This window comes from Desulforhopalus vacuolatus, assembly GCF_016918505.1.
In the GTDB taxonomy this organism is placed as follows: domain Bacteria; phylum Desulfobacterota; class Desulfobulbia; order Desulfobulbales; family Desulfocapsaceae; genus Desulforhopalus; species Desulforhopalus vacuolatus.
This window is the reverse complement of sequence record NZ_JAFFPZ010000021.1, coordinates 1-48,838: the sequence shown is the minus strand read 5'-3', so window position 1 is coordinate 48,838 and position 48,838 is coordinate 1. Positions and strand designations below refer to the sequence as shown.

The following is a 48,838-nucleotide window of genomic DNA, read 5'->3' as shown; positions in this document are numbered from 1 at the left end:
CGTAATGAAGCAAGACAGCAGGCAGCAGAACAGGCAGCAGCTATGCAAATACACAAACGAAAATGCAGTCCACGACCACGAAAACGGTTAAAAAAGAAACATGCAATTTTCTAACCGGACACCACTGATTTTTTTATAATAAAAAGGAATATCCCCTCCAAATCTGAATTTTCGTGAGTCATTTATGTCCCTTGCTTTCCTTCCTCTTGATATCGAATGCTGTTTTGTTACCACCGCAATTCTCCCTGTTTTCAAGGGTTCTACCCTGCGTGGTGCCTTTGGGCATGCGTTGAAAAAGGTTGCCTGCACCTTGCGCAATCAACAGTGCGAAAGCTGCCTTCTCAACGCTTCCTGCGCCTATGCACTTATTTTTGCAACGGAAAAACTGCAGGAGAGCCGGGTTTCAGCCCGGCCTCATCCCTATATCCTTTTGCCTCCCAGCGAAGAGAAACGGGAGTATCAGCCGGGAGAGACTCTTCGTTTTGGTCTCACCCTCCTTGGCCCTGCCACGGGATTTTTACCTCACATTATCTACTGTCTCCAGGAGATGGGTAACAGCGGGCTTGGCAAGGGGACGAAACGACAGGAGGGGCGCTATGCGCTCTCCTCAGTTTCTGTAGCTGGAAAAACAATTTACAGCGGAGAAGAAAAAAGATTGTCCGCTGTAAAGCCGGAGCAGCTTGCTCTGGCACCAGCCGGTGATACAGCGTCTCGTATTCTCTTCTCCCTGCAGAGTCCTCTGCGGCTCAAGTTTGAAAACTCCTTTCTCCGCCGCGTCACTTTTCTCCATCTTGTGCGTGCAGCTCTCCGCCGTATTCATATCCTTGAAAGCAGCTATGGCGATCCGCATCTCTCTTATGATTTCAAGAGGTTATGCGCAACGGCGGAACAGATTTCAACGGCTGCAGATTCCACCCGCTGGATAGAGTATCAACGCTACTCAAACAGGCAGAAGAACAACATGCTCTTTGGCGGAGTGATGGGAGAGCTTTCATTTACAGGCGAACTCGATGAATACCTTCCTTTTTTCCGCTACGCGGAGCGGGTGGGCCTGGGGAAACAGACTGCCTTTGGCTTTGGGCAGATAGGTATAGAGGTAAAACCGTGAACTGCAACATTTCCAGATGAATTAAGATTCCTTGAAATAATACACAGGAGAACAGATGGATACCACAACCTTGAAAATCGCTCTGGCGGGGCTGATGCACGACATCGGTAAACTGGCACAGGACGGCCTTGAGATTTCCCCGGAATACAAGAAAAATAATACGGAGCTCTATCAGCCGTATAATAAGCAAAACAATTATCACAGCCATCGTCATGCTCTCTATACCGCAGCTTTTATTGAGCAGATGGCAGATGTGCTTCCACAGGAACTCAACGCCGTTGTATGGGGGGAGGACAAGAGCTTTTTTATCAACCTGGCTGCCCGCCACCACAAGCCGGAGAATGCCCTGGAATCTCTTATTACTCAAGCGGACTGGATCAGTTCCGGTCTTGACCGGGCCAGTTTTCAGGAGGGCGATGAAATAAAGATCAGAGAGTATCGCAACACCCGCCTGCTGCCTCTCTTCGAACAGCTTGATCTTGGAACGAACGATGCCAGACAGAATATCGAAGAGTTTGAGTGGGAATATCCGCTGAAACCGCTGAACAGCTCCTCAATTTTTCCCCGGAGGCGCAGCTCGCGAACAAAAGAAGAGGCGAAAGAGGAATATAAAAAACTCTACGATCAGTTTGTTGCTGCTCTCAGACAGCTCAAAAATCGTGACAATGTCGCTCTGTGGATGGAGCATTTTGATTCTTTACTGCAAAATTTTACCTCCATGATTCCGCAGGCGCGGGTGAAAATGGTGGTGCCGGATGTGTCCCTTTACGATCACGCCCGTACGACCAGCGCTCTCGCTGCAGCCTTGTATCTTTATCACCGTGAGCACGACAGTTTGGAAGAGAAGGCAATCTTTAATGGCAGCGAAGAGAAGTTTCTTCTTATTGGTGGTGATTTCTACGGCATTCAGGACTTCATATTCAGTTCAAGTGGAGATACTTCTGCCAACCGTTCCAAATTGCTTCGAGGTCGTTCTTTTTATGTTTCCCTCTTTTCAGAGCTGGCGGCGGATATGCTTTGCCGCAGCCTTGGTCTGCCTGCTACAGCGGTGGTTCTTAACGCCGCCGGAAAATTTACTCTCCTCGCTGCCAATACAAAGAAGGCCCGAGAAAAGATCAACGAGGTTTGCGGCAGTATCAACCAGTGGCTCTATGCAAATTCCTACGGAATCAGCAGTTTCGGTATTACCGTCACTGCTGCCCGTCAGGATGAGTTTAGTACTAAGCATTTTGGTTCTCTCTGGAATCGCCATAAACAGGAGATGGAGGAAACGAAATCGTGTCGTATTGACCTCCAGAAGTTCGGCGGTGCCGTTCCCATGGAGCAGTATCTTGAGAGATTCAACAATAATCTCAGCGACAGGCTTTGTCCTTTTTGTGCAATTCGTCCGGCAACTGTGCATTGTCAGGTTGATGACCGAAATTCCTGTTCTCTCTGTATGGATCAGATCACCATCGGTACTCAGCTGGTCAAGAATAAATGGCTGGCAATTATGGATGATCCCCGAGATGGGGTGCTGCAGGCTCCACTGCTGGGCCGTTATCAGCTTCGTTTCTGCAGTGAAGGAGAGGCGGAAAAACTCAGTTCCAGTCACCTTGTTAAACTCTGGAATACCTCTTTAGACTCTGACGGACGTGCTCTTTCTCCGGTGACCAGTCGTTTTCTCAACGGCTACGTCCCCACCTGTTCTGAAATTGATCTGCAGGATGGCAGGCTCACGGCGTTCAGTCGGAAAGAAGAGGATTTGCGACAACTCGAGGATGGCGCGCGGGATGGTCGACCAAAGACTTTTTCCGACATCGCCTGTCTTGCCAGGCATATTGAGGCTGATCTCTCCATTCACGGGACTCCGGCCCTCGGTATTCTCAAAGCCGACGTTGACCGGCTCGGCCTGCTGATGGGCTGTGGTTTACCAGAGGAACGCTATACCATTTCACGAATGGCGACTCTCAGTCGTCAGCTGGACAGCTTTTTCTCCCTCTATCTCCCCTATTTGCTGAAATCAGATGTACGCTTTCAGGCAGTCTATACCGTTTTCGCGGGAGGGGATGATCTCTTTTTGATCGGCCCCTGGAATCGGATGCGAGAGCTGGCTCTCTATTTGCGGGACAAGTTCAGTCTCTTCGTCTGTAAAAATCCTGAAATCCATTTTTCAGCCGGAATCAGTATGTGCAAACCTCATGCGCCGGTGGACAGAGTCGCGAATATTGCTGAAGAAGCACTGGAACGGGCCAAAGATACAGGCCGCAATCGGGTTACTGTTTTTAACGAAACGATCTCCTGGGACGCACTGGAAAAACTTGTTGACTGTCAGACAGAGATGGAGCTGTGGCGCCAGGAGTATGTCTCCGGCAGCCTTTTCTATCGTTTCAACGAGTTCATCGACATGGCAGAAAAGGAGAAAGGCCTTCAGGGAAGAGATATCACCTGCAGCGATATGCAGTGCCTGCGCTGGCATGCGATGTTCCAGTATCAGCTGGTACGTAATTTAAATAAAAAGCTGCAGGGAACCGCCCGTCAGGAAGCTCTGAAGGAGATGCAGCAGTTTGTACGCTGGCTGGAAGAGATGGGTGGCGCAATGCGTATTCCGTTGTGGACAATTTTATATAATCTGCGTTGAAATAAGACGTTACATCTTTAAGGAGGATACAATGAGGGAAATTAACCTGTGGAAGGACGCCGAAAAGAAGATTGTTGACCCTTTGCTTTTTTCTCAAACGGCAGAGACGATGGCGAAAGAACTGGGGGGAGATTTCAGGGTGAATAAAGGAACTCAGCTTCGGCGTTTTTTTGATGAAGTTGTGCGCTTTAACGATGCGGCAAAAAATAAATCCATAGACATTGAGCAGCTTCTGCCGGGGTTACATCTGATTATTGCCCGGGCTGCATATGCTCAGGGACGCAATTTGGTAAGTGCTGATTTTGTTTCTTTTATTCGCAGTGGTATCGAACAGATACAACGTAAAGAGGATCTGCGGGTATTTACAAATTTCTTTGAAGCGCTGATGGCTTTTTATAAACTGTACAATTCGAAATAAAGGCGCAAAATTTCTGCTGCACGTATGCACACCCTCTCAATAATATATGGTGATGGAGAAAATCATGAAACTGAAAAATATAACGGAAATCAAAGGACAAATTATACTGCGGAGTGGCCTTCATATAGGTGCTGGCGATACGGAGATGCGTATCGGTGGCACTGACAATCCGGTAGTAAAGCATCCTCACAGCAATGAACCTTTTATCCCCGGATCCTCTCTTAAGGGAAAAGTTCGCTCTTTGCTGGAATTGCGCAGTGGACTGATGCGTTTTACAGAAGGAAAGCCCGTCAATGCGAAGGCGTGGGAGAACGCTGAAGGGAAAGAAAAAGAGGAGGCACTGAAACTGCTTCAGCTCTTTGGTACCAGTGGAGCCGATGGTGATTCTGCCGCAAAAATTGGTCCCACCCGCGCTTCTTTTTCCGATTGTCCCCTTAATTCGACATGCCGGAACCGAATCCTTGAAGATGGGGCTCCCCTTACGGAGGTGAAATCAGAAAACTCCATTGACCGGATTCGCGGTGTGGCTGAGAGCCCACGTTTCACCGAGCGGGTTCCGGCAGGAATGGAATTTGATTTTTCTATTACCCTCAAAGAGATGGAAGAAGATGACGATCTCACGGAGTATCTCCTTGAAGGATTGTGTCTGCTTGAGCTTGATGCTCTTGGAGGAAGTGGCAGCCGGGGATACGGACGGGTTGAATTCCGTTTTGCTGATCCTGAAATACAGAAAAAATTTGACGCCACACAGGCAATCTGAGCAAAACTTTTTGTACTCGACAAAAATCTTATGAGGTTGCCATGAAATTGTTTGAAATAATACTGAAACCCGGTGGCCTGTTTGGCACTCCCCTTGTGGGAGATACCCTGTTCGGCCATCTTTGCTGGCAGTTCGCCAGCGATGGAACGCTTCTTAAGAGTGAATTTCAGGAGCTGATTAATGTATATCAGGAGAACCCCTTCTGTGTTGTCTCCTCAGCTTTTCCTAAAATATCCAGAGGAAAAGATATCGGTTATGCCATGCCCCGCCCGGATCTCTCTCTCTTTGGAAAACAGATCAATAAGGAAGGGCGGGAAAATCGTCAGAAGTTTCTTGAGACGCGTAAAGAGATGAAAAAGCAGAAATGGTTTTTTGTCGATGAATCCCTGCACTTCAAGTTCGACATTTCCGCATTGATGAACGAGGAAGAAGTGGCTGCTGCGGCCTTTCAGGGAATGGACGAAGAGGCGCGGGAAGAAGCCGTTCGCTGTACAGGAGGCTTTTGCATGGAAAGCGAGGAGATGCACAACAGTGTGAATCGTCTCACCGGCACTACTGGTGAAGGATTTGACCCATATATCAGTGGCGTGTTTTCTCTGCTGCCAGGTGTTACCCTTGCTCTTTTTGTTTTGCTCAATGAGGCTGTCTGCACTTCTCAGGGATTACAAACTGCTCTGGAGCGTATTGGCACCTTCGGATATGGACGGGACTCCAGCAGCGGGAAAGGACGTTTCACGGTCCTCAGCATCGAGGAAAAAACTCTGCCTGCAACAGGTAACGCCAACGCCTGCTATACCCTTGCTCCCTGTGTGCCGGAGATGGAAGGTATCGAACGTGCCTGGTTTACTCCGCTCACCCGTTTTGGCAAACACGGTGGCGGAGCACAGCTTGGAACGCACCCTTTCAAATCGCCGGTAGTTATGGCGGAAGAGGGTGCTGTCTGGAAGATGAACGCTGAGCGTTCCTGGCTGGGAAAGGGGATTTGCGGCGTTTCCAAACAGATTCCGGAAACGGTGGTGCAGGGGTTTGCCCCGTGTCTGCCCTGTTCTGTGGAGGCATAAATGAAATCAGAAACACGTAAATTTCAACTGAAAGTTCTTTCTCCCCTTCATCTCGGTTGTGATGAGGTTTACGAACCGACCTCCTTTGTGGTCAAGGAAAAGGAAAAAACGCTGGTGAGTTTTAATCCGCTGCATTTTCCAGCGCGGCTGGAGAAGGAAAAGCAGGAGCAATACTCAGCGATTTGCAGGAAAGGAACAGCAGCGTCTCTTTTGGAAATCTATAAATTCATTAATCGTGAAGCACAGGACATATCCGGGGTTACGATAGAAATTGGTGACGAATTTCTGCGTCATTATCAATCGGTATTACGCCTGTCCCCACAAGCTTCAGGCAGAAATCTCAATCAGTTTACCATTAACAGAACTGCGTTTAATTCTCTGGACGGTGATCTCTATATCCCCGGCTCGGCAGTGAAGGGAAGTATACGTACTGCAGTTTTGAATCTGCGGTATAGAGCCCGTGGCGGAGGTCTCCAGGGAAAGAGAAATAAAGACCTGCAGTCAGATTTGCTGGGCGGGTCTTTTGCCGGGGATCCTTTTTCCAGGGTGAAAATTTCAGACTTTTGTCTTGCTGGAGAGGTGCCCCGCTGTATCTGTTATGCGGTGGATGAAAAGAAGAAAAAGGGGGATAAAGAGAGTTCGGCTGTTTATCAAATTCTGGAAATTATTGAACCAGGAGCGGTGTTTGAGGGATCCATTACCATTGTGGGCTCAGAGCGGGAAGTTATTTCCCGGCCGGTTAGCTTTGTGGAGATTGAGGAGGCTCTAAAGGGCTTTTTCGAGGGAGAGCGAAAAAGGGAAGAGGGCGAGAGTAAAATTATTGGCGCAGCCTGCAGCCGTCCTCCTGAGAAGGGTGATCTCCCCATTCGTCTGGGGCGTCATTCGGGGGCTGAGAGTGTGACCTCTGTAGATGGCGACCGTAAAATAAAAATTCTCACGGGGAAGGGAAACCCGCCGAAAACACTTAATCACGCTATGACTATCTGGTTTGCCTCACCAAACAAGAAACCAAACAATAAAGCTCTGCTTCGGCCCTTTGGCTGGGCCTCCCTGCATGAGGCAACTGCAGAAGAGCTTGCTGTCGGGGATGAGTTCCGCAAGCGTCGGAAAGAATCTCGCGATGTTGAGTTTGAGGAACTCCGGCAGCAGCGGGCGGAAGAGCAGCATAAGCGCAACGAAGAGCGCAGGGCTCAAGAAGCTGTGGAAGCAGAGAAGGAGCGACTGGCAGAGGAGGCGGCAAGATATCCATGGAAACCCTGGATGTGTAAACTGTCCCAGATAGAAGAGTGGGGTGATTTTCAGCGGGAAATTCTTGGAAATGAACAGGCTGCCGAATGGCGTTTGCAGGATGGTGTTGCCCTGGCGGTGAAAGAGGCTGCTGAGCGGGTGCAGAGAGCCCGTCCAAAGAAGTGGGACAATGAGCGTGATACCCTCGTGACTGAATGGCTCGCTGTAACCGATGCTGCCTGGCGGCCTCTTGTCACAGCAGAGGAACAAAAGGCTGAAGTATCCCCGCTGGCGCAACAAATCCGAGACTATGGTGATTTAGGTGCTTATCTGAATCAACCCGTTGAGATTGCTGAGCTTGATATGGATGTTGCCTCGGAATTGAAAATAAAATTCAAAGAGTGGGGGTGCGACAGCAAGAAGGCGAAAAAGAACAAAGCGAAACTCTGGAAAGAGCTCAACAACCATATCAATGAAGTGAAAAAGAGATGACCCGCCTCTTCGTTATTTTCAATCACACCCTTACCCCCGCCCAGCGGGAGGACGCACGAAGCAGTCTTGGTGTCGAAAAAATCCTGGAACCCCCCATGCCTTTACGAGATATCTGGGGCAATCTGTCCCCGGATGCCTCTTCCCTGAAGGGGCAGCTCGTTCCGATTACGAACTGGCTGGGTGAGAAAGCAGAGGCGGGGGATTATGTCCTCATCCAGGGGGATTTTGGCGCGTGTTTTCTTCTTGTGCAGAGTGCGTTTCGCCTTGGCCTTCATCCTGTTTATTCCACCACCCGGCGTCGGGCAGTGGAGACGCGGGTTGGTGAAAATGAAATTCAACTGAGTCACCGCTTTCAGCATGTTTTGTTTCGTCATTATGAAATGGAGGAAGGATGAAAGCCCATATCTGTCTTGTTTCTGAACAGCTGCTGCCCAATGTACTGCCTGTTATCCATGAGAAGGTGGATCACGTGATTCTTCTCACCACATCTCAGATGGTGAAAAAGTGTGAGCTGCTGAAAAGCTTTTTCACCGAACGAGGGAAAAAGGTTTCAGTCTATAACACCGAAGCCTATGATTTTAAGGCGACTCTGGACGTTTGCACTCAGGTTCTGGAAAAGTTTACTGATGCCGAACTTACCCTCAATGTTACCGGTGGAACGAAGATTGTAGCTCTGGCGGCCTGGCAGCAGTGCTGGTTCGCTGCCAGCACTATACGGATCATCTATGTAGATACCAACAGCAACCGCCTGCTGGAGCTGGGAGGTGAGCCAGCCAGCCATCCCCTGCCTGACAATATTCTGTCCGTGAAAGAGCATCTGCTCTGTTGTGGAAAGAAAATGCTGAGCGGGGATGCTCCCCGGGGAGAAAAATCCCACAGGAAGGTAACTGCAGAACTCTGTTCTCTGCTTGTTGGCAAGCCTGCGCTGCTGAGAAAATTGAATGGTCTCGTCAGTGAATACGATGACGCATTGAAAAGGAGGAGGGCACCACCCTACTGTGCCGTGGAGGCGGAACAGCTGGGAGAGGGAGGAGAGAAACTCTGTGCCCTGCTGCTCAAGGGAGGGGTGGCGACACCGGGTATGAATGGTGCGGCAAATCTCAACGATGAAGCATCTCGCTTTTATGCAAAGGGCGGCTGGCTTGAAGAGTATGTTTATGGGGTTGTTGCCGATGAAAAAATTCCCGGTCTTGACCTGCGGATGAACGTGGAAATTGAATGGCAGGGAAAGGGAAATAAACCAACGAAAAACGAACTGGATGTGGTCTTCACCTGGCACAATCGGCTCCACGTCATCTCATGCAAAACCAGTGCCCTTGACCAGCAGGGCAGGGGTGCTCCGAGAGGGAAAGGTCCTCTCTATGAGTTGGATTCCCTCTCGGAAAAGGTGGGGGGCCTGTATGCCCGTTCGATGCTGGTTTCTGTCCACGGGTTGAATGAAGCTTCATTGGAACGGGCCAGGAACCTCAGAATTGAGGTTATTGCTGGACGGCAGGTTTTATGCCTGTCATCTCATCTTGAAAAGAAGTGGCTTAAACGGGAACCTCAGAGGTAGAGGAGAGGCCTTTGCTTACTCGTTGAAAAAGCGGTCTTTTTATTTTTAGTAGGAAACGACCTGAATTTAAAAGGGATTAAACAGACTCCGGGCGAAGGTTTATATAAAGGGAACATCAAATATTCTCTTATGGTTTGAATATGAACGAAATACAAGCTGTTTCAAGGTTCCCTGAAGAGAGAAGCGTCTGCTGAAATTATATCTGCCGGAGTTTTAACCTTAAAAAACAGGAAACAGGCATGCGGATCTACGTTACTACCCAGGGGGCACGTATAACCAGAGAGGGACGGCATCTTCTTGTGAAATCCGGAGAGGATACCTACCGAACAATTTTCATCCACAAGGTTGAACAGCTTTTGCTTTGCGGGAATATTCAGATAACGCCTTCGGCACGAAATGTGCTCTTCCGGAACGGTATTGATACGGTATTTCTCACCAGAGATGGCCGTTATCTCGGCCGTTTTTCCATTCCCGAACAGAAAAATATCATTCTTCGCCGCAGGCAGTTTGCCTTCGCGGATGATGAACCCTTCTGCCTCAATTTTGCCCGACAGATCGTGACCGGCAAGTTGGCCAATTTGAGTACGGTCCTGATGCGGATTTACCGGAAGAAGAAAAAGAAGCATATCGTTGAAAAGGTGCAGAAGATTCGTAAACTGACTGAGCAGGTTGCAACGGCGAAGAGTGTAGATTCCCTGCGTGGATATGAAGGCCGGGGGAGTGCGCTGTATTTCAGCCTTTTCAACACTGGTTTTGACCACGATCAGGGGTTCAGACGACGGGTTCGTCGGCCGCCGACTGATCCGGTAAATGCGCTGCTCTCCCTTCTCTATACCTTCCTTTATAATCAGGTGTACAGTGCTGTCCGTCAGGCGGGTCTTGATCCATATATTGGTGCGTTGCATACTCCTGATTACGGACGATACAGCCTGGTTCTTGATTTAATGGAGGAGTTTCGGCCAATCCTTGTTGATACGCTGGTGCTTGCGCTCTTCAATATGAATATCCTGAAAGATGACGATTTCCGGATTGTGAAGGAAGAGGAGCTGGAAGAAGAGGTGGTTGAGGACATTGAGGTCTCCACCGGAGAGCAGGAAAACGAGCTGTTTGATGCCCCCGTGCAGCGGATTGAAGAAGTGTTTTCCATGTCTGGGGAAGGGGAAGCCGGAAAATTGCCGGTGCAGCTCCATTCGGACGCGATGAAGAAGACGATTATTCAATGGGAACGAAAACTGGCCACTACTTTTCTGTACAGCCCGGAAGAACGCAAGATTCCCTGGTCGGAAGCTATGGTTTGTCAGGCGAGGCAGTATCGCAGATTTGTGGAGGGGAGCCAGAGCAGTTACCAGCCTCTACTGCTCACATGAGAGTGATTGTAACCTACGATATCAGAGAGGACAGTCAGGGGACAAAACGGCGAACGAAGCTGCACCATTTTCTGCGGGAACTTGGCATCAATACTCAAAAGTCGGTGTTTGAGTGCGAGGTGAGTGGAGAAGAGCTGCGTGTTATTCGTCGTTATGCAGAGCGCAGTCTCAACCTGCTGGAAGATCGTCTGCGGATCTATCATCTCTGCAGCCGCTGCTGCTCACAGGCAGAGGTGCAGGGACAGGGCATAAAAATCACCCAGCTGCAATACCAGATATTCTGACCATGGCAAACTACTTTATCATTTACGACATAGCGGACGCGAAACGGTTGCAAAAGGTGGCCCGTATTCTTCTGGATTATGGAATGCGCATGCAGCAATCGAAATTTGAAGTGGAGTTGAGCAAAGCGCAGCTCCGAACCCTTCAAGGTGAGATAGCCAGGGTGATAGATACGGAGAAAGACGGTGTGAAATATTTCCCTCTGTGCGAGAAGTGTGCGGCGAAGACTGAGGTGATTGGGCAGGGCATGCTGCTTGAGGCGACTGGAGAATTTGATATTATCTGAGATCTCATTGCTGAGGTGAGAGAGAGTGTTCATGAATCTCTTCTGCAAATATTTTCTTCAGTCGCTGGGGTGGTCTCCTGAATAAAACTCCTTCTATGAGTTGGGTTCTCGGTCGGAAGAGATGGGGAACTGTATGCATCATTCGATGCTGGTTTCTGTCCACGGGTTGGTGTATTCTTTATCGGAGTGGGGCAGGAACCTCGGGCAGAAGCGGTTTAAACGGGAACCTCAGAGGTAAAAGAGGAATATTTGCTAACCTGTTGAAAAAGCGGTCTTTTTTATTTTTACCTGACCGGAGGTTCCCAGAAGTGGATATTATGACGGAATGATAACAACTTAATGATGGAGGAAAAGGAAAATGCAACAAAAATACTTCCAAAAAACACATTGCAGTGAGAGGTTCCCGGATTCACCCTCTGAAAACCGCTCCTGGCAAGGGTTTGAAAGGGGCGCAGTAGGAAACGACCTGAATTAGAAAGGGATTACGACCCTCACAGCCTTCCTGTATGAAATGCATTGCCTTAAAAAGGTAGGAAACGACCTGAATTAGAAAGGGATTACGACCCGGATCATAAACAACCATCTTTTTCAGCCTTTTCTGTGGTAGGAAACGACCTGAATTAGAAAGGGATTACGACCAATACACTACCTTGCAATACATTCAACACGTTATGTAGGAAACGACCTGAATTAGAAAGGGATTACGACTACCATGCGCACGCATCAATAGACGTTGCCGCCTGAGCATGTAGGAAACGACCTGAATTAGAAAGGGATTACGACTGGACGGGCACGTTTGCCGTTGCGCCGCATTGTAAAGGAGTAGGAAACGACCTGAATTAGAAAGGGATTACGACCCTCCGGTGAGTCTTATCAGCCTGCTGGCCGATGTCAGCGGTAGGAAACGACCTGAATTAGAAAGGGATTACGACGCTTTCTTGTAGAATCCTGCTATTTGTTTTTGACTTGTATTGTAGGAAACGACCTGAATTAGAAAGGGATTGCGACAATTCAACCACGAGGTTTATTTCTTTGTGGCTTTTGTGGGAAGTGATATGAAGGAAAGGGCTTATACCATTTACATTTTTATATTAACCAGATAACGCAACTGCGTGGAAATATTTTTTGGCGATTGCGAATGGATAAACAGGATGTAAAACGAGCATAACTTAATAGAAATGGTCTAATCATGCGAAAAAGGGCATTTTTTATAAAAGCGTAACTTCTTAAAGTTTTTTTGCCTTTATTCGCATGATTAGAGCTTTCCTTTGGCAAAAAGTTTTTCGCTGTTCCGTCTTTTGCTTTTCCCTGTCTCCCATCCCCCTGCCTTTACATTCGCCAATAGAAAGTGAAAATGCCATTGAGTAAGGTCACAACTTAATAGGAATGGTATTACACAGACTCCGGGCGAACATCGATAGCAAGGCAGGGCACTGCTTAAGGTGACTTGGGCGTTTTATATTATCTGGGGTCTAATCACGAAGATGATAATGTTTGAGGATCTCAGATGTGAGTATTTCCAGGTCCGTTGTTATTTTATTACTGTCGAGTTTATTGTCGGGATCGGTTCCGCCATGGTTCACTCGATTTCTGCATGATGTTATTCTTTCGTATTTTTGTAGAAAATCTTTACTCCATTCCTCATGAATACTTTGTGCAGTTTCCTGGAAAGTCTTCAAATCGTTCTTCCAGTCGTCGGGACTGTCCTTAACACCGAGTAGAGCGGAGATAAATTCCCGCTGTCTTTTTGCCTCTGTCAATCCTTCTTCCTCTAGTCGCTGTCTGTGCGGTTCCAATTCTATAGAGACAATACTCTCCTGCAGGAGAGTAAATCCCTGGGGGATAAGGTTGATCTCTGCACACCATTTGGCAGCACGGAGGCCGTTGAAAAGAGATTTGTCTTCATATTCGGCAAAAAACTGCGTTATCTGCTTGAAAATTGGTGCAAGTGGAAGAATGTTGTCAAAATTTAGCTGCTCAAGGCGACTGCTGATGTATTTTTTTATCTCCATCTGACAGAGGCAATGGCAATTTGAAGTATGTACAAAACTGGAAAAATATTTGATTGCGGTACTTACTTTTTGCAGAAGTTTGGAATTTTCATCTCTTGTCTCAGGATTTTTCAGGATAGGTTGAAGCTGATATGAGATAAGGTCTTGCAGTGGAGCAGCATAACCATAACGAGTGAAATCATAGATTGCTCTAGCCCAGTCGTTCAGAGAAAAAAACGGGGTGAGATTGAAGACGGGGGCGTTGCGCTCAGATACTGGCATTTCTTCAACATCTGCACGGATCCCAAGAGTTTCAAAGGCTCCATAACAGCACTGTTTTATTGTAGTGTGTTTGACGACGCTTAAATAATTGAGAAGGATTGTTATCAGGAGAGGAAGGGAGCGAAAAGAGTGGGTTATGTCAAAAACAATTTCAGCTCCTTCTGGAATTTGATTTGAGATAATTTCAAAAATTTTCCAGAGCTCTTCTTCCGATGCCCCTGTTGGAATTGTGATTGGTTCCATGGCCGGAAGATCGAATTTTTGAGCTTCCTGCTGCAGTTTTTCGAGGTGTTTCTCTTCTGCCGCTGTGGTAACAAAGATAAAAGATTTTGCTTCGGGGGCAAGCAGGGTACGGGCAGCAGTCTGGATATATTCCACTCCATCACAATGCTGATTGTTGTACACATAATTGCAGGTGAGATAGTTTCCGGTTCCGAGAAAAGAGATAAAAATCATAGGGGTATAATAGGAAGAGATTGCGGGTGGGGCTGTGCTGATTTCCTCCGAGATTGCTTCTTTCTGGTATTCTCATCCCACCTGGTATGGTACGCAGAACAGTTGAAGTATTCACCATTTAAAGAGTGACGTCAAGTTTATAGGTCAGTGTGTTATCAACAGCTCTTCCCGCTTTTCTCGTAATATATTGAAAAATCGGGAAGAACTGAGCATCCCTCCATGACATTCCCATCAATCCGTTGCGAACTTTCGCGATATCTGCAGGCGTTCTCACCATCCGGCCGGTTCTACATCTTTTCCCCTTCGAGTTGTATTCAGCCCGGCACAGATGGTGAGTATCAGATATTCAAACAGCCGGTAAATTTTGAGCCAGCCATTGTTTAAATTGTGGTTGCGGTAACGCCCCTGACATCCGCGCAATTTCTTTGCCGTGATGGAATATCACCAACGTGGGAATCGAACGAATATTATAGCCACCTGCGGTGTGTTGATTATGTTCAGTATCCAACCTGACAAAGCAGGCCTGAGCAGACATTTCACCTGCGACCTGTTCAAAGGTGGGTGCAAATTGTTTACACGGTCCGCACCATGGAGCCCAAAAATCCACAACCACGGGCAAACCATTGTCGGTAATATAACGGCTGAAATTTTTGTCGTTACCCGTAACAGGGCTTGATGAAAGAAGAGGTTTTCCACACTTCCCACACAAAGGCTTGTCATGAAGTCTGGCTTTGGAGAGGCGGTTTTTCGCACTGCAACTCGGGCAAACTATTTGAATCAATGAATCAGTCATTTTAAACCTCCGTGAAAAAATGTTTTAAAATTGAAAGCAGAGTCACGATGTGGGTTTCTACACGTTTCAATTCCAGTGGGTTGATCTTGTTCAAAGTACCCTAATGCATTTTTACAGAAGGAAAAAGACAAAGAGAAGAAGGGAGGCAGGAGACGAGAAAAGGGAGAAAGGAGACGGGAGACGGGAGACGGGAAAAAGAATGGGTGCCTCCAATGAGGAGAGCAAGGAGAACACAATTCCCCTTATTCAAGAACACCCATCCGTTACTCTTTTGGGTACCCTTTTGTTATTTCTCCAGTATCGCGCGACTGCGTTTCACCGCGCAAAGATCCCCGCACATGGTGCAGACTTCCTTGTCAATCGGTTGCGAACTTTCGCGATATCTGCGGGCCTTCTCACCATCCATGGCCAGTTCCATCATTTTTTCCCAGTCGAGCTTATTCCGTGCGTCACTCATGGCATTGTCCCAGTCAATCGCACCGGGCAGACCTTTGGCAATGTCTGCGGCATGGGCGGCAATCCTTGTGGCGATGATGCCTTCTTTCATGTCGTCCATATCCGGCAGGCGGAGATGTTCGGCAGGAGTGACATAACAGAGGAAATCGACGCCGTAACTCGCGGCCAGTGCACCACCAATGGCAGAGGTAATGTGGTCGTATCCCGGAGCGACATCGGTTACCAGCGGCCCGAGAACATAGAAAGGTGCGCCGTGGCAGAGTTTTTTCTCAAGCTGTACGTTGGCGACAACCTCGTTCAGCGGCATGTGGCCGGGGCCTTCAATGATCACCTGTACATCCTGTTTCCAGCACTCTTTGGTCAGCTCTCCAAGAGTGAGAAGTTCCTGAATCTGAGGAGCGTCAGTGGCATCGTGGAGTGAGCCGGGACGCAGACCATCGCCGAGACTCAGAGTGACATCGTAGCGGCGGCAGATTTCAAGCAGGCGGTCGAAATGCTCGTAAAAGGGATTTTCGGCATTGTTTTTGTCCATCCAGTAGAGGAGCAGCGAGCCGCCCCGGCTGACCACGTTGGTGAGCCGTTTGTTTCTTTTCACACACTCAACAGCAGCTGTATTCAGTCCGGCGTGGATGGTGAGGAAATCGACTCCGTCCTGCGCGTGTGTCTCCACCACCTCAAAGATATCATCAATGGTGAGGGCCTCTATGTTCTTGCCGTAACGGGCGACAGCGTCGTACATCGGGACTGTGCCGATCATTGCCGGGCTGATCTCAATCGTGCGACGGCGAAATTTCTGAGTTGCGCCATAGGTGGAGAGGTCCATGATGGCATCTCCCTTCCACTCCAACGCTTTACGTACCTTGTCCAGTTCATTTTCAACGTTGCAGCAGTCTTCCGAGACACCAAGATTAACATTGACCTTGGTGCGCAGTCCGGCGCCAACTGCCGCCCCGTGCAAACTGGTGTGGTTTTTATTTGCGGGCAGGGCGATGGTGCCGTTGGCGAGTCCGGCGAGCAGTCGTTCTTCACTGATCGGTTCATCGGCGAGTACATCTTTCATCTGCGGTGTAATGATGCCCTTGCGAGCGGCTTCCATCTGAGTTGCATACGTCATTTAAATTCCTCGTAAGATATTGTTTTGCAGCAGTTTTACTGCTCCTGTAATATCGTCTGCGCCGACAATTTCGGTGACGAGACAGACGCTTTTTGCTTCATGCAGAAGAACTTCGGCGAGGTTGTGCTCAACTACGAGGATTTCGTCGCCAGTTCACGCTCGGAAATCAGCTCCGCAATGGTTGCAGTAACGGACTCTTCAGCCTTGCCGTTAATATAGAGTTGTAGAATTGCATTGTTTCTCCGGGGTACAGGAGAAGAGGGAGGGGCAAAAAAGAAAACCGCCAGATCCAAAGAGGAAGTGGCGGCAAACATGAAGAGGGGGAAAAAACCCTGAAATGTGAATTTGCCGCTTCCCTTCGCCGGTATTATCCAGATCAGGTTCCAAGGGTTAGATTCTCTTTGATAAGAACCTTTCTCAGCGTTTAAGCTCCCCCAGCGTTCTTTTCTTCTATTCTATTTATGTGTTGGTGTCAAATTTTTTCTGATTTGAGAATATCAGTGTTCAAAAAAACCAATATATTCGAGACACAGCTTCAGATCAACAGCTTTTAAAAATCTTTTCACGCAAAGGAAACCATGGAACATCTCACTGATTTAAAGGCAATTTTACACTCAAAACGCGCCAATATTTTTTACCTTGAAAAGTGTTGATACATCACATCCCCGTATCCACGGGGAACATTTGTGCAGAAATGGCAGCCCATGTCTCCATCTCGGTTCATCCCCGTACCCACGGGGAACATTTACAGAAGAGTTCCTTTACAGAAGAGTTCCGAGATTTGTGGCTAAAGCGGTTCATCCCCGTACCTATGGGGAACATATTACTTGTATGATGCTGTTTTTTCGTTATTAATAAATCAATAGCATCTTCACCAAATTTCCAAAGACTAATAAGAACAGCAGGGTCAGGTCTTGAAAAATCACTTTTTACACTTTTTAGCCCTCTTGCTGACAGTAGTGTAATGGGTTTTCAGGTGTTCTGCAATTGCCTTTAACGTATATCCGTAGCGAATATGAGCGATTTTGATCTGCTCATTGCGTAATGTTTTATTTTTGGGGATTTCAGGCGGGAAAATATTTTTCAAGGAAGGTCTTCCAGCAAACCTCTGTGTACGGGGGATCTCGCCGATTTCTTTTGCTTCACATCTTCGGTTTTGAATATCTGATATAAAGCCTGTACCGCCGAATATTACTTGACCGACCAGTTTCTTCCATGGATTTTCATCCATTAGCTCTACGCTGGCTGCAACAAACTTCCTGTATTCTTTGCAGGCGACATCCTTTTGATTCGCAAACTGTCCGAATACCCAATCCACCGTCAAAAACGTAGAAACTTTGCAGGCGTAACCTGTTTCTTTGTAATACCATTTACATTTTATATTGACCATATAACGCGACCATCACCATTGGTGAAAAATCGGCACGGTGGTGGTTTCCCGCAATGTTGTTCTGTAGACAAGGCATGCCTTGTCTCTACATCATCGCTGGAATTACTGTTGTGGCGATATTTCACCAGTGATATGTAAGGTCACCGTTATCACCATTGCGATCAATTTTACATCCTGTTTATCCATTCGTAATCACCAAAAAAGATGTCCACGCAGTCTTGTTCCCTTGTCAATACAAAATGTAAACGCTATTGATAAATCACATAAAATGATTTTTCAAGACCTGACCCCATTGTTTGAGCCCCATTGTTCTTATTGCGCTCCACTTTCACGATCTAACCTTATTCGTTAGCTCTTTTTATTTGTAAAGCAGGTGATTCTAAAAACACCATGCCTTCAAAATTAGGCAGATTTCCGAATAGTCCATCATTTAACTGAGTTTGAATTAAAAATGATTTTTTTGATTTCTTTGTTTTCATGGCTTTAGCAAGCAAAGAAGCTGCTTCTTCTATATACTCATGATCTTTTTGAACTCTAACTAAAACAGGTGCGTTATCGAATTGCTCGACTAAAATAGCATCAATTCCTTTATTGCGTTGTACTGCATTAAACTTTAACCCGCTTAATAAACTTAAAGCCGTTTTATCAGCATTACGGTAGGAATCGCGGCCATTTTTCAGCAAGTTAGATTCGGTTTTTATGGGGTTTTCGATTCTACTAATAGATAATTCAACAGCATCATTTGACTTGTCTATTCCAATATATTTTCGCCCAAGAAGTTTTGCTGCCACACAAGTGGTACCACTCCCGCAAAATGGGTCTAATACTATATCTCCTTCATTTGTAACCAATTGAATGACTTGCTCTAAAAGAAGTAAAGGTTTTTGAGTAGGATAACCCACCCTTTCTTTCGCTTTAGGATTCAAATACGGAATATCCCACACATCATTTAAGGGTACGCCTTTCTTTTTATCAGCAATCTTAAAGCTTCCATCATCATTTCTATCGTAGATAGATTTATTATGCTCATCTCGAGTTCTGCTCTGTAATATTTGATCAATGTTAGTTGTCTCAGAATATGATGTATAAATAGTATTAAACTTAAAATATTTACTTTTTGAGTAAAAATAGATGTTTTGATGGCCTGCTAATAATCCTTTCTTAGAGTTTGACCATCTTTTATAGCTCCAAATGATTTCTGATTGAAAATTTTCAGCGCCAAATATGTTATCTAATATTGCACGAACAATGTGTTCTCCGCTTTTGTCGCAGTGAACAAAAATTGAACCTTCTTCCTTGAGAAGTGGCTTCATTAATTCAATTCTTTCTTTTAGAAACTGTGCATATCCTTTGTTACTACCCCAGTTGTCATCGAAGCTAAACTCTTTTGTACGTTCTCTATTTTTTAGTTTGTGTTTTCGCTCGGTAAAAAAAGGCGGATCAAGGTATATGAGATCAATTGATCCTGCCTCAATTGATCTCATTTCATCTAAACAATCACCTAAGAGAACGCTATTAATTATTTTTATCATCTTTCTCTTCTCTATTTTTTTCTCGCCGCTATATCAGTTAAAATTTGTTTTAAATCGTACCCGCTTACTTTTAACAAATAATCCCAAGCATCATCTCCAGAGTAGTATTCTCCATCAACACCATTATAAATTGTTTTTAGCGTTTCTTGTATCTTGATAGCTTGCTCACGTTGCGGGTAATAAAACATAACTCTAACCGGCTTATATCCATGACTTTGAATTGCTCTAACCCTCGTATGTTCTTTAGTTATATGGTCGCCATCTGTAGTGGCATCTCGCCATTTTAGCTCAATGGCATCATTGCCGTTTAAAAAATCAATTTCAAATGTTTTAGGTTTTTTTCCTTGTGTATTATCAATAAGAACCTTTCCACCCTTGCTGTTCGCAAAGAACATGCACATTGAAGCAGCTTCTTCTAGGAATGACCCCGCATACTTGTATAAAAAACGACCGGTATTCTGGTATTCGTCAATCAAAATACCTTCGTCATTAGATATTCCCAAGACTCTATATATTAAGTAATGGTGATTATCATCACCTTTCATTTCTTCTTTACGAGCAACTATTTTTTCATTCAAATTTTTCGCATATTCGTCTGCTAAAGCACCTATTTTTTCTTTTAAAAGATCTAAGCATTTACCTGAAGCGATGGCTTCATCGATTATGTTCCTTTCATGCTTGTAAACTGCCTTTTTCAATTCTTGTTTATTTTTATTTTTTATTTCGATGCCCAGACTTTCGCAATACGCTTCAAGTTCTTTTTTGTTGAGTCTTTCTACTTTCATTAATTATTCCTATCATTTGTAGGCTGCATGAGGTTTGTTTTGAGAGCTAACGTGGCTTGCAATAAACTGCCAGGAGAGAAACAACAAGGTCAAGTCTTGAAAAATCATTTTTTAACTATCTTGCTAACAGTGGTGTTATGGATTTTCAGGTGTTCTGCAATTGCCTTTAAAGTATATCCGGAGTCTGTAACGTATTTTGTGTAACTGTTCCACCCCATTCCTTTGGCTGATGCTGGATGAGTACAATAAGTACAACAGCGTTCTATGAAAAAGAGTGCGCTGCCGGTATGGTTACGTCACGACAACTTAACCGGAGGTTACCATGCACAGATGTACAAGTCCTTGCTACCAACAGATCACTCTTTTAGAAAGGTACCAGATCAGTGCATTTCTTCAAATAGGAAGATTTCAGACTGATATTGCTGATACGTTGAATCGTTCTAAGAGTACTATTTGACGTGAAATTAATCGTAACTCTTTTGAAGGGATCTATGATCCCTGTGTTGCTCATGGCTGGATTCAAGTAATAAATGCAACACGTTCAGTGAAAAAAAGAACGTGAAATTCTCTAAAAGCGTCTTGGGTTCCCCTCGATATTCGCGATGCCGTGATTGATTTTATCAAGCGCCGGGCCAAGCGTATCGGTATCGCAGTGACGCGCTTTATCACCTGTTTGGAGATCGCTCCCCGCAAGTATTATGACTGTCACAGCCGCTACGGCAAAGCCAATAAACATAACGCCTTGGTTCCCCATGACTTCTGGCTGAAAGATTGGGAGAAACAGGCCATTATCAATTTTTACCTGGGGTCTTTGCAGGAAGGCTATCGCCGCCTAGGAGCCTGTCCGAGAATAGACATTCTATCCAAAATCGAGGCATTTTCAAAAAACGAGCACAGCTATCTGGTTGATATTACGAGCATCGTTTTTTGAAAATAACGAGAAGTTCGGGCAAAAGAGCGTTCTCGGACAGGCTCCTAGTCTTCATGATGCTCGATTTTAATGCTTCAGTTGGAACTGGAGAAAGCCCTCATCTGAGAGGGTGAGTATCCATTTCCATAACACATACTGTATGCTGTGCTATGCACTCAAAAGAACATCTCCTTAAGATTCATCGTATGGAAGTATGGAACGACATTGGGGAAACTTGGAACATCCCCAGAATTTTTCACCGGCGTGTTTTCCCTTCTTCGCAGTTCGAAGAACCATCTTTGCCCCGCACTTCGGGCAAACCGGGTTTCTTTTTGTGGGAGTTGCTGCTTGAGGCCGGGCCGATAGGTCGTTGCCTGATCTCATGTTCCTTTCTGCCATAATCTTTTTGAGTCTGCTGCCATTAATCAGCTCAATATTATTCTCACGAGAAAATTTGACAGCATCAGCGGTGAACTCTCCGGAAGTAATGACATAACCTCCTGCAGCACCACTGCTGACCATTACGCCGAGCAGTTCACGGACTATTTTTACGCCAACCTTGTAGGCTTTGTAGTGCTTGCATTGCACCAGATACTTCTCACCGGATTTCATTAACACCAGATCAACTCCACCATCAGGCCCGGGGCCGGTCTCCTGGACTTTGAAACCCTGCTGCCGAAAGTGCTCACCAATAAGCAACTCGAACTCTTGCCAGGTAATATCTGTTACATGCCGTTTCCCTGCGCTGACATCGCCATGCAGATTTTTGCGCGTTACTCTCTTGATGACAGATAGCAATGCTCCGATGCCAAAAACACAAGGCAGTACGTATTGACCTAATGACGCGAAAGTATAAAGCAAGCCTCCTTGCATTACCATCGATAGATCTTTCAAGGATGCCTGTGGCATACCTTTACTGGCTATACTATGCAGTCCGACATAAGAGACGATTGCCAGCACTGCATCAATCCACCACGGAAATGCTGCCGTTATTTCTATCATGTCCTCAAACGGGCTCTGTCTTTTGCGTGCCATAATATCCTGAATGTATATAATAATTGCATAGCCTCTACAGGGAGCTGAAGAGGAACGCATCTTTGAGAAAAAGCAAGACTCAGGTGGCTTCTGGGAAAATCTGCCAAACTTTTCCAGAGATTGTAAATGAGCTACCAGTATCTCAGCCTTGTAGAAAGGCATTATATCGAAATAAGTCAAAAAAAAGAAGTGCTTCGCAATCAAAGAGCAAAAGACCTCGGGTGTTCCCTGACCATGATTTCCCATGAAATAGATGTCATTTATTTCGAAAAATGTTTAGGTAATCGTTTATTGATGAAAAGGAGCATCGATGATTTGATTCACTGCCGCATAGGCAGCTTAGAAAAATGTGTGAAGGAAAAAAACAGGGTCAAGTCTTGAAAAATCACTTTTTAACTCTCTTGCTGACAGTGGTGTAATGGGTTTTCAGGTGTTCTGCAATTGCCTTTAACGTATACCCGTAGCGAATATGAGCGATTTTGATCTGCTCATTGCGTAATGTTTTATTTTGGAGATTTCAGGCGGGAAAATATTTTTCAAGGAGGGTCTTCCGGCAAACATTTGTGTACGGGGGATCTCGCCGATTTTTTTTGCTTCACATATTCGGTTTTGAATATCCGATATAAAGTCTGCATTGCCGAATATTACTTGATCTGCCAATTTCTTCTATGGAATCTCAACCATTAGCTCCACGCCAGCTGCAACAAACTTCCTCTATTCTTTGCAGGCGACATCCTTTTGATTCGTAAACTGTCCGAGTACCCAATCCACCGGCAAAAATTTAGAAACTTACCGGCGTAACCTGTTTCCCAGTAATACCTTTTACATTTTGTATTGGCCAGATAACGCGACCATCACCATTGGTGAAAAATCGGCACGGTGGTGGTTTCCCGCGATGTTGTTCTGTAGACAAGGCATGCCTTGTCTCTACATCATCGCTGGAATTACTGTTGTGGCGATATTTCACCAGTGATGGTGGATGCCACCGTTATCACCCCGTGGTGGCAGCGTGGCGTGTATGTTTCGCGGGTTATCGGTGTTTTCGGAGTCGGTTACAGTTGCACCGTTATCGTTACGTTTACTGTCACCGTGTAGACAAGGCATGCCTTGTCTCTACATTATCTTATCGCCGGAATCACTGTTGTGGCGATTTTTCACCAGTGATATGTGAGGTTCCCATTATCACCATTGCGATCAATTTTACATCCTGTTTATCCATTCGTAATCGCCAAAAAAGATGTCCACGCAGTCACGTTCTCTGGTCAATATAAAATGTAAACGCTATTAAACCACATGAAATTATTTTTCAAGACCTGAGCCCCATTGTTCTATGGGAAGTTGTCATAGAAATGTCACAGCTTCGTGTCACAGCTTGTCATAGCTCTGATAATGCATAATGACGGGTTGGATCAGTTGGACCAGCTCCGATTTCTTTAATTACGTTCTTTTCCAGGATCCCTTTGAGATCTCGTTGCAGACTGCGTCTATTGACGTCAGGGCACAGAGCTTCAAAATCTTGAATAGTTAGTTTGTTGTACTTCAGTAAAAACTCGATTGCTTTTCCCTGTCGTTCATTCAGGTTGTGTTTTTGAACCAGTACATCACGGCGAATTACCTGTTCTCCCCGTTTTTTGACTTCAATCATCTGGGTTTCAAGACCGGTGATAAAATAGTCAAGCCAGTTGGTCATATCCATATTGTGTTCGCGCACACTCTGGATCGATTTGTAGAATGTCGTCCGGTCGCGGTCGTAGTATTCACTTATAGTGAACAGCCGCTTGAAATCGTATCCAGCCTTATAGAGACAAAGCGTGGAGAGCAGTCGAGAGGTTCGACCATTCCCGTCCAGGAACGGATGAATATGCACCAGCTGGAATTGAGAAATGCCGCTCATCAGTACTGGATGAATATCGACTTCTGTGTTTAGCCATTTGACCATTTCCGACATCATGATTGGTACTTCAACGGCTGATGGCGGGGTGTAGATGATTTGGCCGGTAGCGGAATTGACAACATAGTTTTGAATGCGGCGATAATTCCCCGGATCAGCTTTTCCGCCGCGAACACCTTCAACCAGCTTACGGTGGATTTCCCGAATCATTCGTTCATGAATAGGATCACCGCTGTCTAAACACTCGGAAACGAATTCAAAGGCTGAGCGGTAATTCAGCAGCTCGAGGGTATCGTTTGGGTCGGCCTCTGGCACCGCTTCACCGCGCCATAACCGTTCTGCTTGATCCAATGTTAAATGAGTTCCTTCAATGTGCGACGTGTGATGAGCCTCTTTGATCAGTGCTTTATCGCCCATATCCCGCACCCAGTCATTATATTGACCATATAACGCGACCATCACCATTGGTGAAAAATCGGCACGGCGATGGTTTCCCGCGATGTTGTTCTGTAGACAAGGCATGCCTTGTCTCTACATCATCGCTGGAATGACTGTTGTGGCGATTTTTCATCAATGATGATGTAAGGTCACCGTTATCACCATTGCGATCAATTTTACATCCTGTTTATCCATTCGTAATCGCCAAAAAAGATGTCCACGCAGTCGCGTTCTCTGGTCAATACAAAATGTAAATGCTATTAAACCACATAAAATGATTTTTCAAGACCTGACCCCATTCAGGTGTTCCACTGCTCCTGTAATATCGTCTGCGCCGACAATTTCGGTAACGAGACAGACGCTTTCTGCCCCATGCCGGATAACTTCGGCGAGGTTGTGCTCCTTGATCCCGCCGATGGCGACAAAGGGCAGCTTGATATTCTGTACGACATAATCGAGATAGCTCAGCCCCACGGGAGCGCAGACATTCTCTTTAGTTGCCGTGGTAAAGATGGGGCCGACGCCGATATAATCCGCACCGTCCGCCACCGCCTGCCTCGCCTGCTCCGGGCTGTGGGTGGAAAGCCCGATAATCTTCTGTTGTCCGAGCAGTTGCCGCGCTGCAGCTGTCGGCAGGTCTTCCTGTCCGATATGCAGGCCGTCGGCATCGACAAGCATGGCAATATCGACAAAGTCATTAATAATAAACAGTACCCCGTGTTCGCGGGTGAGTTTGCGCAGGGCACAGCATTCGGCGTAGATATCGCAGTAGTTCTTTTTATGCCGTTTTTCACGGTATTGGAGAATCTTTATGCCACCGGCAATCATTGCTTCGGCAACCTCAAGATTGCTCCGCCCGTGGGAAAAAGCCTCTGCGGTGATGCCGTAGAGACCGGCGGGCAGGGTGGGTTTCCCGGTTGTCTTCACGTTTGCTCTCTTTTGGTTGTCTTGATGTTTCCGCCGTGTTCACGGTAGTAAACAATCGCTTCGCTCATCCAGGCACAGACTGCCTGCAGTTTATGGGCGTAGAGTTTCTGCTGTCGGCAGTCACTGATAAAATCTCCTGCCACTACACAGTTCCCCAGCTGACGAATACCGATTTCAGCCACGTCGCATCCTGCGATGCCGCATGCGCTGACCAGCAGCTCTTTTTCCGGGGCCAGCTCTTCAAGCAGCATCTTCTTCTCTGTTTCATTGTCAAACCCTTCCACGATTACCGCGCAATCGGTAAAGAGTGAGCGGCAGTTCCCGGCTTCAATCCTCGTTTGTGCGCAGGTGAGATGGATGTCCGGCGCGATGCGGCGCAGATTCTCTGCAAGGGCTTCTGTTTTGCCCCGGCCAATCTGATCAGCAAAGTAGAACTGGCGGTTGAGATTGCTCTCTTCCACCAGGTCAAAATCAACCAGAGTGAGGTGGTTGAAACCACTGCGCGCAAGGTTGGCGGCGACGTTGGAACCAATGCCGCCAACCCCGGCAATGCCGATGTTGATCAGGCCCATATCCCCCGGTCCCAGTCTTTGTGGACCGGCTGGTATCCGTGTTCTTTGATTGCTGCGACCATCTCTGGAACGTTACGTTGATCGCTGATATCAAACTGTGGTGTACTTTTTTCGCCGTCGCTGTATCCCCCGACACTGGTGGATACTCCGGCGGAGAGTTTGGTTGCACCGATCCCCATGAGATTGTCGCGCATGGTCTTGTTCTCGCGGGTTGATACGGTGATCCCCGTCCTGGGCAGGAAGAGACGGAAAGCAAGCAGGAACTGCACAAAGGTGCGGTCCTCTACTGGATACCGTGGTTTGAAATCGCCACATTCTGCCGGATTGAAGCGGGGAAGTGAGATGGCAATTTCTGTATCAAGATAGTTGTCGGCGAGGTATTGCGCGTGCAGCGCGGTGAAGAAAAACTCACTGCGCATCTCTCCAAGGCCGAGAAGGGCGCCGATGTTGACGGAACGGAATCCCGCCATGGCACCCCGTTCCGGTGCGTCGAGTCGATAGTGATAATCCCTCTTTTTGCCGCCGAGATGAACTTCTTTGTATATCTTCTCGTCGTAGGTTTCCTGAAACAAGGTCAGCCCGTCGACGCCAGCCCTGGCCATGGCGTGATATTCATCGGTATCCATGGGGAAGATTTCGATGGAGACCGAGGCGAAGTAGCGACGCAGAATTTTCACCGCATCAAGCAGATACTCCATCGGCGTGATGGTTTTCGCCTCGCCGGTGAGCATGAGAATATTCTGCAGGCCGGTGGCGGAAATTGCCTTTGCCTCCTCCTCAATTTCATCAAGGGTGAGCTTGCGCCGTGAGATGTTGTTTTGCGTATTGAACCCGCAGTAGGCGCAGCGGTTGGAGCAGAAATTAGAAATGTAAATGGGTGCGAAGAGCTGAATGGTGCGGCCAAAATACTGGATGGTGCGGCGACGGGATTCTTCGGCCATCTCCTCCATCCAGACCGGTTCAGCGGCCTTGGGAGAGAGCAGCGCGAGCATGTCCTGCCCATGGAGATTCTCGCTGTGTATGGCACGGGAGATGTCGGCATCTGTGATAGAAGCAAAGGCATCGACAAAATCAAAATCTTTATACTGCTTTATGATATCGTAGAAGGCCATCTTACACCTCCTCAAGGAAGCCGGTGAGGGGAGAGGACGCCCGGGCGATATTGCTTATCCCCGCTGTTTCTGCGAGAAATGCCATTCGGCCAGCCCGTACGGCCATATCAAAGGCTTCCCCCATGATAACAGGATCCGTGGCGGTGGCGATGGCGGTATTTACCAGCACCGCATCCGCTCCCATCTCCATGGCTTCCGCCGCCTGAGAAGGTGCGCCGATTCCGGCGTCAACAATCACCGGCAGGCGGGAGTTCTCAATCAGCATTGCCAGCAGTGCTTTTGTTTCGAGGCCGCGGTTGGAGCCAATCGGTGATCCAAGGGGCATGATGGCGGCTGCACCGGCATTTTCAAAACGTCTGACCATTGTCAGGTCGGGCAGGATGTAGGGAAGGACGATGAAGCCCTCTTTTGCCAGCATTTCCGTAGCGCGAAGGGTTTCAAAATTATCGGGCATCAGATATTTGGCATCGGTGATGACCTCAATCTTGATAAAGTCGCCGCAGCCTGCTTCTCTTGCGACGCGGGCAATCCGCACTGCCTCTTCGGCTTTACGTGCGCCGGAGGTATTGGGCAGAAGAGTGACATTCTCCGGGATGAATTCGAGGATGTTTTCCGCTCCCGCCGCCATGTCGATGCGCCGCAGTGCCACGGTGATCATCTGTGACCCGGAGGCCTCCAGCATGGGGGCAATGTCGGCGTTGTTGGCAAATTTACCCGTGCCGGTAAAAAGACGGTTTGTGAATTCTACGTCACCAATAATCAAAGCTCTGTCTGTACTCATTTTCAGCCTCCTCCGACAAAACTTAAAAGCTCAATTTTGTCACCATCATGGAGCTGTACCTCCGCCCATCGTGCCTGCTTGACGATGGTGCGATTGTGCTCAACTACGAGGGATTTCGTCGCCAGTTTGCGCTCGGAAATCAGCTCCGCAATGGTTTCAGCAACTGATTCTTCAGCCTTGCCGTTAATGTGAATTTGCATTGTTTCTCCAGGGTACAGGAGAAGAGGGGTGGCAAAAAGAAAACCGCCAGATCCAAAGAGGATGTGGCGGCAAACATAAAAGGGGAAAAACCCCTGGAATGTGAATTTGCCGCTTCCCTTCGCCGGTATTATCCAGATCAGGTTCCAAGGGTTAGATTTTCTTTGATGAAAATCTTTCTCAGCGGTTAAGCTCCCCTAGCGTTATTTCGTTCTATTCTATTTCTGCGTTGGTGTCAAATTTTTTTATGGAGGGGGTTTGTCGGGGAGGGGACGTGGGAAGAACAACAGGGTCAAATCTTGAAAAATCACTTTTTAACTCTCTTACTGACAGTGGTGTAATGGATTTTCAGGTGTTCTGCAATTGCCTTTAACGTATATTCGTAGGGAATATGAGCGATTGTGATTTTCTCATTGCGTAATGTTTTATTTTGGGGATTTTCAGGCGGGAAAATATTTTTCAAGGAAGGTTTTTCGGCAAATTTCTGGGCATGGGGAATCTCGCCGATTTCTTTTTCTTCACATCTTCGGCTTTGAATATCCGATATAAAATCTGCATTGCCGAATATTACTTGACCTGCCAATTTCTTCCATGGGCTTTCATTCATTAGCTCTACGTCAGCTGCAACAAACTTCCTCTATCCTTTACGGGCGATATTCTTTTGATTCGTAAACTGTCCGAGTACACAATCCACCGTCAAAAATTTAGAAACTTTGCAGGCGTAACCTGTTTCCCTGTAATGCCATTTACATTTTATATTGACCATATAACGCGACCATCACCATTGGTGAAAAATCGGCACGGCGATGGTTTCCCGCAATGTTGTTCTGTAGACAAGGCATGCCTTGTCTCTACATTATCTTATCGCTGGAATCACTGTTGTGGCGATTTTTCACCAATGATGTGTAAGGTTACCGTTATCACCCCGTGGTGACAATATGGCGTGTATGTTTTGCGGGGTATCGGTGTTTTCGGAGTTGGTTACAGTTACACCGTTATCGTTACGTTTGTCGTCATCGTGTAGACAAGGCATGCCTTGTCTCTACATTATCTTATCGCTGGAATTACTGTTGTGGCGATTTTTTACCAATGATGTGTAAGGTCACCGTTATCACCCCGTGGTGGCAGCGTGGCGTGTATGTTTCGCGGGTTATCGGTGTTTTCGGAGTCGGTTACAGTTGCACCGTTATCGTTACGTTTACTGTCACCGTGTAGACAAGGCATGCCTTGTCTCTACATTATCTTATCGCTGGAATTACTGTTGTGGCGATATTTCACCAATGATGTGTAAGGTCACCGTTATCACCCCGTGGTGGCAGCGTGGCGTGTATGTTTCGCGGGTTATCGGTGTTTTCGGAGTCGGTTACGGTTGCACCGTTATTGTTACGTTTACCGTTATCGTGTAGACAAGGCATGCCTTGTCTCTACATTATCTTATCGCTGGAATTGCTGTTGTGGCGATATTTCACCAGTGATGTGTAATGTCCCGTTATCACCATTGCGATCAATTTTACATCCTGTTTATCCATTCGTAATCACCAAAAAAGATGTCCACGCAGTCTTGTTCCCTGGTCAATACAAAATGTAAACGCTATTAAGCCATTTACATTTTTTACTGACCCCAAAAACACGACAGGACAAACAGGATGATAAATTAATTTCATTGCAGAAACGTTTGTTGTGAGGTGAGCCATCTGTTGTGCTGAAGACGCCCAGATTGGGCGTCTCTACAAGGACATCCTTTCCACAAAGACAACGCCATATAACCACCACGGGGTTATCGCGGCAGAATTGTATCCGGATTTGTACAATCAATGCCCGTAAGATAAATCGCCGACATCGTAGAGACGCCCAATTTTGGCGTCTGTCCCACCTGCCTTTGAATTAACCAGAGAACGAGTAAAGATAGAACAACAGCAATTCTCTGTTTAATTTTAAAATATTTTTAAAGTTTTTTGCCTTTATTCGCATGTTTTGAGCTTTTATTCGTTGGCAAAAAGTTTTTTGCTGTTCCGTCTTTTGCTTTTCCCTGTCTCCCGTCTCCTTTCTCCTGTCTCCTGTCTCCTATCCCCCTGCCTTTGAATTCGCCAATAGAAAGTGAAAATGGCATTTAGTACGGTCACAACTTAATAGGAATAGTATCAGACCACATAAAATGATTTTTCAAGACCTGACCACATAAAAAAACAGGGCACATCGAGTACGTTGCTCGATGTGCCCTGTAAAAACATTTGAATCAAAAACTATCCTTTAAGAATCGCCTCAGCAGTGTCTTTTTGAGCTTCGGTCATGAACGGAATTCCAGTTTCCTTTTCCGTTTCACGGTTGGCACTAAATATTTCATTCCTTGTAATCTCAGATAAATTGAATTTTCGTACACCGGCCATCAACTGCTGCAGCCCGCAGGAGATCTTATCAATATAGCCAGCCATGGCTACGGCTCCAAAAGGTATATTCTTCATCTCATCAGCGCCCACTTTCTTTTTCACATCCTCCCAGGCTGAAAAGATCTCTTCCGGGCTCTTGCCGAAACTTTTTACGGTTTGAGGAAGTTCGTCCCAATTCCCATTTACTTTATTTCTTCTCTCAGGGTAAAAGGTTCCTTCAATGTTGCTGCCCAGATACGCGGGAATCATTGGTGCACGACCCATACAAACCATTTTAGTATACGGTGCACCTATAGCCAGGGCTTTAAAAATATGATCTTCCCGGGCAAAACCGCCAGCAAAAGAAATATCCGGAACCTTGATTCCTTGATCATCAAGAATCTTACAGTAATCATGTGCCTTGGCATGCAGGGCCAGGGATGGAACACCCCAGTTCTCCATCATATTCCATGGACTCATACCGGTTCCGCCACCTGCGCCGTCAATGGTCAGTAAGTCAAGTTTTGCATCTGCAGAATATCGAATGGCCATAGCAAGGGCTTCCATGCCGTAAGCACCTGTTTTCAAGGAAATACGCTTAAAGCCAAGGCTTCGTAAATAGTCTATTGATCTCATAAAGGATTCACGAACTTCCCCAACAGTATCCAAATCAGTAGCTCCAAGTCTGCTATGTCTGGCAAAGGAAGTGATGGCATGACGCTCAAAGGCAGATTGAACAATCGGATCCGTCGGATCGGGATCAATGATATAACCACGTTTCTTGAGGAAAATGGCATAATCTATTGATTTTACTTGAATTTCTCCTCCGATAACTTTGGCGCCCTGTCCCCACTTAAGCTCGATAATGACGTCATCGCCGTATTTATCAATAACGTATTCGGCCACTCCGTTTCGAGTATCTTCGACATTAAGTTGGACGAAAAACGCCCCATGCCCGTCTGAGTATCGTCTATATACCTCTATTCGCCTGTCCAGTTCAGGTGCTGATGTTATTTTTCCGCCACCGAGTTTTGACTCCTGGTCCACACCAACAACATTTTCGCCGACAACTATTGGAAATCCATAAAGGGCAGCACCTGTTGCAAAAGAATTCCAATACTTGCTGGCGATCATAGTTGAACCCAGAGCACCAGTCATGATAGGTAGACGACATTTTGCCTTAATTTCATTACCGAAAGTCGTTTCGGTATTGACGTTGGTGAAGACACAGTCATCAGCATCTTTGGTCATCCCCTCGTTTAACCCGGTCGATCCATAAGCATATCCCTGGATCCTTATGGAATGATACCCCAGACCAAGAGAGGTTACATTGCCAGACCCGGCAGTGATCTTGCCGAATTTCCTGGGGTAGAGCATTTTGCGCCCCCTTAAGGACGACATCCAGGTTTCACACCTCCCTTTACAATCAGACATGCAAAGCGTGCATAATCCAGATTCACAAGGGTTGCCTCTGTTGACGGTACCAAGTGCATCATTACTTTTGGGCCATTGAATCATTTGATCATCTCCATTTTGGGTTAACGAGCAATAGAACAATAGGAACAATAGGGTCAGGTCTTGAAAAAACACTTTTTCAACTTTCTTGCTAAGAGTAATTTAACGGATTTGTAATGTAATGGATTCTCAGGTGTTCTGCAATTACCTTTACGGTGTTTATAGCTAATATGAGCAATTTTTATTTACATATTGTGTAATATTTTATTTTGGGGAGTTTCAGATAGGGAAATATTTTTCAAGGAAGATCTCCCGGTAAACCTCTGAACACGGGGTATTTCACCGATTTCTTTTGCTTTACATATTCAGTTTTGAATAGCAAAAAGCAGGGGTAGATCTTGAAAAAAATATTTTTAATTTATTTTGCGAACAGTAATGTAAGGGATTTGTAATGTAATAGATTTTCAGTGTTCTGTAATTACCATTACAGTATTCGTAACTAATATGAGAGATTTTTATTTACACATTGTGTAATGTTTTATTTTTTGGAGTTTCAGATGGGGAAATATTTTTTAAGGAAGGCCTCCCGGTAAACCTCTGGACACGGGGTATTTCACCGATTTCTTTTGCTTTACATATTCGGTTTTGAATAGCGAAAAATAGAAGAAAAACAGAAGAAAAGCAGGGTCAGGTCTTGAAAAATCATTTTTTAATTATACTGCAACAGTAATGTAATAAATTTGTGATATGACGGGTTTCAGGTGTTCTGTAATTACTATTACAGTATCTGTAACTAATATGAGGGATTTTTATTTACCTATTGTGTAATGCTTTATTTTGGGGATTTCAGGTGGGAAAATATTTTTCAAGGAAGGCCTCCCGACAAACCTCTGGACACGGGAGATCTCGCCGATTTCTTTTGCTCCACATATTCGGTTTTGAATATCCGATATATTCCATGCGTTACAAATCATTCCAGCGTTATCGTTATGTTTATTGTTACCGTGTAGACAAGGCATGCCTTGTCTCTACATCATCGCTGGAATCACTGTTGTGCCGATTTTTCACCAATGATGTGTCATGCCACCGTTATCACCCCCGTGGTGACAATGTGGCGTGTATGTTTCGCGGGTTATCGGTGTTCCGTATTCTGTTACGGTTGCCATTGTTCTTGTTCGGGATTGAAAAAGCCGATCCGGATTTTCCTTTTACAGGAAAATCCGGATCGGCTTTTTTTGTCGTCTGGTTAATTAAAGCTTCCCTCAAGATTGCTCAACGCATTGCGTTTCCTTCCCTTGCATGGAAAGGAGAACAAGCAGCAGAATTCCCAGTGCCATGCCGCTGAGGCGGAATGACCAGTGCGGGAAGAAGCAGAGGAGGCCGGCGGCGATCAGCAAGAGACGAAAGGAAAGATGAAGATGCTTCTTAAAAAATCCGGCGAAGCCAATAGAAAGAAGATAGCCGGCAAAAGTTGCGGAGATAATTACTCCGGCTATATTTGTCCATGCTCCCTGGAGGAGCAGCGATGAATCGTAGGCAAAGGCAAAGGGAACAATGAAGGCGACAACACCAATACGCATGGCGGTGAGGGCAATCTTCATGGGGTTGGCACCGGCGATCGTCCCCGCAGCAAAAGCGGCAAGGGCAACGGGTGGCGTCATATTGGACAGGACTGCGAAATAAAAGACAAACAGATGCGCGTTGAGTGGTTCAAAGCCCAGTGCAGTGAGACTGCTTACTCCGAGCGCTGCGGCGATGATATAGGCAGAGGTGGTGGGAAGGCCCATGCCGAAGATCACCGCAAGGATGGCGATGAGCACCAGCCCCATAAAGCTGGAATTCCCTGCGAGGGTGGCAATGAGTGCACCGATTTTGAAGCCGATGCCGGTGAGGCCGATAGAGCCGATAACAATTCCTGCTGAGGCACAGGCCACCGCGATAACCGGAACCGATTTCCCTGCCGCGATAAAGGCCGTATAGAGTCCTTGAGGGCCCATGCGGTAGCCTCTGTTAAGCAGGGATACTGCCCACGCCAGACCAATGCCGAGAAGGCCCGCGAGCATGGGTGTTTTCCCCTGCAGCAGCGCAATAATCAAAACAATGATGGGCAGCAGGAGAAAGCTTCTCCGAAAAACATGTCCCCAGCGCGGCAGATCCTCTTCCTTGATGCCGGTGAATCCATCCCGCCTGGCAACGTAGTGAATCATGAGAAGGGCTGTCCCGTAGTAGAGCAGGGCGGGCAGCAGCGCGGCAATCATGATTACTTTGAATTCCAGGCCGAGATAGGCGCTCATGACAAAGGCACCCGCGCCCATCAACGGTGGCATCAACTGCCCGCCGGTACTTGCCATGGTCTCAATGCCTCCGGCAAGCGACGAGGCAAAACCGGTACGCTTCATCATTGGGATGGTAAAGTTTCCGGTAGAATAGACATTGGCGACGGCAGATCCTGAGATGGAGCCAAACAGGCAGGAGCTTACCACCGCAATCTTGGCGGGTCCTCCCACCGATTTCCCGGCGAGTCGGGCGGAGAATTCCATAAACCATGGTCCCACGCCGCTTACTTCAAGAAAGCTCCCGAAAATAAGAAAAATGACAACGTAGGTCGCAGAGACTCCAAGAGGCATGGCCAATATGCCATCCGTGGTGAGGAAGAGCGATTCAATTACCTCCCGCAGGGTAAAGACATCCCCTCTCATTACTCCAGGGAAGTATTCTCCGGTGAGCATGTAGAGTGCAAAGAAAGAGGCGATGATTGTCAGGGGCCAGCCGAGCAGCCTTCTCGTTGCCTCAATGAGAACCAGTGTAAGGATAATCCCCAGAGCAAGCTGAACATCGGTGACTTCATCCATCTGGTACACCCGGAAGAGAATCTCTTCAGAGTTAAAAATGCCATAGAGACCTGGCAGGATGGCGAGAATAATCAGAATCCAGTCGTACCAGGGGACACGGTTTTTGGGTGAGTATCGTGAAAAGGGCCAGTAGACGAATGCTATGGGCAGCACCCAGGTGAGATGCACCATCCGCTGCATCCACGATTCCAAAACGCCAAAAGCAGCGGTATAAAGGTGGAAAAAGACCCCGGCAATTATCCAGATGGAAAGGACAACAATAAGGGGCTTATTATCAAATTTACGCATATTTTTTGCACTCAGTAGAAAAAAGGCCTCTGCGTTTTTACGCAGAGGCCGGGGAAATGGTTACGTTGAAAGGGATACAGAAGACATCGGATAATCGCCCGGCTTCTTCGTTGCAGTCAGGAATTTATCCCTGGAAATAAGCGCCCGGCTCCGATATCAGTCCCTTATTCTGCCAGTGATGCAAAAGCTGCCCTGGCTGCCGGGTGCATCGGCAGAGTTGCAGGCATGGCCGTGGTTGCATTGAACGCGGAAAAATCTTTAATAGTTGTAGAGAGATCGCCTCTTTTCTCAAAGAGGGTGGTTGCCATTTTTTTGACAACATCGTCCGGCATATCTTTACGGATAACACAGATAGTATAGTCCCCGACGGTGGGAATATCGCTGGTTACACTCTTATAAATTCCTGGCTTGATCAGATGAGTGCCGGTTCCGTAGGCATCACTGAGTGCCTTGAGCGCGTCTGCGTCAACGGGCAGAATAACAATATCTGTCTGGCTCTCAATGTTCATGATAATTGAGGCAACTTCTCCTACGGAAAAGGAGAAAAGATCAATATGGTTATCAGCCATGAGCCCTGCTCCGTCGGAGTAGGAGGCAAACTGAACCTTTCCACCTTCTTTTTTGATCTTTTTCCAGTTGGTGTCGTAACCCAGTTTCAGCAGTGAGCTGACCACAAATTCGGAAGAGGTTCCTGGTTTGAGGCAGGCGATACGCAGGTCTTTAACAGCGATGGCATCCTTGAGTGTTTTTATGCCGTTCTTTTCTACGAAATCCTTACGGGCGATGAAATAGGTTATCTGCGGGTAGAGGTTTGCAAGAACAACAGCATTTTTCACCGGTTTCTTGAATTTCCCTTCTCCTTTCAGAGCGGCTCCAAGGAGGGAACCAACAGAGAAGCCGAGATCAGCCTTCCCTCGGTCAACATTCACAACATTGGCGACCCCGCCACCGGTAGAACTGGTCGTGTTCATTCCTGCGGCAGAGAAATAGGAACTTATTGCTCCACCGAGAACAAACCAGTTTCCTCCCTGAGGGCCGGAAACAAAGCGGTAGTTGGCGGCGATTACTACCGCCGGGATACTGAGTAAAAAAATCAGCAGAATAGAAATTCGTTTCATCGAGTTCTCCTGTAAAGATTAAATGTGCTTTGAGAGGGATTTCGCTCTGGCCGTGCAGATAACAACAGGGGTGTATCACTTCTGGTTAATTTTTCAGTTCTCTTTTTTCCTCTTTGTTCTTCTTTTCCTTTCTCCCCTCAAGAGTGTCTCTGTGATTGTTTCTTTGCAGAGATTCTTTCTCAGAAATCGTTCAAATCAATTCAGTGAAGATACAACAGTCGGGAGGAAAATGCACAGCATGAATAACAAAAATGTGATGTTTTTCCAAGTCGGTCAGGGCGCTGCCCGCAGCTTGAGGTGAGAATGAAGGGTCTGGTTTGCAGAAGTTCTGGCAGAAGAACAATCTGCTGTTTTTTTACAACAGGGGGCAGTCTTATATATCTGGAAAGAGATATTCAGTAAAGTGGTATACTTGAGAGAACCTTGAGGCGGATAAGACTCTTCACTGGAGAAGAAACAAAAGTAAACTCTTCAAAATCTGTGTTTTTTTTAGTGGAAGAAGCATTAGAATACATTCAATTACAGGGTCTTTACTTAATTTTGGAGTGAATCATTTTAGGGTCCCTTTACTTTGGAGATGTCTCTATCCATCACTATTGCGACAGGAGGAGAACGGCATGAAAAAAAGTGAGTTAAAGAAAACAGCCTGCAAGTTGTTGGAATCCGCTGGCATTCAGGTGAACGGCCCCAATCCATGGGACATTCAGGTCCAGAATGAAGATTTTTATGCAAGGGTCATCGCTAAAGGTTCTCTGGGACTCGGAGAGTCATATATGGATGGATGGTGGGAGTGTGAGAAGCTTGATGAATTCTTTTACAGAATTCTTTCGCAGGAGCTGGACAAGGCTGTTATCCCGTTCAGCGATTCACTGAAGATTTTCAAGGCTCGCATTATCAATATGGGAAGGCGCTCAAAAGCCTTTGATGTTGGTAGAAAGCATTACGATATTGGCAACAGACTCTATCACAAAATGCTCGACAAGTTGATGATTTACAGCTGCGGATACTGGGAAAATGCTGCTGATCTGGACAAGGCACAGGAAAATAAACTCGACCTGATCTGCCGTAAACTCAAGCTGAAACCGGGGATGAAACTCCTTGATATCGGCTGCGGCTGGGGCGGGACCGCCCGCTATGCGGCGGAAAAATATGGAGTCAGCGTTGAGGGGGTGACGGTTTCCGAGCAGCAGGCAAAACTGGCGAAGGAGCTGTGCGAAGGCCTTCCGGTACATATCCAGATACAGGATTATCGCAGTATTGAAGGGGTGTATGACCGTGTTGTCTCCGTGGGAATGATGGAGCATGTGGGGGTGAAAAATTATGCTGCGTATTTCAAGGTCGCCCGGGAACATCTGACGGAAGACGGTCTCTTTCTGCTGCATACCATTGGTTCGAATGCCTCGAAGGTTAATCTCGATCCGTGGATGGAACGTTATATTTTTACGAATTCAATGCTGCCGTCAGGAAAACAAATCCTCAATGCCAGTGAAGATCGTTTTATCGTTGAAAACTGGCAGAATTTCGGTGCCGATTACGATAAGACTCTGATGTGCTGGTACGAGAATTTCAAGGCAGGCTGGGATGAGCTGAAAGAGTATTACGATGACAGTTTTTATCGTATATGGAAGTATTACCTGCTCGCCTGCGCCGGGTGTTTTCGCGCCAGACAGATTCAACTCTGGCAGATTGTTTTTTCTCCCCATGGTTTCCCTGGCGGATATGTGGTGCATTATTGAAAAGGTACCCGAAACAAGGAACGGGGAAAGGGAGAAGGAAAAAGGGAGACGGGAGGCGGGAGACAGGGAAAAGCAAAAGACGGAACAGCGAAAAACTTTTTACCAAAGGAAAGCTCTAAACATGCGAATAAAGGCAACAAAACTTTAAAAAAGATTTTAAAATTAAACAGAGAATTGCTGTTGTTCTATTGTTGCTCTTTGCGTTTTCTGGTCAGTAAAAAATGTAAAAGGTATTATATCTGCGGTAAATTAGAGAATGTTGCATTACAGCGACAGGCGGTCAGTCTCTTTGCGGAGAAATTCGGTGAGGCGTTTGTGCATGTCGTAGAATTCCTGTATCCTCTTTGCTCCGGCTTCAGTGATGACTGCACCGCCACCGCCTTTGCCCCCCGTGCTTTTCACCACCAGTGGGCTTCGCGCGTTGCGGTTCATGGAGTCAACAAGATCCCAGGCGTGTTTATAGGACATCTTCATGGCTTTGGCTGCTGCGGAGATGGAGCCGTGTTCCGCTATCTTTTCCAGCAGTACAATGCGGCCGAAACCGACAAAAGTTTCACCATCTTTCTCAATCCATATTCGCGCCCGGCAGTGATAACCAGGTGATATTTCCTTTGGTTTGTCTGTTTTTTTGTGTTTTTTCATTGGGATAACTGTGGGGGTAGAGTGTGATTATAGGGTACCTTGAATAACCAGTCTTTCGCCCATCTTCTTCGTTACAGTTAAAAATTTATCCTCGCAATATCAAACATATAGCTCCGGTAAATTTTCTCCTGTGCCTCGAATATGAACGAAATACAAGATTATTCAAGATACCCTGTTGTCAGGCGATATCGTCAATAAAGGTAACATCTTTTATCCTTATCGAGGATACCAGGGCAACGGTGGAGTTGCATCCCTGTTTGGGGAAAGCAGCACGACGCATTGCCACCCGCGATGCCCTGTTGTTGTAGAGACAAGGCATGCCTTGTCTACACGATGACAACAAGCAAATCCGATAGCCAGGCAATGGTACAACAGCCCGTTGTCACCACGGGGTATCCCACCGGTATTATAAAATACAACAGGCCCGTTTCCCTTCGGTGGGAAACGGGCCTGTATCGTTCTAAGGGTACCTTGAATAACCAGTCTTTCGCCCATCTTCTTCGTTACAGTCAAAAATTTATCCTCCGACAAAGCGAGGAACGAGACGTCGAGATATCAAACATTGCTCTAATAAATTTTCTCCTGTGCCTCGAATATGAACGAAATACAAGATTATTCAAGATACCCATAATACCTGAAAGGGAATTTCAAACCGTTTTTACTTGAGGATATTTTTCACGTTTCTCAACCCATCAACAGTTTTTTTCAATTCTGCAGTCTCTTTCACACCGGGGATATCTTCTACCAGCCCGCGACCGGTATCTTCCACATCTTTCACCCCTTTTTTAAAAGAGCTGATTGCCCGGCCGAGACTGGAGCCCAGTTCAGGCAGACGTTTTCCGCCGAAGATTATGGCGACGATGGCGAAGATAACACAAAGTTCGGGGGTTCCCATTCCAAACATGATTAGAGGCTCCTGTTATTCAGATTTTTCGTTTTTTTCGTCATCGATTGTTTTTTGTTCTTCTTTTTTCGTGGCGTCTTTGAAGTTCTTGATACCCTTTCCAAGACCGGCACCCAGCTCAGGAAGTTTGCCAGCGCCGAAGATAACAACCACAATGGCGAGAATAATGAGTAATTCCCAGATTCCCATTCCAAACATAGTGCATACCTCTTTTAAAGTTCATGGGCCTTGCGGCCTTTTTTCTGTAGAATTTTTTCTCGAATGAATCAGCTCCTGCGGGCATGTTCCGCAATATATTGCTGGATCTCATCCTTATCAGCCGGCATGGTGATGCATTTACTCTCTTGCTCCATCAGGCCATCAATCTGGGGCGGCGGAACGGGTACTTTGCCACAGGCTTCTTCCACAACGGCAGGAAATTTTGCCGGATGTGCGGTGGCGAGGCAAACAATCGGTATACCCGTATCCCGGTTTTCAGCCGCAGCGCAAACGCCGACGGCGGTGTGCGGGTCGAGCAGGTAGTCGTTCTCTTTGTAAAACTTCTCAATGGTATCCTTTACCTCTTCCTCGCTTACGCTGGCGGTAGAGAAGTCGCGTCTGATCTGATCCATAGAGTCGGAGAGATCAATTTTGCCTTCGGCGGCAAAGGTCTCCATGAGATTTTTTGTTTTGACGGCATCGCTGTCCATGAGATAAAAGAGGTAGCGCTCAAAGTTGGAAGCAGCCTGGATATCCATGGACGGGCTGGATGTGAGTTTTACCTCGCCGAGAGAGTAGTCGCCGGATTGAACCATGCGGCTGAGGATGTCGTTACCGTTGGTTGCCAGCACAAGGTTGCGCAGGGTTCCCTGGGGCAGCATTTTGCGGGCGATATAGCCAGCAAAAATGTCGCCGAAGTTGCCGGTGGGAATGGAGAAATCCACCGCGAAATCCTTCTCTTTTTTCATCAACTGCAGGGTGCTGTAGACGTAGTAGACAACCTGCGCAAGTACCCGGGCCCAGTTGATGGAATTGATGGCACCAAGGTGATACTGGTGCTTAAACTCGGTGTCATTGAAGATATCTTTCACAATCGCCTGGCCGTCGTCAAACGAGCCTTCAATGGCGATATTGAAGATGTTGTCATCCATCACGGTAGTCATCTGCTTCTCCTGCACCGGGCTGACGCGGCCCTTCGGATGCAGGATGAAGATGTTGATGCGATCTTTGCCGCGCACACCGGCAATGGCTGCGGAGCCTGTGTCGCCGGAGGTCGCACCGATGATGTTGAGCACCGAGTTGTCCTTCTTCAACATATACTCAAAAAGGTTGCCAAGGAACTGCAGGGCAACATCTTTGAAAGCGAGGGTTGGACCGTGCCACAGCTCAAGAATATAGACATCCCCCTTTTTCACCAGCGGGGTAATTGCTTCATCGTCAAAAGAGCTGTAAGAGCGATCAATCAGTTCCTGGAGTTCTTTCCTGGGGATATCGTCAATGAAACGGGACATTATCTCCAGCGCGAGTTCCTGATACCCCAGTTCCTGCCAGGCGGTAAGCGTTTCACTGCCGATTCTGGGAATGGTGCGGGGAAGAAGGAGACCGCCGTCTTCGGCGAGCCCCATCATCACAGCTTCTGAAAAAGAAACGGGGGCGATACCGCCCCGAGTACTCAGATATTGCATGATTTAAGCCTGTGTTGTTCAGGCTCTGACGGCGATCTTTTTGGCGTCGCCCCAGAGCCCTTCAAGATCGTAAAATGAGCGCTGATCATGGTAGAAGATGTGAACAACCACATCGTCAAAGTCCAGCAGTACCCACATTCCTTCCTTTAGCCCTTCTGCTCTTGCGGTTTTGACCCGCTTGGAACGCAATTGACCTTCAACGGACTCGGCAAGTGCCTGAACATGGCGGCTTGAGGTGCCGCTCATAATGACAAAATAGTCTGTGAAGGTGGTAAGCCCGCGAACATCAAGGATGACCAGCTCCTGAGCCTTGATGGCAAGTGCTGCTTTTGCACAAATCTGAGCCAGTTCTTCACCGGGGAGCTCACGGTACTCTTCTTTAATTTTTTTCATTCTTTATTTTTTTTGTGTCCTCTGCTTTATCTGTCTTTTTGACTTTGTCTTTGCTTTTGTATTTACGCGGCGGGAAATCGAAACTCACCTTACCATTTTTCTCCAAAATCAGATAGGCGTCAAAAGGTTTCTTTCGTTTTGAGATAAATCCGGGGATCAGTTCTGTTTTACCATCGGTGAGAAGCTGACGGATATGTTTTTCCTCCAATTCCTTTTCAAGGATTATTTTGCCGATACGCAGTCCCTTTTCCTTGTCGCCGTTGAGCGCGGATTCACTCAACCAGGCGGTGGGGGTGGCGAATACGAAGGTACCGTCGACCGGAGAAGCGCCGAGAGGTTCCGTTTTCAGGATTGCCTCAATGTCAAGGTTGTCGGTGGAGTCGGCAAACATGAATTCAATTTTGTTATTCTTTAGTTGTACCGAAGCGGTAAAGGGCTTGCCGCGTTTGGAGCGGAAGTTGCTGTAGGGACCGATCACTTTACCAGCGAGCAGGTCAAGTACATCCTGCTGTTCGAGCATGCGGCCACCGAGAATTTTACGAATGGAGATTTTGCCGTCTTTAGAGATCCATGCAGTGGGACTGGAGAGGAACGTCATTCCATTCACTGGACTGAAGGGTGCCTCTTCCTGTATTTCTTTACCTTCAAAGTTACGAACCTGGTCAATGATATGCCGGGTCATGTCACAAATCTCGGCCATGAATTTCTCGCGGGTAAATTCGCCTGTCAGTATCTGGTTGAGTTTATGTTCCCACTCTCCTGTCATCTCCGGGGAGGCGAGGACCTCAATCTTCATTGCCTCAAGCAGGGCAAGCAGTTCAAAGGCCTTGCCCGTGGGAGTAAGGTCCTTGCCTTCCCGTACCACATATTTTTCCTTGAGGATCTTTTCAATGATCGCCGCACGGGTGGCCGGAGTTCCCAGTCCGCGCTCTTTCATCGCCTCGGAGAGTTCGTCGTCCTCAATCAGTTTGTCGGAGTTCTCCATGGCCGAGAGCAGGGTCGCCTCATTGAAACGTGCGGGTGGCCGGGTTTGCTGTTCCTCTGTGTTGAGGGTGTCGCAGGTGATCTCAGCCATGTCGGGCAGTGGCGTAAGCGTTTTATCCTTATCAGAATCCAGTTCAGCCCCATAGATTGCTTTCCAGCCCGGGCTTTTGAGAATCCTGCCCTCTGTAAGAAACGTCTCTTTGTTGATGCGCGACAGGCGTTTGGTGTTGAGGTAGACTGCAGGCGGAAAGAAAACAGCGATGTAACGCTGTACCACCATGGTGTAGATTTTCATCTCCGGCTCGCTCAGATTTCCGCCGGGCAGCAGGTTGGTGGGACTGATGGCGTGGTGATCTGAGATTTTGGCGTTGTTGAATATGCGTTTGTCTTTTTTGACATACTTCTTCTCAACCGCCTCTGCTGCATAACGTCCGTAGTTCCATTCACTCTGAATGGAGAGGGTGTTTTTCGTCGGATTAACGTAGTCTTCCGGCAGAAATTTGCTGTCAGTCCGCGGGTAGGTGAGCAGTTTGTGTCTCTCGTAGAGTGCCTGAGCTATATTAAGCGTGTTTTTCGCCGAGAAACCAAAACGTGAGTTGGCCTCACGCTGGAGCAGGGTCAGGTCATAGAGCTGAGGAGCACTTTGACGGCTCTCTTTGCTCTCCTCAGTAACGATTGCGGGCTGTTTGCCGCATTTTTCGATGATTGCATTACTGTCTTCCCTGGTCCACAAGCGGTCGGCGCGTTTGAAAGGATCAGCAGTGTCTTTTTTGAAGTTTTGATTAATCCATTTGCCCGTGTAGTTTCCACCTTCAAAGATGAATTTGGCAAAAATATTGTAAAACGTGCGGGGGACGAACACCATCCGTTCTCTTTCCCGTTTGACCATCAGGGAGAGGGTTGGAGTCTGAACACGGCCGCAGGGGGTAAGGAAGAAGCCGCCTCGCCGGGAGTTGTAGCCGGTGAGTGCCCGGGTGGCGTTAATGCCGATGAGCCAGTCGGATTCAGAGCGACAGAGAGCTGTTTCCTCAAGAGCAATCATTTCCTCTTTCTCACGCAGGTTATTGAAAGCGTTCTTGATAGATTCGGTGGTCATTGACTGCAGCCAGAGCCGTTTAAAGCTCTTTTTCGCCACTGATTTGTTCCACACATACTTTATAATGTAGTTGAAGATCAGCTCTCCTTCGCGTCCGGCATCACAGGCATTGATTATCTCGTCGACATCGGAACGGCGGATCAGCTTTTGCAGGGCGTTGAGCTGCGATTTGGTGCCGTCGAGCGCCTTGAGCTTAAACTCCTCCGGCAGGATGGGCAGGTTGGCCATGTCCCATTTCTGCCATTCGGGGTTGATCTCTTCCGGATAGCAGATAGAGACGAGATGGCCGATGGCGTAGGAGACGATGTAGTCATCACTCTCAAAGTGGGTCTTGGTCCGGGAAAATTTCCCGGGGAGGGCTTTGGCGAGATCTCCAGCAACGCTGGGCTTTTCTGCAATAACAAGGGTTTTGCTCATATCGTAAACTCCACGCCGGATAGGGCGGGCTCAACTCTCTGGTTTATCGTGTAATTTGCTGGTTTTTCTGCGGGGATAAGCAACAGAATACAGCTCTACTGTGTGAGTTGATTACATAAAGGGCGTATAACTCTTTGTCAACACCTTTTCCCTGCAGCCAGTCCTGAAAAGGGAGGCAGGCCAGCAGAGAAAAAGGTCCTGAATACGGAGAGTAACAAGGGAATAAAAGGCTATTTTGCAGGGCGGTCCCCGAAGATGGCAGTTCCCACGCGGACAATGGTGGCTCCTTCGGCGATGGCAACGGGAAAGTCTGCAGACATTCCCATGGAGAGAGCGGGGGCGTGTTCTTTGAAGTACCCTTTGCCAACCAGTTCTTCTGAGAGTTTACGCAGACCGGAAAACCAGGGACGGGATTCCTCCGGGGTGTTTTCAAACGGCGGAATGGTCATCAGTCCTTTCACGTGGAGACGGGGCAGGGTGAGTACCTCTTCGAGCAGCTGCTCCGTTTCTTCTGCTTCCACACCGGACTTTGCAGGATCTTCGCCAATGTTGACCTGGATCAGAATATCCAGCTCACGGCCGAGCAGGTCAAGATGATGATTGAGTTTGCGGGCGAGTTTCATGTTATCTACTGTCTCCACCATATCGCAGAACTCGGCGGCGATTTTTGCCTTGTTGGACTGAAGATGACCAATGAAATGAATTTTTCCTTCGGCGGGCAGAGCCAGGCGTTTCTCCTGCACCTCCTGAACATAATTCTCCCCAAAGACCTTCTGTCCACAGTTCAGTGCCTCGATCATCAGCTCGACCGGCTTGATTTTCGAGACAGCAACAAGCTGGATATCCTCAACCTTTCGTCCTGCCCGACTTGCTGCGGCAGCTATCTGTTCATTAATCCGTGCAAGGTTTTCTTTAATCATGACTCCTCGATATGGAAATATTGACGTGCGTTGTGGGAGGTAGCCTCCGCCACCTCTTCAATAGAGATTCCCCGCAATTCAGCAATTCGTGCGGCGGTATAGCGAACATGCGCGGATTCATTGCGTTTCCCGCGATACGGGACGGGGGTAAGATAGGGACCATCGGTCTCAATCATCATCCTGTCCAGTGGAATTTTTGTGGCAACCTCGTGCAGCTCGGGTGCATTTTTGAAGGTAACGACCCCAGAGATGGAGATCATCATTCCCTGGTCAAGCACTTTGCGGGCAAAAGGGTAATCGCTGCCGAAGCAGTGCATGAGACAGCCGTCTTTCAGTTGAAAAGAAGAGAGAATATCAAAACAATCATTATCAGCATCACGATCATGAATTATTACAGGGAGATGAAGGTCCTCCGCGATTTCAAGCTGGCGGGCAAATTCACGCTTTTGAATCTCTTTTGAGCAATAATTTTTGTAGTAATCCAAACCTATTTCACCAAAGCCCTTGACCTGAGAGGGGTTCTCCTTATATAAGTTTATAAGTGAGTCGTAGGTTGAGTCACTAATGCTGTCTACATCGTGAGGGTGAATCCCGACAGCAGCAAAAATGTAATCATGCTGTAACGCTATATTTACAGCGGCTTCGGAGCTTTTCAGGTTGGTACCGATGGTCATAATATTGGTAATACCAGCGGTTTGGGCTCGGGCAAGGAGCTCGTTGCGGTCTTCGTCACAGGTCTCCATGTCGAGATGGCAATGGCTGTCGAAATAGTCGATTCCCCGTGGGAAAACAAGTGTATCTTTGCTCTTTTTTTTCATAGGAATTTAAGTTTCAGTAATGAAAGCTGGTTGTAACATGGAGGAACCAGCCTGGAATTTTTTTTGTCTGATAATCATCGGGTCAAAATAAATCTTCATATTGGAGAACAACTGGCGTATATTAAACAGATTTGTATCTTTTCGTAGAAAATAAGCTCCTTTTGTAGAAAATAATCTTTCTTCACTGGTGTCTGGTACCTGCCCCCATCAACAATAAGCAGAATGAGCTGTTTGGGAACAATTTTTTATATTTTCATGGCTGTAATGGCTGAAGTAGTGACCAATTTTAAAATGAGGTTTGCAGTATGAATTACGGGATAGTCAGTCAAGATCAACTGGAAAAGATCGAAGCAATTCTGGAAGAAAAGCTTGTCAAGCTGGGCGTAGATTGCGTAATCGTCATTGATATGGCCGGGAATACAATCACTGCCAGAGGTAAGGGGATCAGCAAATACGATGTCTACTCTTTTGCTGCACTGGCCGCAGGGAACTTTGCCACTGTTGATGCGATGGCAAAAATTATTGGCGAGCAGGAATTCTCTTTGCTTTTCCATAAAGGTGAGACGTCGAGCATTCATTTCAGTAAAATTAATGATGAACTGCTTTTGATCTCTTTGTTCGGTCGTGATATCTCCCTCGGCTTCCTGCGTCTCAATGTTGTCGAAGCAATTGATCAGATAAGGGCCCTCTGGGCTTAGCTTATGGGTACCTTGAAGAAGCTTGTACTTCGTTCGAATTCAAGACACAGGAGAAAATTTATCGCAGTTATAACTTTGGATATCGGAGTCTGGCACTTACTTCCGAGGATAGATTTTTGACTGTAACCAGAAAGATGGTCGATTTCCTTATAAGCTGGTGCAGCCCTATCCGCAAGGTGAAGGAAAAAAAAGTACCTGAGCAGAAATGCAGGGAGGAGATATCTTGAGTTTTATCAATGTGAGGGACAAGGTTGTGCAGATAAAGATTGTATATTACGGGCCGGGGCGTTGTGGTAAGACCACCAACCTCGAATATATTAACCGTACCTACAAAAAGCAAATCGTCTCCGAGATGGTCAGCCTGAAGACCCATGGGGATCGAACCCTCTTTTTTGACTTTCTTCCCTTTGACATGGGGAAAATCAAGGGCTACGATATAAAGATTCAGCTGTACACTGTTCCCGGTCAGGTGAAATATAATGCGACCCGGAAGCTGGTGCTCCGTGGTGTTGATGGTATTGTCTTTGTTGCTGATGCCATGGAGAAGCAGCGGGAGAAAAACATTTACTCTCTCAACCAGTTGCATGAGAACCTGCAGTCATACAACGAAAGTATTTTTAAAATTCCTCTTGTTATGCAATACAATAAAATTGACCTTAAAGAGCACGGTATTCCGATACTCCCCATATCTGTGCTGCAAAAAGATCTCAACAGTCGGCTCAAAGTTCCATTCTTTGAAGCGAGTGCCATCACAGGGTATAATGTTGCTGCAACCCTGAAGAAGATTATCTTTTCTTCTGTAATTTCCATTCAGAAAAAACTTCTTTAAGAGAGACTCTACGTGGACCGTTATAGCGAAAATCAGTACGACGATTTGACGCTCGGAGGAGATTACGACAATTCCTATTTCTCTGACTCAGATGATCTGTTTGATTTCAACCCGGCAGGGGATTCGCCTCTCAATCAATTGAAAAGTCTCGTGCTTTCAATTGACTGGGAGATCACTGATGATGTGCTGCTCATGTTCAATGAGGAATTGCTCATCCTGCGTGACCTCTGGGCCGGAGAAAAGATCAATCTGGTGTACATCCAGGCGTTGGAAAAAATTTCCAAATATATCTATGCCCGCAAGGCTGATGCGCACCCCAGCGCCATCAAGTTTCTGCTTACTCTTTATCATAATCTGGAGAAAATCGTTTCTTACGAGGATATGACGGTTGAGCAGAAAAAAGCCATTTTGCGCGAAGATGTGAAAGCCTTTGAGCAACTTAAAGTTTATATCAACCGTGATCTGGCTGCCGCCCGGCCTGATCTGGTTTCTGCCAGAGAGAAGGCGTTGAAAGATTCTTTTGCACCGCCTGGTAAAGAAGAACCTGCCGCAGTCGTCCCTGAATTGTCAACGGATAAAAAAGAAAGAGAGCCGCTTTCTCTCAATGTTTCCGGTGGCGGGCGCGGTGCCGCTGACGCTCTTATGCGTCTGAAGGCAATTCTCTTCGATCTTGACAGAGAGATCACCGACGGACATCTCACAAACCTGAAGTTTGAGGTTGCTGATCTCAAAGAGCAGTTTCGTGAGAACGAGAGCTGTCTTGATCTGCTTTCTGGAATCGGCGAGGCTGGTGAGTATCTTCAAAAGAAAAAATCGGAAGTATACTCTGAAGGGCTCAAGGTTCTTCGCCTTCTCTTTGAAGGGCTGGAACACATTGTTTCAGTAACAATGAATCCGGAAGAGGAGCGTACATCTGTTTTCCCTCTGCTCGAAAAGCTGCAGGCATTTCGTATGCTTATGGAAAATAATGTTCAGGTGTCCGATGATCTGCCTGCAGATGGTTCGGTGGCTTTCCTGTCCGGCAGAGAAGAGGACGTATCTGATAATCCTGCAGAAATTACTTCCGCTTTGGCCTCATCGGGTGAAGAGGAGGAGCACGGTTTTTGGGCTGAAGAAGAGATGGCTGGTGTTGATACCGACAGCGATGCTGTCAACCTTAAAATCGGCGGCCTTTTCTCAGAAGAATCTGAAGTTGCTCCCGATTCTGTGAGTATTCCGAAGATCTCCGAAGAACTCGCCCTGCAGGGGGTTGATGTGGAGACCGATGACGATGATGATTCCGGGGAGGATACACTTCCTCTTGATGGAGATCAACTCGCCCCGGCTCTGGCGACTTCTGACGAGTCTGAAGATAAAGAGATTGCTTCTGTTCTGGTTGGTGAGGACGATGAGGAGGAGTCTGTTGCAGCTCTTTCTGTGCAGGAAGACGAACCTGCCCCCGCACTCAGCTTTGAGGAAAAAGAGACCCCTGATTTCAGTGCGACTGGTGAGAAGCAGGTCACTCCAGCTCTGGAAGATACCACTGTCGAAATTGATGACGACGATGATCTTAAAGAGGGCGTATCTGGTACTCCTGCAGAAATGACTCCTGCTTTGGCCTCATCGGGTGAAGAGGAGGAGCACGGTTTTTGGGCTGAAGAAGAGATGGCTGGTGTTGATACCGACAGCGATGCTGTCAACCTTAAAATCGGCGGCCTTTTCTCAGAAGAATCTGAAGTTGCTCCCGATTCTGTGAATATTCCGAAGATCTCCGAAGAACTCGCCCTGCAGGGGGTTGATGTGGAGACCGATGACGATGATGATTCCGGGGAGGATACAC

The 48,838-nt window shown here is 46.9% G+C and carries 49 protein-coding genes, 1 CRISPR repeat array and 2 riboswitches; of the genes, 19 read left to right on the top strand and 30 right to left on the bottom strand.

The window, feature by feature from the left end; all coding sequences use genetic code 11:
* The first annotated feature begins 184 nt into the window (after positions 1–184).
* The 11 genes from cas6 to cas2 (JWG39_RS12150) all read left to right on the top strand — a co-directional run bounded on the left by cas6 (position 185) and on the right by cas2 (JWG39_RS12150) (position 11,176).
* Positions 185–1,108 (top strand): CRISPR system precrRNA processing endoribonuclease RAMP protein Cas6, encoded by a 924-nt coding sequence (cas6, locus tag JWG39_RS12200; RefSeq protein ID WP_205219691.1) that lies wholly within the window; start codon positions 185–187, stop codon positions 1,106–1,108.
* A gap of 55 nt (positions 1,109–1,163) precedes the next feature.
* A complete protein-coding gene (gene cas10, locus JWG39_RS12195) occupies positions 1,164–3,728 on the top strand; it encodes a type III-A CRISPR-associated protein Cas10/Csm1 (protein ID WP_205219690.1) in 2,565 nt (854 codons plus the stop codon).
* 31 nt (positions 3,729–3,759) lie between these two features.
* Positions 3,760–4,146 (top strand): type III-A CRISPR-associated protein Csm2, encoded by a 387-nt coding sequence (gene csm2 / locus JWG39_RS12190; RefSeq protein WP_205219689.1) that lies wholly within the window; start codon positions 3,760–3,762, stop codon positions 4,144–4,146.
* Positions 4,147–4,210: 64 nt separating this feature from the next.
* The gene (csm3, locus tag JWG39_RS12185; RefSeq protein ID WP_205219688.1) at positions 4,211–4,906 is read left to right on the top strand and encodes a type III-A CRISPR-associated RAMP protein Csm3; all 696 of its coding nucleotides are present in this window, start codon (positions 4,211–4,213) and stop codon (positions 4,904–4,906) included.
* A 41-nt stretch (positions 4,907–4,947) separates the two neighbouring features.
* Positions 4,948–5,967, top strand: coding sequence for a type III-A CRISPR-associated RAMP protein Csm4 (gene csm4, locus JWG39_RS12180; RefSeq protein WP_205219687.1), 1,020 nt, complete (start codon positions 4,948–4,950; stop codon positions 5,965–5,967).
* Positions 5,968–7,686 (top strand): type III-A CRISPR-associated RAMP protein Csm5, encoded by a 1,719-nt coding sequence (gene csm5, locus JWG39_RS12175; RefSeq protein WP_205219686.1) that lies wholly within the window; start codon positions 5,968–5,970, stop codon positions 7,684–7,686.
* Positions 7,683–8,081, top strand: a complete 399-nt coding sequence (gene csx20 / locus JWG39_RS12170; protein WP_205219685.1) for a CRISPR-associated protein Csx20 — start codon at positions 7,683–7,685, stop codon at positions 8,079–8,081. The genes csm5 and csx20 overlap by 4 nt, the downstream gene beginning before the upstream one ends.
* Entirely contained in the window at positions 8,078–9,241 is a 1,164-nt protein-coding gene (locus JWG39_RS12165; protein WP_205219684.1) for a Card1-like endonuclease domain-containing protein, read from the top strand. Before csx20 ends, JWG39_RS12165 begins: the two co-directional genes overlap by 4 nt.
* 239 nt (positions 9,242–9,480) lie before the next feature.
* Positions 9,481–10,608 (top strand): CRISPR-associated endonuclease Cas1, encoded by a 1,128-nt coding sequence (gene cas1, locus JWG39_RS12160; protein WP_205219683.1) that lies wholly within the window; start codon positions 9,481–9,483, stop codon positions 10,606–10,608.
* A complete protein-coding gene (cas2, locus tag JWG39_RS12155; protein WP_205219682.1) occupies positions 10,605–10,892 on the top strand; it encodes a CRISPR-associated endonuclease Cas2 in 288 nt (95 codons plus the stop codon). Before cas1 ends, cas2 (JWG39_RS12155) begins: the two co-directional genes overlap by 4 nt.
* A 2-nt stretch (positions 10,893–10,894) precedes the next feature.
* Positions 10,895–11,176, top strand: coding sequence for a CRISPR-associated endonuclease Cas2 (gene cas2 / locus JWG39_RS12150; protein ID WP_205219681.1), 282 nt, complete (start codon positions 10,895–10,897; stop codon positions 11,174–11,176).
* 454 nt (positions 11,177–11,630) lie between these two features.
* Positions 11,631–12,184: direct repeats of the CRISPR family, unit length 35 nt; unit sequence GTAGGAAACGACCTGAATTAGAAAGGGATTACGAC.
* Positions 12,185–12,648: 464 nt separating this feature from the next.
* Here the strand turns inward: cas2 (JWG39_RS12150) and csx2 are convergent.
* The 7 genes from csx2 to JWG39_RS12115 form a co-directional block, all read right to left on the bottom strand.
* Positions 12,649–13,905, bottom strand: a complete 1,257-nt coding sequence (gene csx2, locus JWG39_RS12145) for a TIGR02221 family CRISPR-associated protein (RefSeq protein WP_205219680.1) — start codon at positions 13,903–13,905, stop codon at positions 12,649–12,651.
* Between the two features lie 346 nt (positions 13,906–14,251).
* Complete coding sequence (gene trxC / locus JWG39_RS12140) at positions 14,252–14,698, bottom strand: thioredoxin TrxC (RefSeq protein WP_205219679.1); 447 nt, start codon at positions 14,696–14,698, stop codon at positions 14,252–14,254.
* A gap of 286 nt (positions 14,699–14,984) precedes the next feature.
* Positions 14,985–16,268: a phosphomethylpyrimidine synthase ThiC gene (gene thiC, locus JWG39_RS12135; protein ID WP_240192116.1), complete on the bottom strand. Its 1,284-nt coding sequence runs from the start codon at positions 16,266–16,268 to the stop codon at positions 14,985–14,987.
* Between the two features lie 131 nt (positions 16,269–16,399).
* Positions 16,400–16,582, bottom strand: coding sequence for a hypothetical protein (locus JWG39_RS12130; RefSeq protein WP_205219678.1), 183 nt, complete (start codon positions 16,580–16,582; stop codon positions 16,400–16,402).
* Positions 16,583–16,604: 22 nt separating this feature from the next.
* Positions 16,605–16,714, bottom strand: a riboswitch (TPP riboswitch).
* A 476-nt stretch (positions 16,715–17,190) separates the two neighbouring features.
* The gene (locus JWG39_RS12125; RefSeq protein WP_205219677.1) at positions 17,191–17,658 is read right to left on the bottom strand and encodes a hypothetical protein; all 468 of its coding nucleotides are present in this window, start codon (positions 17,656–17,658) and stop codon (positions 17,191–17,193) included.
* A 341-nt stretch (positions 17,659–17,999) separates the two neighbouring features.
* Entirely contained in the window at positions 18,000–19,190 is a 1,191-nt protein-coding gene (locus JWG39_RS12120) for a DNA methyltransferase (RefSeq protein ID WP_205219676.1), read from the bottom strand.
* Between the two features lie 11 nt (positions 19,191–19,201).
* Positions 19,202–19,975, bottom strand: a complete 774-nt coding sequence (locus JWG39_RS12115; RefSeq protein WP_205219675.1) for an ApaLI family restriction endonuclease — start codon at positions 19,973–19,975, stop codon at positions 19,202–19,204.
* Positions 19,976–20,297: 322 nt separating this feature from the next.
* On the opposite strand from JWG39_RS12115, the gene JWG39_RS17125 reads away from it, so the two are divergent.
* Positions 20,298–20,432 (top strand): helix-turn-helix domain-containing protein, encoded by a 135-nt coding sequence (locus JWG39_RS17125; protein WP_205219674.1) that lies wholly within the window; start codon positions 20,298–20,300, stop codon positions 20,430–20,432.
* A gap of 150 nt (positions 20,433–20,582) precedes the next feature.
* Entirely contained in the window at positions 20,583–20,906 is a 324-nt protein-coding gene (locus tag JWG39_RS12105) for a hypothetical protein (RefSeq protein ID WP_205219673.1), read from the top strand.
* A 171-nt stretch (positions 20,907–21,077) separates the two neighbouring features.
* Here the strand turns inward: JWG39_RS12105 and JWG39_RS12100 are convergent, their stop codons facing one another.
* Positions 21,078–21,920, bottom strand: coding sequence for a restriction endonuclease (locus tag JWG39_RS12100; protein WP_205219672.1), 843 nt, complete (start codon positions 21,918–21,920; stop codon positions 21,078–21,080).
* 126 nt (positions 21,921–22,046) lie between these two features.
* Here JWG39_RS12100 and JWG39_RS12095 point away from each other — a divergent pair, with 126 nt between their 5' ends.
* Positions 22,047–22,301, top strand: coding sequence for a hypothetical protein (locus tag JWG39_RS12095; RefSeq protein ID WP_205219671.1), 255 nt, complete (start codon positions 22,047–22,049; stop codon positions 22,299–22,301).
* A 582-nt stretch (positions 22,302–22,883) separates the two neighbouring features.
* Here JWG39_RS12095 and JWG39_RS12090 read toward each other — a convergent pair.
* From JWG39_RS12090 to JWG39_RS12055, 8 genes are all read right to left on the bottom strand, one after another.
* The gene (locus tag JWG39_RS12090) at positions 22,884–23,024 is read right to left on the bottom strand and encodes a hypothetical protein (protein WP_205219670.1); all 141 of its coding nucleotides are present in this window, start codon (positions 23,022–23,024) and stop codon (positions 22,884–22,886) included.
* Positions 23,025–23,295: 271 nt separating this feature from the next.
* Positions 23,296–24,333 carry a Fic family protein gene (locus JWG39_RS12085; RefSeq protein WP_205219669.1) on the bottom strand — a complete coding sequence of 346 codons (1,038 nt, stop codon included), beginning with the start codon at positions 24,331–24,333 and terminating at the stop codon, positions 23,296–23,298.
* Positions 24,334–24,531: 198 nt separating this feature from the next.
* Positions 24,532–25,176: a thiamine phosphate synthase gene (thiE, locus tag JWG39_RS12080; RefSeq protein ID WP_205219668.1), complete on the bottom strand. Its 645-nt coding sequence runs from the start codon at positions 25,174–25,176 to the stop codon at positions 24,532–24,534.
* Positions 25,173–25,748, bottom strand: coding sequence for a sulfur carrier protein ThiS adenylyltransferase ThiF (thiF, locus tag JWG39_RS12075; RefSeq protein ID WP_240192115.1), 576 nt, complete (start codon positions 25,746–25,748; stop codon positions 25,173–25,175). The genes thiE and thiF overlap by 4 nt, the downstream gene beginning before the upstream one ends.
* Positions 25,739–26,860 (bottom strand): 2-iminoacetate synthase ThiH, encoded by a 1,122-nt coding sequence (thiH, locus tag JWG39_RS12070; protein WP_205219667.1) that lies wholly within the window; start codon positions 26,858–26,860, stop codon positions 25,739–25,741. Before thiH ends, thiF begins: the two co-directional genes overlap by 10 nt.
* A gap of 1 nt (position 26,861) precedes the next feature.
* Complete coding sequence (locus JWG39_RS12065) at positions 26,862–27,641, bottom strand: thiazole synthase (protein WP_205219666.1); 780 nt, start codon at positions 27,639–27,641, stop codon at positions 26,862–26,864.
* A gap of 2 nt (positions 27,642–27,643) precedes the next feature.
* On the bottom strand, positions 27,644–27,841 hold the full coding sequence (gene thiS, locus JWG39_RS12060) for a sulfur carrier protein ThiS (RefSeq protein WP_205219665.1): 198 nt from the start codon (positions 27,839–27,841) through the stop codon (positions 27,644–27,646).
* Between the two features lie 97 nt (positions 27,842–27,938).
* Positions 27,939–28,048: riboswitch (TPP riboswitch) on the bottom strand.
* A gap of 98 nt (positions 28,049–28,146) precedes the next feature.
* Positions 28,147–28,446, bottom strand: coding sequence for a hypothetical protein (locus tag JWG39_RS12055; RefSeq protein ID WP_205219664.1), 300 nt, complete (start codon positions 28,444–28,446; stop codon positions 28,147–28,149).
* A gap of 180 nt (positions 28,447–28,626) precedes the next feature.
* Here JWG39_RS12055 and JWG39_RS12050 point away from each other — a divergent pair, with 180 nt between their 5' ends.
* Positions 28,627–28,773, top strand: coding sequence for a hypothetical protein (locus JWG39_RS12050; RefSeq protein WP_205219663.1), 147 nt, complete (start codon positions 28,627–28,629; stop codon positions 28,771–28,773).
* 149 nt (positions 28,774–28,922) lie between these two features.
* Here the strand turns inward: JWG39_RS12050 and JWG39_RS12045 are convergent, their stop codons facing one another.
* From JWG39_RS12045 to JWG39_RS12025, 5 genes are all read right to left on the bottom strand, one after another.
* Entirely contained in the window at positions 28,923–29,063 is a 141-nt protein-coding gene (locus tag JWG39_RS12045; RefSeq protein ID WP_205219662.1) for a hypothetical protein, read from the bottom strand.
* Positions 29,064–29,113: 50 nt separating this feature from the next.
* Positions 29,114–29,254: a hypothetical protein gene (locus tag JWG39_RS12040; protein WP_205219661.1), complete on the bottom strand. Its 141-nt coding sequence runs from the start codon at positions 29,252–29,254 to the stop codon at positions 29,114–29,116.
* Positions 29,255–30,082: 828 nt separating this feature from the next.
* Entirely contained in the window at positions 30,083–31,723 is a 1,641-nt protein-coding gene (locus JWG39_RS12035; RefSeq protein WP_240192114.1) for a glutamate synthase-related protein, read from the bottom strand.
* Between the two features lie 1,199 nt (positions 31,724–32,922).
* Entirely contained in the window at positions 32,923–34,800 is a 1,878-nt protein-coding gene (locus JWG39_RS12030) for a TRAP transporter permease (protein ID WP_205219660.1), read from the bottom strand.
* A 164-nt stretch (positions 34,801–34,964) separates the two neighbouring features.
* Entirely contained in the window at positions 34,965–35,918 is a 954-nt protein-coding gene (locus tag JWG39_RS12025) for a TAXI family TRAP transporter solute-binding subunit (protein ID WP_205219659.1), read from the bottom strand.
* A gap of 617 nt (positions 35,919–36,535) precedes the next feature.
* On the opposite strand from JWG39_RS12025, the gene cfa reads away from it, so the two are divergent.
* Positions 36,536–37,654, top strand: coding sequence for a cyclopropane fatty acyl phospholipid synthase (gene cfa, locus JWG39_RS12020; RefSeq protein WP_205219658.1), 1,119 nt, complete (start codon positions 36,536–36,538; stop codon positions 37,652–37,654).
* Between the two features lie 264 nt (positions 37,655–37,918).
* On the opposite strand, the gene JWG39_RS12015 is transcribed toward cfa, so the two are convergent.
* The 9 genes from JWG39_RS12015 to JWG39_RS11975 form a co-directional block, all read right to left on the bottom strand.
* Complete coding sequence (locus tag JWG39_RS12015; RefSeq protein WP_205219657.1) at positions 37,919–38,296, bottom strand: winged helix-turn-helix domain-containing protein; 378 nt, start codon at positions 38,294–38,296, stop codon at positions 37,919–37,921.
* 178 nt (positions 38,297–38,474) lie between these two features.
* Positions 38,475–38,615, bottom strand: a complete 141-nt coding sequence (locus JWG39_RS12010) for a hypothetical protein (protein ID WP_205219656.1) — start codon at positions 38,613–38,615, stop codon at positions 38,475–38,477.
* A gap of 339 nt (positions 38,616–38,954) precedes the next feature.
* Positions 38,955–39,200 (bottom strand): Sec-independent protein translocase subunit TatA/TatB, encoded by a 246-nt coding sequence (locus JWG39_RS12005; RefSeq protein WP_205219655.1) that lies wholly within the window; start codon positions 39,198–39,200, stop codon positions 38,955–38,957.
* A gap of 15 nt (positions 39,201–39,215) precedes the next feature.
* On the bottom strand, positions 39,216–39,398 hold the full coding sequence (locus JWG39_RS12000; RefSeq protein WP_205219654.1) for a twin-arginine translocase TatA/TatE family subunit: 183 nt from the start codon (positions 39,396–39,398) through the stop codon (positions 39,216–39,218).
* Between the two features lie 68 nt (positions 39,399–39,466).
* The gene (gene thrC / locus JWG39_RS11995) at positions 39,467–40,864 is read right to left on the bottom strand and encodes a threonine synthase (protein ID WP_205219653.1); all 1,398 of its coding nucleotides are present in this window, start codon (positions 40,862–40,864) and stop codon (positions 39,467–39,469) included.
* A gap of 18 nt (positions 40,865–40,882) precedes the next feature.
* A complete protein-coding gene (rsfS, locus tag JWG39_RS11990) occupies positions 40,883–41,257 on the bottom strand; it encodes a ribosome silencing factor (protein WP_205219652.1) in 375 nt (124 codons plus the stop codon).
* A complete protein-coding gene (locus JWG39_RS11985) occupies positions 41,244–43,754 on the bottom strand; it encodes a DNA topoisomerase III (protein WP_205219651.1) in 2,511 nt (836 codons plus the stop codon). Before JWG39_RS11985 ends, rsfS begins: the two co-directional genes overlap by 14 nt.
* A gap of 230 nt (positions 43,755–43,984) precedes the next feature.
* Positions 43,985–44,674 (bottom strand): YggS family pyridoxal phosphate-dependent enzyme, encoded by a 690-nt coding sequence (locus JWG39_RS11980; RefSeq protein WP_205219650.1) that lies wholly within the window; start codon positions 44,672–44,674, stop codon positions 43,985–43,987.
* On the bottom strand, positions 44,671–45,492 hold the full coding sequence (locus JWG39_RS11975) for a TatD family hydrolase (RefSeq protein WP_205219649.1): 822 nt from the start codon (positions 45,490–45,492) through the stop codon (positions 44,671–44,673). The genes JWG39_RS11980 and JWG39_RS11975 overlap by 4 nt, the downstream gene beginning before the upstream one ends.
* Before the next feature lie 305 nt (positions 45,493–45,797).
* On the opposite strand from JWG39_RS11975, the gene JWG39_RS11970 reads away from it, so the two are divergent.
* The 3 genes from JWG39_RS11970 to JWG39_RS11960 form a co-directional block, all read left to right on the top strand.
* On the top strand, positions 45,798–46,190 hold the full coding sequence (locus tag JWG39_RS11970; protein WP_205219648.1) for a roadblock/LC7 domain-containing protein: 393 nt from the start codon (positions 45,798–45,800) through the stop codon (positions 46,188–46,190).
* A gap of 223 nt (positions 46,191–46,413) precedes the next feature.
* Complete coding sequence (locus tag JWG39_RS11965) at positions 46,414–47,019, top strand: GTP-binding protein (protein WP_205219647.1); 606 nt, start codon at positions 46,414–46,416, stop codon at positions 47,017–47,019.
* Positions 47,020–47,031: 12 nt separating this feature from the next.
* The coding region (locus tag JWG39_RS11960; protein ID WP_205219646.1) for a hypothetical protein at positions 47,032–48,838 on the top strand (1,807 nt) is incomplete at its 3' end.

Coding starts and splice junctions, on each gene's coding strand:
- cas6 (WP_205219691.1), top strand. CDS start 185: ATGTCCCTTGCTTTCCTTCCTCTTGATATCGAATGCTGTTTTGTTACC.
- cas10 (WP_205219690.1), top strand. CDS start 1,164: ATGGATACCACAACCTTGAAAATCGCTCTGGCGGGGCTGATGCACGAC.
- csm2 (WP_205219689.1), top strand. CDS start 3,760: ATGAGGGAAATTAACCTGTGGAAGGACGCCGAAAAGAAGATTGTTGAC.
- csm3 (WP_205219688.1), top strand. CDS start 4,211: ATGAAACTGAAAAATATAACGGAAATCAAAGGACAAATTATACTGCGG.
- csm4 (WP_205219687.1), top strand. CDS start 4,948: ATGAAATTGTTTGAAATAATACTGAAACCCGGTGGCCTGTTTGGCACT.
- csm5 (WP_205219686.1), top strand. CDS start 5,968: ATGAAATCAGAAACACGTAAATTTCAACTGAAAGTTCTTTCTCCCCTT.
- csx20 (WP_205219685.1), top strand. CDS start 7,683: ATGACCCGCCTCTTCGTTATTTTCAATCACACCCTTACCCCCGCCCAG.
- JWG39_RS12165 (WP_205219684.1), top strand. CDS start 8,078: ATGAAAGCCCATATCTGTCTTGTTTCTGAACAGCTGCTGCCCAATGTA.
- cas1 (WP_205219683.1), top strand. CDS start 9,481: ATGCGGATCTACGTTACTACCCAGGGGGCACGTATAACCAGAGAGGGA.
- cas2 (WP_205219682.1), top strand. CDS start 10,605: ATGAGAGTGATTGTAACCTACGATATCAGAGAGGACAGTCAGGGGACA.
- cas2 (WP_205219681.1), top strand. CDS start 10,895: ATGGCAAACTACTTTATCATTTACGACATAGCGGACGCGAAACGGTTG.
- csx2 (WP_205219680.1), bottom strand. CDS start 13,905: ATGATTTTTATCTCTTTTCTCGGAACCGGAAACTATCTCACCTGCAAT.
- trxC (WP_205219679.1), bottom strand. CDS start 14,698: ATGACTGATTCATTGATTCAAATAGTTTGCCCGAGTTGCAGTGCGAAA.
- thiC (WP_240192116.1), bottom strand. CDS start 16,268: ATGACGTATGCAACTCAGATGGAAGCCGCTCGCAAGGGCATCATTACA.
- JWG39_RS12130 (WP_205219678.1), bottom strand. CDS start 16,582: ATGTTTGCCGCCACTTCCTCTTTGGATCTGGCGGTTTTCTTTTTTGCC.
- JWG39_RS12125 (WP_205219677.1), bottom strand. CDS start 17,658: ATGGTCAATATAAAATGTAAATGGTATTACAAAGAAACAGGTTACGCC.
- JWG39_RS12120 (WP_205219676.1), bottom strand. CDS start 19,190: ATGATAAAAATAATTAATAGCGTTCTCTTAGGTGATTGTTTAGATGAA.
- JWG39_RS12115 (WP_205219675.1), bottom strand. CDS start 19,975: ATGAAAGTAGAAAGACTCAACAAAAAAGAACTTGAAGCGTATTGCGAA.
- JWG39_RS17125 (WP_205219674.1), top strand. CDS start 20,298: ATGCACAGATGTACAAGTCCTTGCTACCAACAGATCACTCTTTTAGAA.
- JWG39_RS12100 (WP_205219672.1), bottom strand. CDS start 21,920: ATGGCACGCAAAAGACAGAGCCCGTTTGAGGACATGATAGAAATAACG.
- JWG39_RS12095 (WP_205219671.1), top strand. CDS start 22,047: ATGAGCTACCAGTATCTCAGCCTTGTAGAAAGGCATTATATCGAAATA.
- JWG39_RS12090 (WP_205219670.1), bottom strand. CDS start 23,024: ATGCCTTGTCTACACGGTGACAGTAAACGTAACGATAACGGTGCAACT.
- JWG39_RS12085 (WP_205219669.1), bottom strand. CDS start 24,333: ATGCCTTGTCTACAGAACAACATCGCGGGAAACCATCGCCGTGCCGAT.
- thiF (WP_240192115.1), bottom strand. CDS start 25,748: ATGGGCCTGATCAACATCGGCATTGCCGGGGTTGGCGGCATTGGTTCC.
- thiH (WP_205219667.1), bottom strand. CDS start 26,860: ATGGCCTTCTACGATATCATAAAGCAGTATAAAGATTTTGATTTTGTC.
- JWG39_RS12065 (WP_205219666.1), bottom strand. CDS start 27,641: ATGAGTACAGACAGAGCTTTGATTATTGGTGACGTAGAATTCACAAAC.
- thiS (WP_205219665.1), bottom strand. CDS start 27,841: ATGCAAATTCACATTAACGGCAAGGCTGAAGAATCAGTTGCTGAAACC.
- JWG39_RS12055 (WP_205219664.1), bottom strand. CDS start 28,446: ATGAATGAAAGCCCATGGAAGAAATTGGCAGGTCAAGTAATATTCGGC.
- JWG39_RS12045 (WP_205219662.1), bottom strand. CDS start 29,063: ATGCCTTGTCTACACGGTGACAGTAAACGTAACGATAACGGTGCAACT.
- JWG39_RS12040 (WP_205219661.1), bottom strand. CDS start 29,254: ATGCCTTGTCTACACGATAACGGTAAACGTAACAATAACGGTGCAACC.
- JWG39_RS12035 (WP_240192114.1), bottom strand. CDS start 31,723: ATGATTCAATGGCCCAAAAGTAATGATGCACTTGGTACCGTCAACAGA.
- JWG39_RS12030 (WP_205219660.1), bottom strand. CDS start 34,800: ATGCGTAAATTTGATAATAAGCCCCTTATTGTTGTCCTTTCCATCTGG.
- JWG39_RS12025 (WP_205219659.1), bottom strand. CDS start 35,918: ATGAAACGAATTTCTATTCTGCTGATTTTTTTACTCAGTATCCCGGCG.
- cfa (WP_205219658.1), top strand. CDS start 36,536: ATGAAAAAAAGTGAGTTAAAGAAAACAGCCTGCAAGTTGTTGGAATCC.
- JWG39_RS12015 (WP_205219657.1), bottom strand. CDS start 38,296: ATGAAAAAACACAAAAAAACAGACAAACCAAAGGAAATATCACCTGGT.
- JWG39_RS12010 (WP_205219656.1), bottom strand. CDS start 38,615: ATGCCTTGTCTCTACAACAACAGGGCATCGCGGGTGGCAATGCGTCGT.
- JWG39_RS12005 (WP_205219655.1), bottom strand. CDS start 39,200: ATGTTTGGAATGGGAACCCCCGAACTTTGTGTTATCTTCGCCATCGTC.
- JWG39_RS12000 (WP_205219654.1), bottom strand. CDS start 39,398: ATGTTTGGAATGGGAATCTGGGAATTACTCATTATTCTCGCCATTGTG.
- thrC (WP_205219653.1), bottom strand. CDS start 40,864: ATGCAATATCTGAGTACTCGGGGCGGTATCGCCCCCGTTTCTTTTTCA.
- rsfS (WP_205219652.1), bottom strand. CDS start 41,257: ATGAAAAAAATTAAAGAAGAGTACCGTGAGCTCCCCGGTGAAGAACTG.
- JWG39_RS11985 (WP_205219651.1), bottom strand. CDS start 43,754: ATGAGCAAAACCCTTGTTATTGCAGAAAAGCCCAGCGTTGCTGGAGAT.
- JWG39_RS11980 (WP_205219650.1), bottom strand. CDS start 44,674: ATGATTAAAGAAAACCTTGCACGGATTAATGAACAGATAGCTGCCGCA.
- JWG39_RS11975 (WP_205219649.1), bottom strand. CDS start 45,492: ATGAAAAAAAAGAGCAAAGATACACTTGTTTTCCCACGGGGAATCGAC.
- JWG39_RS11970 (WP_205219648.1), top strand. CDS start 45,798: ATGAATTACGGGATAGTCAGTCAAGATCAACTGGAAAAGATCGAAGCA.